The 48,696-nt window shown below is 34.7% G+C and carries 47 protein-coding genes, 2 tRNA genes and 1 riboswitch; of the genes, 31 read left to right on the forward strand and 18 right to left on the reverse strand.

All coding sequences use genetic code 11. The annotated features are described in order from the left end of the window. Positions 1–218: 218 nt before the first annotated feature. Together ACP5SP_RS02815 and rsmG are read left to right on the forward strand one after the other, a co-directional pair. Entirely contained in the window at positions 219–413 is a 195-nt protein-coding gene (locus tag ACP5SP_RS02815; RefSeq protein ID WP_428066805.1) for a hypothetical protein, read from the forward strand. A gap of 22 nt (positions 414–435) precedes the next feature. After that, on the forward strand, positions 436–999 hold the full coding sequence (rsmG, locus tag ACP5SP_RS02820) for a 16S rRNA (guanine(527)-N(7))-methyltransferase RsmG (protein ID WP_416084987.1): 564 nt from the start codon (positions 436–438) through the stop codon (positions 997–999). Here the strand turns inward: rsmG and ACP5SP_RS02825 are convergent. The 6 genes from ACP5SP_RS02825 to dcd are packed head-to-tail and all read right to left on the reverse strand — an operon-like array spanning position 994 to position 5,075. After that, a complete protein-coding gene (locus ACP5SP_RS02825; protein ID WP_424587018.1) occupies positions 994–1,740 on the reverse strand; it encodes an alpha/beta hydrolase in 747 nt (248 codons plus the stop codon). The genes rsmG and ACP5SP_RS02825 overlap by 6 nt on opposite strands. After that, entirely contained in the window at positions 1,737–2,240 is a 504-nt protein-coding gene (locus ACP5SP_RS02830; RefSeq protein ID WP_424587019.1) for a hypothetical protein, read from the reverse strand. The genes ACP5SP_RS02825 and ACP5SP_RS02830 overlap by 4 nt, the downstream gene beginning before the upstream one ends. A 9-nt stretch (positions 2,241–2,249) precedes the next feature. Next, entirely contained in the window at positions 2,250–3,101 is an 852-nt protein-coding gene (locus ACP5SP_RS02835; RefSeq protein WP_424587020.1) for a DegV family protein, read from the reverse strand. Positions 3,102–3,104: 3 nt separating this feature from the next. Further along, positions 3,105–3,950 carry a DegV family protein gene (locus ACP5SP_RS02840; protein WP_428076006.1) on the reverse strand — a complete coding sequence of 282 codons (846 nt, stop codon included), beginning with the start codon at positions 3,948–3,950 and terminating at the stop codon, positions 3,105–3,107. After that, positions 3,950–4,507 (reverse strand): hypothetical protein, encoded by a 558-nt coding sequence (locus ACP5SP_RS02845; protein ID WP_428076007.1) that lies wholly within the window; start codon positions 4,505–4,507, stop codon positions 3,950–3,952. The genes ACP5SP_RS02840 and ACP5SP_RS02845 overlap by 1 nt, the downstream gene beginning before the upstream one ends. Further along, positions 4,500–5,075: a dCTP deaminase gene (gene dcd / locus ACP5SP_RS02850; protein ID WP_424587023.1), complete on the reverse strand. Its 576-nt coding sequence runs from the start codon at positions 5,073–5,075 to the stop codon at positions 4,500–4,502. Before dcd ends, ACP5SP_RS02845 begins: the two co-directional genes overlap by 8 nt. A gap of 353 nt (positions 5,076–5,428) precedes the next feature. Here dcd and rimP point away from each other — a divergent pair, with 353 nt between their 5' ends. From rimP to rsmI, 4 genes are read left to right on the forward strand one after another with little or no spacing between them, the layout of a single operon-like run. After that, positions 5,429–5,887, forward strand: a complete 459-nt coding sequence (gene rimP / locus ACP5SP_RS02855; protein ID WP_416084994.1) for a ribosome maturation factor RimP — start codon at positions 5,429–5,431, stop codon at positions 5,885–5,887. Further along, complete coding sequence (gene nusA / locus ACP5SP_RS02860) at positions 5,884–6,942, forward strand: transcription termination factor NusA (protein WP_416084995.1); 1,059 nt, start codon at positions 5,884–5,886, stop codon at positions 6,940–6,942. Before rimP ends, nusA begins: the two co-directional genes overlap by 4 nt. Further along, positions 6,926–8,830 carry a translation initiation factor IF-2 gene (gene infB, locus ACP5SP_RS02865; RefSeq protein ID WP_416084996.1) on the forward strand — a complete coding sequence of 635 codons (1,905 nt, stop codon included), beginning with the start codon at positions 6,926–6,928 and terminating at the stop codon, positions 8,828–8,830. The genes nusA and infB overlap by 17 nt, the downstream gene beginning before the upstream one ends. Positions 8,831–8,833: 3 nt before the next feature. Continuing rightward, positions 8,834–9,514 carry a 16S rRNA (cytidine(1402)-2'-O)-methyltransferase gene (gene rsmI, locus ACP5SP_RS02870; RefSeq protein ID WP_416084997.1) on the forward strand — a complete coding sequence of 227 codons (681 nt, stop codon included), beginning with the start codon at positions 8,834–8,836 and terminating at the stop codon, positions 9,512–9,514. 42 nt (positions 9,515–9,556) lie between these two features. Here the strand turns inward: rsmI and ACP5SP_RS02875 are convergent, their stop codons facing one another. Further along, positions 9,557–10,897 (reverse strand): S8 family peptidase, encoded by a 1,341-nt coding sequence (locus ACP5SP_RS02875; RefSeq protein WP_428076008.1) that lies wholly within the window; start codon positions 10,895–10,897, stop codon positions 9,557–9,559. Between the two features lie 114 nt (positions 10,898–11,011). Here ACP5SP_RS02875 and ACP5SP_RS02880 point away from each other — a divergent pair, with 114 nt between their 5' ends. Further along, on the forward strand, positions 11,012–12,232 hold the full coding sequence (locus ACP5SP_RS02880) for an MFS transporter (RefSeq protein WP_428076009.1): 1,221 nt from the start codon (positions 11,012–11,014) through the stop codon (positions 12,230–12,232). Here the strand turns inward: ACP5SP_RS02880 and ACP5SP_RS02885 are convergent. From ACP5SP_RS02885 to ACP5SP_RS02930, 10 genes are all read right to left on the reverse strand, one after another. Continuing rightward, positions 12,229–13,353 (reverse strand): pyridoxal-phosphate-dependent aminotransferase family protein, encoded by a 1,125-nt coding sequence (locus tag ACP5SP_RS02885; protein ID WP_424596822.1) that lies wholly within the window; start codon positions 13,351–13,353, stop codon positions 12,229–12,231. The two genes, ACP5SP_RS02880 and ACP5SP_RS02885, sit on opposite strands and share 4 nt — an antisense overlap. Before the next feature lie 15 nt (positions 13,354–13,368). Beyond that, positions 13,369–13,872, reverse strand: a complete 504-nt coding sequence (locus ACP5SP_RS02890) for a ferredoxin domain-containing protein (RefSeq protein ID WP_428076010.1) — start codon at positions 13,870–13,872, stop codon at positions 13,369–13,371. 2 nt (positions 13,873–13,874) lie between these two features. Continuing rightward, on the reverse strand, positions 13,875–14,663 hold the full coding sequence (locus ACP5SP_RS02895) for an SDR family oxidoreductase (RefSeq protein WP_416085002.1): 789 nt from the start codon (positions 14,661–14,663) through the stop codon (positions 13,875–13,877). A 72-nt stretch (positions 14,664–14,735) separates the two neighbouring features. Then, positions 14,736–14,825, reverse strand: a tRNA-Leu gene (locus ACP5SP_RS02900). A 39-nt stretch (positions 14,826–14,864) separates the two neighbouring features. Then, positions 14,865–18,311, reverse strand: a complete 3,447-nt coding sequence (locus ACP5SP_RS02905; RefSeq protein ID WP_428076011.1) for a DNA polymerase III subunit alpha — start codon at positions 18,309–18,311, stop codon at positions 14,865–14,867. Positions 18,312–18,313: 2 nt separating this feature from the next. Further along, positions 18,314–19,339, reverse strand: coding sequence for a hypothetical protein (locus tag ACP5SP_RS02910; RefSeq protein WP_428076012.1), 1,026 nt, complete (start codon positions 19,337–19,339; stop codon positions 18,314–18,316). Between the two features lie 42 nt (positions 19,340–19,381). Continuing rightward, positions 19,382–20,038: an endonuclease III domain-containing protein gene (locus tag ACP5SP_RS02915; protein ID WP_428076013.1), complete on the reverse strand. Its 657-nt coding sequence runs from the start codon at positions 20,036–20,038 to the stop codon at positions 19,382–19,384. A 1-nt stretch (position 20,039) separates the two neighbouring features. Then, positions 20,040–21,008 (reverse strand): aromatic ring-hydroxylating oxygenase subunit alpha, encoded by a 969-nt coding sequence (locus ACP5SP_RS02920; RefSeq protein WP_416085006.1) that lies wholly within the window; start codon positions 21,006–21,008, stop codon positions 20,040–20,042. Next, positions 21,005–21,601 carry a glycerol-3-phosphate acyltransferase gene (locus ACP5SP_RS02925; protein WP_424606673.1) on the reverse strand — a complete coding sequence of 199 codons (597 nt, stop codon included), beginning with the start codon at positions 21,599–21,601 and terminating at the stop codon, positions 21,005–21,007. Before ACP5SP_RS02925 ends, ACP5SP_RS02920 begins: the two co-directional genes overlap by 4 nt. Continuing rightward, the gene (locus tag ACP5SP_RS02930) at positions 21,598–22,659 is read right to left on the reverse strand and encodes a glycosyltransferase (protein ID WP_428076014.1); all 1,062 of its coding nucleotides are present in this window, start codon (positions 22,657–22,659) and stop codon (positions 21,598–21,600) included. The genes ACP5SP_RS02925 and ACP5SP_RS02930 overlap by 4 nt, the downstream gene beginning before the upstream one ends. Positions 22,660–22,745: 86 nt before the next feature. Here ACP5SP_RS02930 and ACP5SP_RS02935 point away from each other — a divergent pair, with 86 nt between their 5' ends. From ACP5SP_RS02935 to rplT, 19 genes are all read left to right on the forward strand, one after another. Beyond that, positions 22,746–23,633 carry a hypothetical protein gene (locus ACP5SP_RS02935; RefSeq protein WP_428076015.1) on the forward strand — a complete coding sequence of 296 codons (888 nt, stop codon included), beginning with the start codon at positions 22,746–22,748 and terminating at the stop codon, positions 23,631–23,633. Between the two features lie 10 nt (positions 23,634–23,643). After that, on the forward strand, positions 23,644–25,293 hold the full coding sequence (locus ACP5SP_RS02940; RefSeq protein ID WP_428076016.1) for a formate--tetrahydrofolate ligase: 1,650 nt from the start codon (positions 23,644–23,646) through the stop codon (positions 25,291–25,293). Continuing rightward, positions 25,293–28,529: an AAA family ATPase gene (locus tag ACP5SP_RS02945; protein ID WP_428076017.1), complete on the forward strand. Its 3,237-nt coding sequence runs from the start codon at positions 25,293–25,295 to the stop codon at positions 28,527–28,529. The genes ACP5SP_RS02940 and ACP5SP_RS02945 overlap by 1 nt, the downstream gene beginning before the upstream one ends. A gap of 30 nt (positions 28,530–28,559) precedes the next feature. Continuing rightward, entirely contained in the window at positions 28,560–29,795 is a 1,236-nt protein-coding gene (locus tag ACP5SP_RS02950) for a tetratricopeptide repeat protein (RefSeq protein ID WP_428076018.1), read from the forward strand. Then, complete coding sequence (locus ACP5SP_RS02955; RefSeq protein ID WP_428076019.1) at positions 29,792–30,517, forward strand: SIR2 family NAD-dependent protein deacylase; 726 nt, start codon at positions 29,792–29,794, stop codon at positions 30,515–30,517. The genes ACP5SP_RS02950 and ACP5SP_RS02955 overlap by 4 nt, the downstream gene beginning before the upstream one ends. Then, entirely contained in the window at positions 30,514–31,200 is a 687-nt protein-coding gene (locus ACP5SP_RS02960; protein WP_416085014.1) for a metal-dependent hydrolase, read from the forward strand. The genes ACP5SP_RS02955 and ACP5SP_RS02960 overlap by 4 nt, the downstream gene beginning before the upstream one ends. 48 nt (positions 31,201–31,248) lie before the next feature. Continuing rightward, positions 31,249–32,241, forward strand: a complete 993-nt coding sequence (locus tag ACP5SP_RS02965; protein WP_424586865.1) for an S-layer homology domain-containing protein — start codon at positions 31,249–31,251, stop codon at positions 32,239–32,241. A gap of 16 nt (positions 32,242–32,257) precedes the next feature. Further along, complete coding sequence (locus ACP5SP_RS02970) at positions 32,258–33,418, forward strand: nicotinate phosphoribosyltransferase (protein WP_428076020.1); 1,161 nt, start codon at positions 32,258–32,260, stop codon at positions 33,416–33,418. Then, positions 33,419–34,612 (forward strand): replication-associated recombination protein A, encoded by a 1,194-nt coding sequence (locus tag ACP5SP_RS02975; protein WP_428066836.1) that lies wholly within the window; start codon positions 33,419–33,421, stop codon positions 34,610–34,612. It abuts the gene before it with no gap. 83 nt (positions 34,613–34,695) lie between these two features. Next, entirely contained in the window at positions 34,696–34,908 is a 213-nt protein-coding gene (cspE, locus tag ACP5SP_RS02980) for a transcription antiterminator/RNA stability regulator CspE (protein WP_416085018.1), read from the forward strand. A gap of 90 nt (positions 34,909–34,998) precedes the next feature. Further along, complete coding sequence (locus tag ACP5SP_RS02985) at positions 34,999–37,398, forward strand: DNA topoisomerase 3 (protein ID WP_424586862.1); 2,400 nt, start codon at positions 34,999–35,001, stop codon at positions 37,396–37,398. Continuing rightward, positions 37,361–37,891, forward strand: coding sequence for a hypothetical protein (locus tag ACP5SP_RS02990; protein WP_424586861.1), 531 nt, complete (start codon positions 37,361–37,363; stop codon positions 37,889–37,891). Before ACP5SP_RS02985 ends, ACP5SP_RS02990 begins: the two co-directional genes overlap by 38 nt. Positions 37,892–37,940: 49 nt before the next feature. Further along, complete coding sequence (locus ACP5SP_RS02995) at positions 37,941–38,933, forward strand: inorganic phosphate transporter (RefSeq protein ID WP_428076021.1); 993 nt, start codon at positions 37,941–37,943, stop codon at positions 38,931–38,933. A 16-nt stretch (positions 38,934–38,949) separates the two neighbouring features. Then, positions 38,950–39,591, forward strand: coding sequence for a DUF47 domain-containing protein (locus ACP5SP_RS03000; protein WP_416085022.1), 642 nt, complete (start codon positions 38,950–38,952; stop codon positions 39,589–39,591). Positions 39,592–39,637: 46 nt separating this feature from the next. Next, positions 39,638–39,712, forward strand: a tRNA-Val gene (locus tag ACP5SP_RS03005). 21 nt (positions 39,713–39,733) lie between these two features. Further along, a complete protein-coding gene (gene thrS / locus ACP5SP_RS03010; protein ID WP_428066840.1) occupies positions 39,734–41,641 on the forward strand; it encodes a threonine--tRNA ligase in 1,908 nt (635 codons plus the stop codon). Positions 41,642–41,849: 208 nt separating this feature from the next. Continuing rightward, positions 41,850–42,425: a translation initiation factor IF-3 gene (gene infC / locus ACP5SP_RS03015; protein ID WP_416085033.1), complete on the forward strand. Its 576-nt coding sequence runs from the start codon at positions 41,850–41,852 to the stop codon at positions 42,423–42,425. Further along, positions 42,412–42,582 (forward strand): 50S ribosomal protein L35, encoded by a 171-nt coding sequence (gene rpmI, locus ACP5SP_RS03020; protein WP_172633865.1) that lies wholly within the window; start codon positions 42,412–42,414, stop codon positions 42,580–42,582. Before infC ends, rpmI begins: the two co-directional genes overlap by 14 nt. 24 nt (positions 42,583–42,606) lie before the next feature. Next, complete coding sequence (gene rplT, locus ACP5SP_RS03025; RefSeq protein WP_416085034.1) at positions 42,607–42,981, forward strand: 50S ribosomal protein L20; 375 nt, start codon at positions 42,607–42,609, stop codon at positions 42,979–42,981. Between the two features lie 54 nt (positions 42,982–43,035). On the opposite strand, the gene ACP5SP_RS03030 is transcribed toward rplT, so the two are convergent. Continuing rightward, positions 43,036–43,587, reverse strand: a complete 552-nt coding sequence (locus ACP5SP_RS03030; protein WP_424587109.1) for an ECF transporter S component — start codon at positions 43,585–43,587, stop codon at positions 43,036–43,038. Between the two features lies 1 nt (position 43,588). Continuing rightward, a riboswitch (FMN riboswitch) is annotated at positions 43,589–43,743 on the reverse strand. Positions 43,744–43,793: 50 nt separating this feature from the next. Here ACP5SP_RS03030 and dprA point away from each other — a divergent pair. The 5 genes from dprA to ACP5SP_RS03055 form a co-directional block, all read left to right on the forward strand. Beyond that, complete coding sequence (gene dprA / locus ACP5SP_RS03035) at positions 43,794–44,819, forward strand: DNA-processing protein DprA (protein WP_424587110.1); 1,026 nt, start codon at positions 43,794–43,796, stop codon at positions 44,817–44,819. After that, on the forward strand, positions 44,816–46,093 hold the full coding sequence (gene trmFO, locus ACP5SP_RS03040; RefSeq protein ID WP_424587111.1) for a methylenetetrahydrofolate--tRNA-(uracil(54)-C(5))-methyltransferase (FADH(2)-oxidizing) TrmFO: 1,278 nt from the start codon (positions 44,816–44,818) through the stop codon (positions 46,091–46,093). The genes dprA and trmFO overlap by 4 nt, the downstream gene beginning before the upstream one ends. Beyond that, a complete protein-coding gene (locus ACP5SP_RS03045) occupies positions 46,090–46,965 on the forward strand; it encodes a radical SAM protein (protein ID WP_424587112.1) in 876 nt (291 codons plus the stop codon). The genes trmFO and ACP5SP_RS03045 overlap by 4 nt, the downstream gene beginning before the upstream one ends. 67 nt (positions 46,966–47,032) lie before the next feature. Then, positions 47,033–48,331 carry a hypothetical protein gene (locus ACP5SP_RS03050; RefSeq protein WP_428066847.1) on the forward strand — a complete coding sequence of 433 codons (1,299 nt, stop codon included), beginning with the start codon at positions 47,033–47,035 and terminating at the stop codon, positions 48,329–48,331. Positions 48,332–48,388: 57 nt separating this feature from the next. Beyond that, positions 48,389–48,696, forward strand: a 308-nt coding sequence (locus ACP5SP_RS03055; protein ID WP_428076022.1) for a copper amine oxidase N-terminal domain-containing protein, incomplete at its 3' end; no start/stop codon positions are given.

A 48,696-nucleotide genomic window follows, 5' to 3' on the forward strand; every position in this document is an offset into this window, starting at 1 on the left:
TGAAAATTCCCTTCGGAATGACACAACCAGTCATTTCGAACGAAGTGAGAAATCTCCTCCTTTGGGGAAGTTCGAAGGGGGACTTTTACCCCTTCGAATAATGGAGAAATCTCCGCTTTTTAATCTGGAAAGGGATACCCTCCTCAGCACTCTACCCAATAGTCCTTTGACTTTGGGATTTAAATTCGAAATGGGGTAACCCCCCTTTCTGATGGTTGATGGGAAACTTTTTTCCTTTTAGTAAATGGACATGTCTTCCTAAGTTTGACATGACAACCTGTGAGTTAGAAGCAACTTTAAAGGAATCGAGAGTTATTTATCTTTTTATAAAAAATTTAGAAGTCTATTTCATCTTTTTCAATGAGCTTATTGCAGGCATTGTTTTCATTAATAAATCCTTAAGCCATTCTTAAAGAATTTTGATAAAATAATTCTATGGAAATAATTCCTTCATATAGATTCTATTTGTACTTAAAATTACTTGTAAATGCTCCTAAGAGAGTAGTCCTTATGAGTCCAAAAGAGGACTTAAATATCTTATACAAAAAACACATTGAGGAAGCAAAACTTTATTTACCTTATGTTGATAATAATTTAAAGGTACTTGATTTAGGAAGTGGTGCAGGATTTCCTGGGATTCCTCTTGCAATAATGAAACCTCAAGCTCAATTCTATCTTATCGACAAAAGAAAAACTCATACGGATTTTTTAGAATTTGTTGCAAAGACTCTCAATCTTCAAAATGTAAGTGTAATTAACCTTGATGCCACGCTTCTTAAAAGAAATAAGATCATTTTTGATGTCGTTGTTGCGAGGGCAGTTAATAGAATTGATACAATACTCTCCTGGATTAAGGAAAATCTGAGATCAGAAGGAGTCGTTGTGCTTGGAAAGAAAAAAGATGTAGAAGAAGAACTTAAATACATATCATATCCTTTTTATTTAAAAGAACTCAAAGAGACTTCCTTTGGTTATCTTGTGGTAATTAAGAAGTTATAGGTGTGTTTCTATAAATTCCTTTGTGTAATTATTTATTAGGTCTTTATCGTAGTCCATTGTGGCAACATGATATGAATTCTCAAGATAGATAACTTTTACATCTTTTGAACTGACATTTTTCAAAGTATAGTCAACATTTTCAAGTGGTACAACATGGTCTTCTTTCGATTTTAAAATGAGAAGTGGTTGTTGTACTTTTGAAAGATTCTTTTGGATAACATTTAAGAGTTTAATCATCTCATATGCGCCTCGTGTTGGTGTCCTATCGTATGCAGGTTCTTTTACGTTTGGATCTTTTATATCTGAACCAATTGCAGGCATCGATTTTATAAAGAGACTTAAAATCGGAAGAAGCTTAACCTTTGGATCATTCACTATGACAACATGATTTATGAGAATTCCGCCTTTCACCTCAGTATGATTTTCAAGCATATAGAGAGTTAGTGCGCCACCCATGGAAAGGCCTGCAACAAAAATGTTTTTTGTCCTATCTTGAAGTTTTTTATAGGCACTTTCAACATCGTTAATCCAATCGGTGTATTTAACCTTATTGAGGTCTTCCCATTTAGTTGCATGTCCACTTAATCTTGGTGCTTCAACATGATATCCAATATTTGCAAGATATTTTGCAAGATAAATTATGCTTCCAACTGTTCCTGTAAAGCCCTGTAAAACAAGGACACCTACATCTTTATTACCCACACTACTAAAAGGTTTACCTTCTTCCCAAATTTCTGTCATTCTTTCCTCCTTGTGGGTAAGATTATGAATATTCCCCCTACTATAAGAAGAATTGGTATAATGTATCTTTTTACACTAAACCAGAAAATATCTTCAATTGCAAGAGCTTTAGGAAGAAATATTAGAAGTGCTATTGCTGTAAAAATAATCCCAGTCCAAATTGCCTTTATAGAAAATTTGACAACACTTCCATAGATTAGGTAAGAAAGCCCAACAGAAAGTGCTAAAAGGAAAATTACATTTAGAGTATCAAAGGGCAGAATATTAAATTCTAGGGTAAGCAAAGAAAGTCCAAATAAAAATACAACTAAATACGAAATAATCTCGTTTTTGTGAGAGTATCCCCTCATTGTAAGAAATGCAAAACCGATGAGTGTGAAGAAAATTGCAACAAATAAACCAAATGCATCATGAATTGTTGCAACTTCTTTGATAAGCAATGTAAGACCCAAAGAGATTACAAGTATTCCTGAAAATACTTTACTTTCTGTTAAATTCATATCAACCTCCTATATCCTTTCTGTATAGAAGTGAATTGAAAGAACCTGTGGACCCGTGTGAGTTCCTATAACAGGTCCGAGTTGTGTCAATGATACTGACTTATTAAATTCCCTTTCAACAAAATCTCTATATTTTTCTGCTTCTTCGAGATTTTCACCATATGCTACAGTAATGTATTTTAAACCTAATTTTTCCACTTTTTCTTTTGTAAGCTCAATCATTCTTTCCTTGCCTTTTTCAAGTGTACGCGGCTGTTCAAGGACATTTACTACACCTTCGTCAAAGAAAAGTATCGGTTTAATTTTTACAACAGTTCCAAGAATTGCCTTTGCTTTACCAATTCTTCCAAGGCGAGCAAGCCAGAATAGATCTGGAACAAGGAAGTAAATATTCATATGCTTGTATAGTGTAGAAGTTATTTTTAAAACATCTTGCAAAGGCATATTTTCCTCATAGAGCATCTTTGCAATTTCTAATATTTGATATCCCAAGCCCATAGAGGTGAACTTTGAATCAAAGATGTAAATATCGTTACTTCCTAATGCTTCTTTTGCAGCATTCGCTGAATTAAGAGTACCAGATAAGCCTGCTGAAATATGAATTGATATAATTTTATATCCTTCTTTAAGAAGTTCTCTATAGACTTTTTCAAAGTCTTCAGGTGCAGGTTGTGTTGTTTCTGGAAGAATGCTTGTTGTATGAAGCTTTTTGTAGAATTCGTCATGGGTCATATCTATGCCTTCACGATAGACTTCATCACCGAATCTTACATACAAAGGCACGACTTTAATATCGTACTTTTCAAGGTATACTTTTGGCATATAGCATGTTGAATCAGTTACGATTTTTACTTTTTCCATCATTTACCTCCTTATTTTACAAACGACGCCTATTCCTAAAAATTCAGGACCGAGATGTGCTCCAAGCACAGGCCCTATTCTATACTTTGTTACCTTTTGTCCAAAGGCATCTTCAACTCTTTTTCTAAATTCTTCACCCTCTTCAACATTTGCTCCATATATTGTATCAACATATTCAAATCCATCAAATTTATTTTTAAGACCTTTTACTATATTTATGAGTTCTTCTGTTGAGCCTTTTCTTGTTCTTCCTAACTTGTAGAAATCAATTCTGCCTTCATTAAGGTGAACTATGAAATATAACTTCAAAGCAGTCGATATCTTGCTTTGAAAATGGCTTATGCGTCCACCTCTTTCAAGGTATTGGATATCCATTGGGAGAAAAAATCCGAAAATCCTTGAATAAGACTTTTCAATTTCTTCTGCAATTTGCTCTCTTGTATAACCCTTGTTTGCAAGGTCATATGCGAGAAGCACTTTTCTTAAAAGGTTTGCAGACGAAGATTTTGAATCTATTACAGTTATCTTATCAGTTTGGAGCAGCGTTTTTGCTGCATTTGCAGAATTAACTGTGCCTGAAAGTCCGGTTGAGATATGTATTGAAATAATCTCGTGTCCTTCGTCAAGTAAAGGCTTGTATGCATCTATAAAATCTTGTGGCGAGGGTTGAGACGTTTCAAATCGTTCACCACTTTTAAGTCTTTCATAAAATTCATCGTCAGAGATTTCAATTCTCTCTTTCCATTGGCCTCTCTCGTTTTTAACATACAGGGGAACAATCTTTATGTCATATTTCTTTAACTCGTCATCGTTAAAGTATGCTGTTGTATCTGTTACTATTTTTATCATTAAATCCCTCCTATAAAGTAATATATGACAACTGTCGAAAGCATACCAATCAATATTCCTGTGATAAATTGCCCAATTGTATGATCTTTAAGTGTAATTTTGAGGTAGAAAGCAGGTATAAGCAAAAGATAAAGAAGGCTTCCTTTTAATCCAAAAATCGCTGTAAGTATTGTTGCTGGTCCTGCAATAGATGTTGCGTGTCCTGAGGCCTTGTAGCCTAACAAATTGGAAACTCCAAGTATGATACCCGCTAAATTGTAGGAAAGAGATATAAAAATACTTACCTTATTGCATTTTAGAATCAAAATTACCACAAGACCAGTTAAGAAACTTATCATATTCACTATAAATGATAGGCGTCTTTCTTTTTTAAAATCCCATGGATATCTTATGAAAGATAGAAACGACAAACTTGGGAGTAATGAAAAGAATGTAATTAAAAGTAAAAATTCAAGATTATTGATGAGGTTTGAAAGCCTTACAATTGTGATAACAAAAAGGGCAACAGGTTGTTCTGAAATTAAAAAGGTTAGCATCCTTTTGAATCTGTTATCCATTCTTATCTACCTTTGGAAGAATTATTCCTTCTTGATTCTGGTATTTTCCGTGTCTATCCTCATATGAAACTTCGCACGGTTCATCTCCTTCAAAGAAAAGAACCTGAGCAATACCTTCGTTTGCGTAGACTTTTACAGGAAGGGGTGTAGCGTTTGAGATCTCTATTGTTACAAACCCATTCCAACCGCTTTCTAACGGTGTGATATTAACAATGATGCCACTTCTTGCATATGTGCTTTTTCCAAGGACTATGCAATGGACATTCTTTGGGATTCTAAAATATTCTACACTTTTTCCAAGTACATATGAATTTGGAGGAATAATCACAAAGTCACCTACATAATCTTGGAGAAGGTCTTTATCAAACTTTTTTGGGTCAACTATTGCAGTTTCCTTTCCTATTGCACCTGTAAAGACTTTAAATTCGTTTGCAATACGCATATCATAGCCGTAGGAAGAGAGTCCATATGAAATTACACCGTGGGATTCAAGATGATCAACAAACGGTTCAATCATCTTTTCTTTGATAGCCTTCTCTTTTATCCACTTATCACTTTTTAGCCCCATGTTATCTCCTTTATGTTTTTAATATTATAGTTAAAGTAATTTTTTTGCAAAATTTCCAAAATAACATTTGAAAAATTATTAAAGCTACGCGGTTTTTAAAATTAATTTTTAGTTATTTTGCAGTGTTGATTGACTTGTATGATTTAAAGAAGGCTATGGAAACAGAAAAGAAGAAAAATGATGCTTGCAACCCTATTAAATTTAATAAAATTTAAATCGAAAAACTTCAGAAATAGTTCAAGGCATAAGCAATTTTAGTATAATTTGGAAAATTCAAAGAATTGTTTTACAATATAAAGGTGAATTTTTTGCATAAGTGGGTAATTTGTGCCCACTTTTTGTTTTAGAAAAATATGGAAAAGATAGAGAGTATTGTAAGAAAAAACGCTGAGAGATTTAATATGATGGTGATAGAGTTGTCTATCACTGGTGATACAATTGAAGCAATTGTTTATAGAAGAACCAAAAGCGTTACTGTTGGTGATCTTGAAGAACTTACAAGAGAGATACAGCGTGATTTGAAGGCAATTGGAATTGAAGGTGTTTATGATATTAACCTTTCAACTCCAGGACTTGATAGAGTTTTGAAAGATAGAACTGAGCTTGATATTTTTGAAGGGCGAGAAGTAAGGTTTACTTATGAAGATGAAAATGGACAGACCGTGAGCAAAGAAGGTATCTTGAGAGGAAATACAGGAGACAATGTGAATTTTGAAATTGATGGTGTTAAATTTTCCGTTCCCTTTTCAAAGATTATAAGGGTTGCATTGTTTGAAAGAATGTTTGAAAAAAGAAAAGGGGGTAAAAAGTGATAGACATAGAAACCTTAAGAAACATTGAAAAAGAAGAAGGTATTCCTAAGGAAGAAATTATTGAAATAATAATTGAATCTATTAAGGAAGCCTATAAAAAGCATTTTGGTGAGGAAAATTCTGTTGTGAAGGTGAACCTTGCAAAGGGCGAGATAAGACTATACGCAGAGAAAACCATTGTTGAACATGTTATGAATCCCTTAGCCGAAATTTCACCTAAGGAAGCACTCAACTTTACTGATAACCCAAAGGTGGGAGAAAAGGTGCTTATTGAAATCCCCATAAAGATGCTTTCCTCATCTGCGGTTATGGCCGCAAGACAGGTGTTTATGCAAAGAATTGCCGAAAGAAGAAAAGAACATTTAGTAAACCTTTTCGCAAACAAGCAAGGTACAATTGTAAAAGGACGAGTTACAAGGATTAAAGGAAGAGGTTCCATAGGTATAAGCCTTGAAGAGGGTATGCAAACAGTTGAAGGAATTCTTCCAATTGAAGAACAAATACCTAATGAACATCTCATAAGAGGAAAGGAATACGATGTCTATGTTAAAGAAGTTAGAATTGGTGACAGGAATCCTCTAATAGTTCTTTCAAGGGCAGATCCTAATTTTCTTGCAAAACTCCTTGAAAGAGAGGTACCAGAGATTTCACAAAAGATAGTTGAAATAAAAGGGATAGTGCGTGTACCGGGTGAAAGAGCTAAGGTTGCGGTATTGAGTAAAGATCTTCATGTGGACCCAGTTGGAGCGTGTATTGGACCAAAAGGCACAAGGATAAATAGCGTGTCGAAATCATTAAACTTTGAAAAGATAGATATTATAAGATATAGCCCTAATCCGGAGGTTTTCATTGCAAATTCTTTAAGCCCCGCTGAGGTTAAGAAAGTAGAAATTATTCCTAATACAAAAGAAGCAAATGTGTATGTTGAAAAAAAGGAAGCCCCTGTTGCAATGGGGAAAGACGGGGTAAATGTTGCACTTGCATCCAAATTAACAGGGTACAACATTCATCTTGTGGAACTGGAAGAAGGTGAAGTAAATGAAGAAAGAAAGTAAGCAAGGGAAAAGGGTTTATGAGCTTGCAAAGGAATTAGGATTGAAGTCTCAAAATCTCATGGAAATAATGCAGGAGTTGGGAATTCCTGCTAAGAGTACCCTTTCTACAATAGATTCTGAGTCTGTATCATTAATTACTGATTATGTTAACGAGTTGAAGCATAAGGCTCAAGAACAAAAACAAGAACTCGAAAGCATTCCAGATAATATAACACTTGATGAATTTTGTGTATACTTCAACATCCCAATCGAAGAAGTAAGAGAAAAAATAATGAAGTTTGGACTCCCTTATAAACCCTCTTACAGGTATTCAAGGCAGGAAGTGCACTATCTTGCGCAGGAATTAGGACTTAAGACTCCTCCATTTCTTGACGAAGAATTTAAAAAGCGTTTTGTAAAACGTGCCCCAGTTGTAACAGTGATGGGTCATGTTGATCATGGAAAAACAACACTTCTTGATGCTATAAGAAAAACAAATGTTGCAGCAAGAGAAAAAGGTCAGATAACTCAGGCAATCGGTGCCTCTACTGTAAGGATAAATGGAGAAGATATTATTTTTATTGATACACCGGGGCATGAAGCTTTTACCGAAATGCGACTTAGAGGTTCGCTTGTCACTGATATTGTTATCCTTGTAGTTGCAGCAGATGAAGGTGTTAAAGAGCAGACAATAGAATCCTTAAACCATGCTAAAGCAGCAAAAGTGCCAATAATTGTTGCAATAAACAAAATAGACAAGCCAGGCGCGGATCCAGAAATGGTAAAGCATCAACTTGCAGATAGAGGACTTTTACCAGAAGAATGGGGTGGACAGACTGTTTATGTGCTTGTCTCAGCAAAAACTGGACAGGGTGTTCAAGATCTTCTTGAAATAATAAGACTTGAAGCAGATCTGCTCGATTTGAAAACTAATCCAAACACAATTGCGTCAGGAACAGTTATTGAGTCTAAGATTGATAAAAATGTTGGTCCACTTGCAACAGTTATTGTGCAAACAGGAACATTGAAAGTTGGTACATATTTGAGGGCAGGTAATACCGTTGGTAAAATTAGATTCTTGAAAGATACATTTGGTAAAAGTGTCAATTTAAGTCCTGCTGTTTCAGCTGTTGAGATTGCAGGTTTAGAGGAGATTCCAGAGGCAGGAGAGATCTTCTATGAACTTTCAGGTATAGAGGAAATGCGTGAAGAAAAAGAAAAAATAGAAGAGGCAAAGAAGAAGGCAAAAGAAGAAGGGCGTGTTCCAAAAACTCTTGAGGAGCTTTTGAAAGAGATGGAGGAACGCGAGGAAAAACACCTTTATGTTATTCTCAAAGCAGACACTCAAGGGTCTCTTGAGGCAGTAAAAAGGGCAATAAGTGAGATAAAATCGCCAATTCCAATTGAAATTGTACACGAGGGTGTTGGTGGGATTGTCAAAAGTGATGTGCTCCTTGCATCAGCCTCTAAAGGTTTTATTCTTGGATTTAACGTAAGGCCTGTTCAAGAAGCGATAAATGAGGCAAAATCAAGAGGAATTGAAATAAGAACCTATGATATTATATTTGAACTTGTTGACGAGATTGAGCGGCTTTTGAAAGGTGCTGAGATAAAAGAGACAAAGGAAGTCGTTGTTGGAAGAGTTACAGTGAAACAAACATTTAAGGTTCCCAATGTTGGAACAGTTGCAGGATGCCTTGTTAATGAAGGGAAAATCTACAGAGGGGCAAGGGTTAAGGTTATAAGAAATAATACTGTTATTTATACAACTGAGGTTTCATCACTTAAGAGATTCAAGGAGGATGTAAGAGAGGTTGTTAAAGGATATGAGTGTGGCGTTGGTTTGAAGAACTTCAATGATATAAAGGTTGGAGATGAGTTTGAAGTAGTTGAGGTGCAAGAAGTTTAATAGATGCCACTTTATATTTGCCCAACACCTATAGGTAATCTTAAAGATATAACCTTAAGAGTTCTTGAAGTACTCAAAAGCGTTGACTATATAATTGCAGAAGATACAAGAATTACAAGAAATCTTCTCAATAAATATGAAATAAAAACACCTCTGAAGAGTTTTCATTCATATTCAAATAAAAGAGTTTTAGAGAATATTGTTGAAGATCTAAAGTTTGGTCGATCAATTGCTCTTGTTTCTGACGCAGGCACTCCATGTATTTCTGATCCAGGCTATGATCTTGTAAAAAGATGTATAGAAGAGGATATTCACTTTGAAGTTTTACCTGGGCCAAACGCAGTGCTCCCTGCAATTATTTTATCTGGCTTTCCACCAGATAAATTCTTCTTCTATGGATTTCTTAAAAGAGCTGAAGGCAAAATTAAAAAGACATTTGAATACTTTAAAGAGTTTGAATACCCTGTCGTTTTTTATGAATCTCCATATAGACTTGTAAAGGTTCTTTCAATAATGAATGACATTTTTGATTCTAACCGTTATGTTTCAGTTGTAAGGGAGATTTCAAAGATTCATGAAAGTGTTGTGAGAGGCTCTGTTAAAGAGGTTTTGGAATACTTTAAGGCAAATCCGCCTAAAGGTGAAATTGTAATTGTTTTAGGTGGAAGGGACATGAAAATATAAGAAAGGGGGCAAAAGCCCCCCAATCTTTTATAGTTTAATAAACTATGGTTTCCAGTTTACTGCAGCATAAGCATTAACAAGTCCATAACCGTAGTATTTATCCCAACCTTTTGCTCCAAGGTCTTTTGCAGTTGATTGAAGTGCAGTTCTCACTTGTTCATTTGTAAATTCTGGATGAACCGATAGCACTAATGCTGCAACTCCTGCAACATGTGGAGTTGCCATTGAAGTTCCTTGGAAGAAGTAATATCCAAAACTTGTGGGACTTCCTGAGAATGTTTGTTGTAATATTCCATCGCCATAGCCATCTTTGTTTTGGTCAACTGATGTATCTCCGCCCGGTGCAACAAGATCAAGTGCACTTCCATAGTTTGAATATCTTGCTCTTGTTCCATCAAATCGAGTTGCTCCAACTGCAATGCATTCTGTATAGGCTGCAGGATAGCTTACCAAAGGCTTTCCGTCATTTCCTGCGGCACAAACAATTACAACACCTTTGTTGTATGCATATTTAATAGCATTGTAAAGCGTGGTTGAGCCTTGGCTTCCTCCTAAACTCATATTAATAACTCTTGCACCATGATCTGCTGCCCATGTAATGCCGTTTGCAATTGCATCATAGGTTCCTGAGCCAGAGCTATCAAGCACCTTTATTGGGAGGATTGTAGCTTCATATGCAATACCAGCGCAACCTGTACCATTATTTGTTGATTGAGCAATTGTCCCACAAACATGTGTCGCATGTCCATTATCGTCGTTTGCGTGAGTGTCATTATTTACAAAATCATAGGCATTTGCAGTGTCAAACTTTGTATTTGCAAGATCGGGAGCAAGAGCATACTGAGTGCCTGTTACAGGATCAGTGTAATTTTCGTAAGCAACCCCTGTGTCGATTATTGCAACTTTTACACCTCCACCTCTTGTGATGTTCCAAGCTGAAACAGCCTGAATGCCGTAATTAGATGCATATCCATTGGATAGCATTCCATAATCATATAAATCCCACTGGTATGGTGAGAACATCGGGTCATTTGGCTCTGCAAGTGCATGTGCAATAAAGTTTGGTTCAATGTAGGCAATATCTGGATCGTTCTGCAATAATTCTTTTATTGAATCAACTGTTTTTCCTTGAGGCAATGAAAATACTGCAAAGTTCTTAAGACCGATTCTTTTTACTTTTAAGGATTTTGAATTCTCGAGTGCTTTAGCCTTTAATCCAACATTAATCCCATCTTTAAATCCAACGATAAACTCACCGGTTGCAACCTCATTCTTAATTGAGAGTGGTTCTCCACCAACAAATAAGGGTTCAGCACTTTTTACTTGGACAAACACTGTAAGCAACAGTGCAACCAAGATCAAGCTTACTAAAACTTTCTTCATGCTCTCCTCCTTGCAAAATTTTTGTTATTATATGAAGTTTTATTTTTAAGTCAATACTTTTTAAATTAGTTTGCCAAAAACCATCTTTAATATAAAATATCCTTGAAGGTTAAAATGGGATTTAAAAAATGGTTTATTTCGTTTGCACTGCAAGGTGCATCGATCTCTCTTTTTAATATAGTTATAAGTTTGTATGTGGTAGTTGCTCTAAGGGGCAATGTACAAAGTGCATCTATTGCAGTTGCACTATTTTCGTTTGGAAACCTTTTAGGCTCAATTTCTGCAAGTATCATATTGGATAGAATTAAAAGAATTTCTGTCTTGATATATACAAGTTTTTTCCTTGCATCTTTTATAATAGTTCTTATGGCTTTTGTTAAATCTATCTTTATTTATTATCTTTTTTCAATCATACTTGGAAATGTAATTTCTTTCACTGGTCCTGCAATGACTCTACACCTTTCGAAGATCGGAGATGAAGGCTTTGTAAGAAGGCAAATTAATAATTTAAATCTCTTTAATAGTGTTGGTTCGACTTTCGGTATGCTTTTTGGAAGTTTTGTGCTTACCATAGTGAAGAGCCTAAATGATATACTTAAGCTCAAAATGATCTTTTTTATTGCTTCAATTCTTCTTCTTTTAAGTTCTTTTTTAACCATTGAACGAGGTGCTTTAAAGGTTAAAGTTATACCGAATCTCCGTACAACCAAGATTTTATTCCTTAAAGTTGCAAATTTTGCAAGTGAATTCTTTAAAGTTGTGGATTTAAGAAATCTACCAAGGAATATGAGACTTATTACTATGGCTGTTTTTATGGCATTTTTTGGTGCAAACCTTGTATTCTCAATATTTACTGTATTTTTAAAGGAAGTATTCAAAGTATCATCTCAGCTGATATTCCTACTTTATTCGGCAAACAGTTTTGCAGGTAATATCGCCTTTTTCTTAACAGGAAAATTGCGTACGACCAAATATGATCGACTCTTTATAAGGTATGTCTTATTTTTAAGAGGTATGCTTTTCATTCTAATTGGAATTTTTGTTGTATTTAAAATCGATTTCATGAAAGTATTTATCTATTTAAGTTTTGTTTTCTTCGGTTTTACTTGGCCTTTTCTTTACATTCCTTTAACGCTTGAAATCACAAATCTTACACCTCACAAAGAACGTGGTAAAGCTTTAGGAATTTTTAACATGTCAATCAATTTTGCTGTAATTCTTGCCTCATTTGTTGCGGGATTTATTGCACTTCACCTTGGCTACTTTGCTACATTTATAATAGGAGGCACACTCCTTGTCTTAGGAGAGCGCCTCTTTTCAAGAGTATTTTCTTAACTTAGGAATGCATTAATTACGTTTCCTTTACTAACTTTGACTCCTAATTCTTCGAATGTTTCTGCAATTTTTGAAACTGCAACTAGTAGTTCGTCTTTCGTAATGCTTCCCATGTGTCCGATTCTAAAACCCTTTCCGTAGAGTTCTGCAAGCGTATTTGCAATAACAACTCCATGATCTTTTAATCTTCCTCTAAATGTTTTATCATCAATTCCCTCAGGATATAGGAATACTGATAGCGTTGGTGCAGGTCTTTTTGCAACAAGCTTTAAACCTAACTCATTCATTGCGTTTCTTACTCTTCTTGCAAGGTCTTCATGTTTTTTAAAATAATTTTCAAGCCCCATATCAAAGATATCTTTTAAAGATTGATGAAGTGCAAAAAATAGATTAACGGATGGTGTTGCAAAATATTTTGTGCCATCTTCCATAACAGGTATCCATTTTAAAATATCACCATAATAAGTACGTGGCTTAATTGAATTCCTTTTTTCGATTGCTCTTTTTGAGAAGGTAAGAAGCGTTAGTCCTGGTGGTGTTGCAAGTGCCTTTTGCGAGCCAGTTAAGATTACATCTATTTTCCAATTATCGAACTCCTCTTTTACTCCCCCAGTTGCACATACGCCATCAACTATAAATAGAGTTTCAGGACTTACTTCTTGAAGTATTTTTGAAACAGTTTCAACATCTGCAAGCACTCCTGTTGATGTATCAACATGAGTTAAAGTTACTGCAGTATAGTGTTTTTCTTTGAGTGTTTTTCTTAGCAATTCAAGATCTACGTGTTCGCCTGGGTTTGCCTTTATCTTGTCGACTTCTATTCCAAGATGTTTTGCGAGTTCTTCAAATCTATCGCCAAAATATCCATGTGATAACACGAGAAGATTGTCCTTTTCCCCAAGAATGTTTGTTATTGCCATTTCCATACCCAAAGTTCCCGATCCTGTTATAACAAATGGAAAACCATTTTTAGTTCCAAAAAGATTCTTTACATAGGACAATGTCTCTTTAAGCAAATTTGCAAATTCAACACTTGTATGTGAAATAACGGGTTTTGACATTGCGTCAAGTACATCATCACTTACAGGAGTTGGCCCTGGAATTAGTAATAATTCTTGCATAAGTTTACCTCCTTTTTATTTTCTATCAAAAAACGGATTTTTACCCGAAATACTCAAAGGTATGCCATACGCAATTATTACATCTTCGCCAAGAATTTTCAGATTAATTGCAGCTCTTCCAATCGAATACATTACTCTGTTATCTATGCATAAATCTTTTCCAAGCGATACAGCACTTCCAATTGCGATACCAAGGTCTATTGCACTACTTTCTTTTAAAACCGTTTCCTCAGATTCGCCATCTTCAAAGCCGTGTGCCTTTTCTTTTGGTTTAGAACCGATAATGACAACAACTTTTCCCTCAATGTTTTTTGCATCTCTTATAAAGTATTGAAGATTTCTCTCTGTGCCAAATCTTACCATTTCCTCCCTAATTTTATCAAGTTCTTCCCCATATACTATTGCCGTAACAATTGAATCAAGTCCATTTGCTTTTGGAGCAGTGCGAGCTGCAACACACATCTTAGTTGCAATATCTAATACAACCTCAAAATCTTGTTCTGGATATATCTTAATCATTCTTACACCCCCTTTATAAAGCCACCATCGATTGGCAAAACGATACCAGTTATATAAGAAGCCTTATCAGAAGCAAGAAATACAACAGTAGAAGCAAATTCCTCGACAGTTCCAATACGCTTCATCGGGATACTTGCAACCATTGTCTTTTCTGCCTCTTCAAACGTTATTCCTTCTTTTTCTACTCTTGCTTTAAGAAGGTTTTCAACTCTCTCAGTCATTGTGTAGCCTGGAGCAACTACATTAGCCGTTATTCCATAAGGTGCAAGTGAATTTGAAACAGACTTTATAAATGCAACAACCCCAGCTCTTGAAACATTTGAAAGAATAAGATTATCAAGTGGTTGCTTAACTGATATTGAAGTTGAAGCAATAATTCTTCCCCATTTTTGTTTTATCATAAGATCTTTAACACCATAAACTGCATAGATTGTGCTCATTAGATTCAAATGAACTGCATCAAGGTAGTCTTCGGGTTTTACGTCAAAGAATCCACCTGATGGTGGTCCACCTGCATTTGTAAAAAGAATGTGTATTGTGCCATAAGTTTTAACTGTTTCATCTATTGCTCTTAGTACATCATCCTTTTTGGTGGCGTCTCCCGAAACGATGAGCGGTTCAAAGCCAGTTTTAGTTTTTATTTCTTCTTGTGCCTTTTTGAGATTTTCCATAGAACGAGCCATTATTGAAACAAGCGCGCCTTCTTCTGCAAGTTTAAGGGCAACACCTTTACCGAGCCCTTTACTGCCAGCCATGACGAATGCAACTTTCCCTTTGATGCCTAAATCCATCTAAATCGACCTCCTTCAAGATGATTTCATAAATATTATACAAAAGATTTACTTTATATTTGAAAATAAAAATGGTGCCGGGGGTGGGAGTCGAACCCACACGGAGCTCTGAACCCCTGCGGATTTTGAGTCCGCCGCGTCTGCCAGTTCCGCCACTCCGGCACTCAATGAATTATACATTATTGGAGGATTTTTTCAACTCTATTCAAGGAAGCTTTTAATTTCGTAAGAGTCTTTTCCAAATATTTCTTCTAACTTTGAAATAAATCCCTTTAATGGATCAACTGAGAATTTCGGTGATGAGTGAATTCTTACGATTACACCGTCAGTTTTTATGTGCAGTATAATTGGGACTTCGCCTTTAAAACTCTGTGCGATTTCCTTTAATTTTGAAAGTTTTGTAAATACTGTTTGAGAGCTTTCTTCATCCAATGAGATATTTATATGGAGTGCGTTATTTTTATCGTTTTTCTTAATATCTTTCTCTGTTAAGAACTTAAAAACATCCACTGCAAAGAGGGTGAACGAATCTTCTTCCTGCCTTATTTCTCCTTCGATTATTGCAATTCCATCTTTATCGAGATATTCAGAAAATTTTTCAAGGTATTGTGGCATAACAAGGCATCCAATTTTATTTGCGCCATCTTCAAGGTCAAACCTGAGTATAAAGTTACCGTTTTTTGTTTTTGATTTTTTAGCGTTGTTTATTACGCCTGCAACCTTGACTTTGTTAATTGTGATTTCTTCAATTTCTAATGAATCAAGAGAGTTTTCGCTTTCAATATCCTCTTCTCTTTTAAATTTTGAAATTACTTGCGATACTGTTTCAATTCCAAGATCTTCAAGGATTCCAAGATATGCATTTATTGGGTTATCAGAAAGATAAAATCCAAATGCTTCTTTCTCGTATTTTAGGATGTCTGCTCTTGTTGCATGGACCCTTGGTGTTGTAGCCTGTGGCAGCCCACCAAACAGGGAAACGGTTGCATGAGTTTCTGAACCACCTTCAAGGAGTGCTTTTCTGTCCTCATCAAGTGAGTCAAAGCAACCCGCCTTAATTAGGCTTTCAATAACTTTTTTGTTTACCTTGAAGGAAGCTGTTCTTTTTTCAAAATCCTTAAACGATGAAAATGGCCCGTTTGCAATGCGTTCTTTTATTATTTCATTAATTGAGGCTTCTCCTACATTCTTTATACCGAGAAAACCAAATCTAATTCCGCTTCCTTCTACCTTAAATAGGGCATCTGATTTGTTTATATCAGGAGGATATATGGGTATGCCTTTGCTTATTGCTTCAAGGAGAGTTTCACGAGTTTTATCTTCATTTCCTATGTATGAGTTTAATATGGCAGTAAAGTATTCCTTGGGATAATGTGCTTTTAAATAAGCAGTTCGGTAGGCAAGCGTTGCATAACTGACTGCATGAGACTTATTAAATCCATAACCTGCAAAAAATTCAATGAGATCAAAAATTTTCTCGGCAACAATTTTATCAACACCATTCTCAACTGCTCTCTTTACAAATATTTCCCTTTGAGCTTTCATTATTTCGGGAATCTTTTTACCTATGGCCTTCCTTAAGGTATCAGCTTCTGCCATAGTGTAGCCTGCAAGGGCATTTGCAATCTGCATTACCTGTTCCTGATAAACAATAATTCCATATGTATTTTTAAGAATTGGTTCAAGTTTTGGATGAGGGTAAGTTACTTTTGTTTTACCAGATTTTCTGTTGATGTATTCTTCAATACCTCCTGCCTTTATGGTGCCAGGTCTGTAGAGGGCAACAACTGCTGTAAGGTCTTCGATACTGTCAGGTTGAACTCCTTTTAGAACTCTTCTCATACCTGCGCTTTCTAATTGGAACACGCCCACTGAATCACCACGTTTGAGCATATCGAAAGTTTCTTTATCATCCTCAGGAATTTTGTCTATATCAATATTGATTCCTTTCGATTTAAGCATGTCTATTGTATCCTGTATTATTGTGAGGTTCTTAATACCGAGAAAGTCCATCTTTAAAAGCCCAATGTGTTCTACAACATCTTTATCAAATTGAGTGATAATAGAATTATCTTTGTCAGTCTGAAGAGGTAGATATTCAGTTAATGGTGCATCACCTATTACAACTCCTGCTGCATGGGTACCAAAGTTTCTTGAAAGGCCTTCAAGTTTTAGCGCAACATCAAAAAGTTCTTTATAGCGTGAATCTTCGTAGAGTTTTCTTAAATCAGGAAGTGTTTCAATTGCCTCTTTAAGTTTAAGTCCTGGCGGAATGAGTTTAGAAATTCTATCTGTTTCCTGATATGTGAACTTTAAGGCACGACCAACATCACGGATAACCTGGCGTGCTTCCATTTTACCAAATGTTGCAATCTGTGCAACATGAGACTCCCCGTACTTTTTTCTTACATAATCTATAACAGCATCTCTACCTCTATCACCAAAATCAACATCAATATCAGGCATACTTATTCTTTCTGGATTTAGGAATCGTTCAAAGAATAGATTGTATTTAATCGGATCAATTTCTGTTATACCTAAAGCATATGAAACAACAGACCCTGCGGCAGAACCACGTCCTGGTCCAACGGGAATATCATTATTTCTTGCATAATTTATGAAGTCCTGAACTATAAGGAAGTAGTCGGTAAAACCCATCTTTTCAATGACATCTAGTTCAAAGCGAGCTCGTTCCATTACTTCTTCTGCCTTGTCTCCGTATTTTTCTTTTATCCCTTTAAAAGTTAACTCTTCGAGGTACTCTTTGTTTTTTGATGGATCCCAGTTTTCATCTTTTCTATAAACAGGTAAGTGGTATGATGAAAAATCAAATTCGACATTGCACAATTCTTTTACAAGTTCTGTATTATAAACTGCATCTTCAAGACCTTTGAATACTTCAAGCATTTCAGCTTCGCTTTTTATATAGAACTCTTGATTTGGAAAACGCATTCTCTCTGGATCATCAAATGGCCTTAAAGTTTGAACGCATAGTAGTATATCGTGTGCGTGCGCATCTTCTTTTCGTAAGTAATGTGCATCATTTGTAGCAACAAGTTTGACGCCTTCTGTGTCTTTGAGAGTTTTTGCAACTTCTATAACTGCCTTTTCTTCATCAAGTCCGTGATTTTGCACTTCAACAAAGAAGTTTTCCTTGCCAAATATATCAAGGTATTTATAAAGTGCTTTCCTGACTTCCTTTATATCTCCTTTAAGTGCTTTTGCAGAAATTTCGCCTTGAAGACAGGCAGACATTGCGATAATGTCTTCATTGTATTTTTTGAGAATTTCAAAGTCAATCCTTGGTTTATAGTAAAATCCTTTTATATAACTTTCTGTTACAATTTTTGTAAGGTTTTTGTATCCTTTAAGGCTTTTTGCAAGAAGAATAAGATGGTATCGCTCTTCGTCTTTTTCTTTTTTTTCCACACCATTTGGAGCAATATAAACCTCAACACCAATAATGGGTTTGATGCCTGCTTTCTTCATTTCATCATAAAACTCAATAACTCCATACATATTTCCATGGTCAGTTATAGAAACAGCATCCATTCCTAATTCTTTAACCCGGGAAGAAAGTTCTGAAATTTTATTCATTCCGTCAAGAAGGCTATATTCAGTGTGAAGATGCAAGTGTGTAAATCCCATAACTACTTAACCTCCACTTCTATTGACAAGTTAGTGTTTATTTGTTCTTGTACAATGTTCAAAATTATATTAGTAATTTTTGCGTTATTTAGAGTAAATGATATTGACTCGTTTATTTTTCTTCCTTCAAAGTCACCTGTCTTTGATAAAATAAATTCGTTATCTTTAACTTCTTTTAGATTCAAAGATTTTAAAGTACTTCTTAAATTTAAAAACTCCTCGATAACAGATTTTGAATAAGATAAAATTGCCTTTTCTTCTTCATTTGGTCTACGACCATTGATGTCAAAATCACCATTTTTATAAGAGTATGTTAAATTTCCATCTTTAAAGGTAAGAAAATCGCCGGTTTTTTCAACTTCAATTTCCTTTTTCACGGGGTTTTTGTTTGCAATACCATTTATTTTTACTGCAATCTTCTTATTTGAAGAGCCTTCAAGAGGAAACTCGACCGTATCAAGGAACTTTGAGAATGTAACATTATCTACCGAAAGAGCAACATTTAAATGGTTTTCGCCTTCTTTGAATTCGATTTCTTTTGAGAGTGGAATAAAGAATTTGCTTTCGATCACAATTTTATGCTTTCCTAATGCAACTGGGGAAATAACGAATACTTCTCGTCCATTTACAATTAGACTTACTGGTTCATAATATGTGTTATCAATCTTTATAGAGTTAATCCTTGTATTTGCTTCGACTGAAAGGTAAGAAATAGGCTTTAAGAAAAAAGTTCTTTTATCCTTATTTACAGATACTGTTTTTTCCTCATAATTATTTGCAGACACCTTATAAGTATTTGGAGAGAGCCTCAATTCCCCTTCAAATGTTTTTCCATCTATAATAACGGTATTAATAGGTTTTCCTGTGACTTCATCAAAGAAATTTATCTTATAAGAGTTTTGAAGATAAATTTCTGAAAAAATTTTAATTAGAACATCTTCATCAAAGAAATTTATCTTATAAGAGTTACCGCAACCTACAAAATACAAAAGAGAAAATATTAATAAAACTAAAATTATCTTTTTCATAGCGAATTATTTTACAACAAAAGGGGTATGTTTCAAAATTTCTTACCGAGACTTTGTTACTCCTATTTTTGGGCATAACTCTTTAATGGGGCATTTAGAACAGAGAGGGCTTACAGGCTTGCAAATATTTTGGCCAAATGTGACAAGAATTGGGTTTATGGTCTTCCAGTACTTCTTTGGGAGTATTTTTCGCAATTCCATTTCGGTTTGTTCAGGGGTTTTTGTTTTTACCCAGCCAAGCCTATTTGAAATGCGGTGAACATGAGTATCAACACAAATGCCGTAGTCATCAAAGGCTTCAGTTATGACAAGGTTTGCAGTTTTTCTTCCAACGCCTTTCATCTTTAAGAGTTCATCAAGATCATTTGGGACACGGCCTCCATATTTTTGTATAAGTGTCCATGCGATTTCTTTTATTTGCTTTGCCTTTCTTTTGTAAAAACCTACAGGATATATGAGTTTTTCTATTTCTTCTTCACTTAGTTTAACAAGGTCGTGAGGCGTTTTTATAACCTCAAACAATCTTTTTGCGGCTTGCTCTGTTGTTTCATCTTTCGTTCGCAAACTAAGAATTGTGCCTATGAGAATTTTGAAAGGATCAGCCTCCTTTTCTTTAATGCGAGTTACAACGGGCACTCCAAGGTCTTTTACAAATTTCTCAAGCTTTGGAATAATTAAGTTAAATTTATAATTTTTCATGTCAGTTATTTTGCCTTATGAGTTCTTCCCTTCTTTTTCTGTATTCAATTATTGGAAGGTCCCCCTGCACAAGATTTTCATCCATATGTAATGAACTCTTTTTGGGAATTTGTGTTTCCACAACCCTTCTGTCCTGATGAAGCACAATTCTATCAAATGGAATGGAAAGCGTTGCGATGAGTTTATCTATAAATTTAATTCCCGTAAGTTTTACATACTGTCTAACATAGACTAAAGAGTGTTCTTCATCAACAGGAACGAATGCAGCAACGATAAAGAATTTGTCACTTATGTGATTTTGCCAAATATTTGGGAAAATGAATTCAAGATAAACCTTACTTTTCTGTCCTTTTAGTTCTTCTGGTTTCTTTGGAGGAGTACCATCGTCTTTTCTATTAAACACATAGAAGCGCATCTTATCAGTATCAAACCACTCCACAACTGGTCCATCTGCAACAGTTCTATTGCCTGTTCCTATTGTATTATAGTGGACAAATGGAAGATGAATTGGGTCAAGTTGATTCTCAATGCATCTTGAATAGTGCGTATTCCAAGGATCTTTTAATTCATCATATGCAAAACTATCGTCAATCCAGTCAAAAAATGGTATCTTATCGGGAGCTTTTTCTTCATCACCATAGAACAAAAATATAAATCCATTTTTTTCTTTTACTTTATAACTTTTTACTTTAAAGTTTTCAGGAACTTTTGAGTTCCTTCCATTTGCTGGTATTAAAACTACCCTACCGTTTGAATCATATTGAAAGCCGTGAAATGGGCACTGAATGTGTCCTTCGACAATTTTTCCTCTTGAGAGGCTTGCACCTCTATGGGCACATATATCTCTGATACATGCAATTCCGTTTTTTGTCCTCCACATTACAAGTTTTTCCCCGAATCTTGTAAGTCCAATAGGTTTATCTTTCAATTCTTTTGATGATAAGACGACATACCACTGATTTTTAATCATATTTGCCTCCTTTCTACTATGTTTATTATCTCTCTTTTGTGAGAAAAAATCAATAGAACTGTGTTTAAAATTGCTACATTAATAAACTCTCTATGCGCTACATAAATGAATATCAAGGTTAAAAACATACCGCTTAATGCACGAATGGCATCGAATTCTGGAGTTGTATTTTCTCTTTTGATGAATATAAAAATTGTATAAACAGTACCTAAAATTAGCGGAACTTCATACTTTGTAAGTGCTGACCATATACCAAATGTTGTTGCAATTCCCTTGCCTCCTTTGAAATTCAACATCGGAGGGAAAATATGTCCAAGTAATGGTGCAATTGAAATTAAAGTTAGCTCAAAAGGAGTTAAGCTGTTTTTTGAGATAATAAAGTAAAGAGGTATAAACCCTTTTAAATAATCAAGGAAAATTGCGATTAATCCAAGCTTAATGCCTTTAAGTCTCCATAAATTTGAACCACCAGGGTTGCCGTCTCTGAATTTTCTAAGGTCAATATTGTATATTTTAGCAATTATATATGAAAACATTATTGAACCGATTAAGTACTCAATTAAAAATAGAAATATAAATTTAGTTGAGCTCATCTTATTTTAATTTTTCTGCCTTTCCACTCTACTTCTCTTTTTATAAAAGTTTGCAAGATTGAATTTGCAAAAATTATAAAGAATATAAACAAATGTATGGGATATAGCATAAGTAAAACTGGATTAAAGTTTCCAATAATTCTTCCAACAAGAAGAAACTCAACTGAGAAAAATATTGCAAATATAAAATACTCTTTAAGATGAAAAAGAACCGAGAAAGTTGCCGTTATGAAAATGAAAACGATGATAAAATTCAAAGGATGTGTTGAAACAGCACCTTTTGAAAAATTTTTAGACCAGCCTGAGAGTAATTCTTTGAAGCCACCTTTATACATCCTAAACTTAATATCCTTTCTTCCAAGAAAATTTTTTATTTTAATGCCCTTTTTTGCGATTACTTTCCCAAGAGCCAAATCTTCAACTACTTCTTTCAGGACGTTTTTGTGTCCTTGAGTTTTTTCGTAGGTATCTCTATCTATGAGAATGCATGTGCCAAAAAGGCCTTGTATAGGCAAGAATCGATTTATTAAGGAAAAATTGTTAAGGGAAATTGCCCCTATAAAATTAAAAAAGAAAGAAAAATTTTCTTCCAATGTTTTGATTTCATGATATGGCCATACACTTATTACGGCATTTTCAAGCTCATATGTGTATAAAAGTTTTTCAATTGCATCATTTCCAAGCCTTAGGTCAGCATCTAAGAAGAGTAGTAAATCTTGAGTTGATTCCTCAAATCCTTTTAAACATGCATATGGTTTACCTAAAACCTCTTTTGGTTTTTCCTTAATTGATACTACTTTTGCGCCATTTTGTTTTGCAATACTTTCAGTTTTATCTTCCGACTCATCGTTTACGACAATTATTTCGTAAGGCTTGTATGTCTGATTTTTTAAGTCTTCTAAAATGTTTATGAGATTACTTTCCTCATTTCTTGCAGGAATAATTACAGAAACTTTCTTATTGAGCTTTACTGCTCCTTTTTTGAGTACGCCAAACGGGAAAAATGATAATAAACTTCCTAAAAAACCTGTTAAGTAAAGAATTATATTATAAACCATAAATTATAACCCATTAACAAATTATAATAAATATAACAAGAATTTCAAATGCTAAAATTACAGAAATTACTTATAATTTTATTGAAATGGACTACGATTCAATTATTGAAAAACTGAAAAATACTGAAAATCTACCGACATATGATCTTCTTATTGCTCTTGAGAAGATAATCTTAAAAAATGATATTGAAATTCTCATTCATGAACTTGCGGTGTTTTTGGGACTTTCATTGAGATTCGTATATAGTTACGAAAATCCTTCAATTTACGAAGATTTTTCTTATTTTGCTTTCAATTTAAAGAAATACCTCAATTTTCAGTTGAACTTTTTAAATGTAGATGCAATTAAAGATGTTGAACTTCCTTTTGTTCTGAGTCCAGGAAATTGTCTTGTAATTGAGCGCACAGAAGATACTTTGATATGTGAGCATGGGTTTGATAGATTTAAACTTTCTGTTGGTGGATTTGATGAGAATGTTAGAATCTTAAAGCTTAATGTATCTAAAATTGAAAGAAAGGATCTTTATCAACAATCAATTTTTAGGGATATAGCATATGAAATACATCACAATTACTACGAGAGGAATAAAGACTCATTAAACTACTTCGTTGGAAAAAATGCCTTCAAAATGTTTATAAAAGATCTTGGCGATAACTCAAAGACTTTTCACGACATGAGTTCATTAATCTTAACTGAGACAATACAAAATCAAATGACTGCTCTTTACGGGTTGAAGGTATATTTGCTTGGTATTTATCACTTCCTTTCTAAAGATGAGCAGAAGATTTTATTTGAGGGGATTGAAGCCTTAGGAGATTCGATAATGTTCTTTAGAGAATTTGAAAGAATCTCAAAAGACGCTTTAATGAGAAATATGTTTAACAGTGAAATAAGAAGGAGATGCGTAAATAGTTTAAAAAGAATGGTTGCAAGTTTTGAACATTTTGTGTATATTTTAGAAAAATTTATTTAAGGAGAAGAATATGAGAGACTACGAAATTTCAAAAAATGCAAAATTGATGAAGATTGACAAAATTGCAAGTAACTTTGATGTTCCTTTGGATTCCTTAATGCTTTATGGAGATTATGTCGCTAAAATTGATCATAGGTTGTTGAAATCGATTGATAGAATACAAGGTAAGCTTGTCCTTGTAACTGGCATGACTCCCACCCCTCATGGAGAAGGCAAGACTACTACTACGATTGGTTTAACGGATGCAGTAAATCTTTTAGGATATAAAGCAATAGGTGTTTTAAGGCAACCATCTTTAGGCCCTATTTTTGGTGTTAAGGGTGGTGCAACAGGTGGAGGATATGCGCAAGTTGTCCCAATGGAAGAAATTAACTTTCTCTTCACTGGCGATTTTCCTGCAGTAGAATACGCAAATAATCTCCTAAGTGCAATGATTGATAATAGTATTTATCAAGGGAATCCTCTTGGTATTGATCCGAGGAGAATCAAATTCAAAAGAGTTATGGATATGAATGATAGAGCTCTAAGGCACATAGTAGTTGGACTTGGTGGAATTGAGGGTGGAATTCCTCGGGAAGATGGTTTTAACATTACCGTTGCTTCAGAAGTTATGGCAATTTTAGGAATCTCAAGTGATCTTAATGATCTTAAAGAAAGGCTTTCAAGAATTTATGTAGGAATGACTTACGATAGATCCCCTGTTTTCGCAAAGGACTTGAAAGCAGAAGGAGCAATGGCTGTAATCTTGCGGAATGCTATAAACCCCAATTTAGTCCAAACCCTTGAAAATAACCCCGTTTTTATCCATACGGGTCCTTTTGCAAATATTGCACATGGGAGTGCCTCAGTTATTTCAATAAAACTTGCATTACAATTTGCAGATTATGTGTTTGTGGAAGGCGGTTTTGCAACTGATCTTGGCGGAGAGAAGTTCTTAGATATAGTTTCAAGAGTTGGTGGATTTAAAGTTTCTGCAGCTGTAATTGTTGCATCGATTAGAGCTTTGAAATATCACGGTGGACAAAAAGATGAGAATGTCGAAGATGTAGAGGCGGTTAAGAGAGGTTTTGCAAATCTAGAGAAGCATATCGAAAATATGAAAACTTTTGGTGTTCCGGTTGTGGTTGCACTGAACAAATTCCCAACTGATACAGAAAAGGAGATTGAAGTAATTTCAAATCTACTTTCAAAGGAAGGTGTTCCTTTTGCACTATCGGATGTTTATGAGAGAGGCGGTGTTGGTGGTGAAGCACTTGCTAAGGCAGTTGTTGAGAATGCAAAAGAGGTAATTCCGTCTTTCTTGTATGAACTTAATGAACCTGTGAAGGCAAAGATATATAAAATTGCAACAAAAATGTATGGAGCAAAGGATGTTGTTTATAGCGATGAAGCTGAGACAAATCTTAAAGAAATAGAAAAGCTTTCTATGGATAATGCCTTTGTATGTATGGCAAAAACACAGAGTTCTTTATCCGATAATCCCAAACTTCTTGGTAGACCAGAAAATTTTGTTGTAACTGTTAAAGAGGTGCGTGCTTTGAGGGGTGCAAACTTCATAGTGCCAATCCTTGGCAAAATTAACACAATGCCAGGGCTTCCAAAAGAACCACTTGCAACAAAACTTAATATTGATGAAAACGGATATATACAAGGGTTTTAATGCATATTGAGAGTATCGAGATTTTTGGATTTAAAACATTTGTTAATAATACCAAATTTATCCTTGGAAGGGGACTCACTTGTATTGTTGGTCCTAATGGCTCTGGAAAGAGCAACATTGTTGATGCAATAAGGTTTCTTTTTGGTGAGAATAGACTCTCACTTTTGCGCGCAAGTGAGTCCTCTGATCTAATATTTGCTGGCTCCGTAAGTAAAGAGCCCATGAATGTAGCCTCAGTTAAAATTATAATCAATAACGAAGATAAATTACTTCCTCTTAAAACGCCAAGGATCATCATAGAAAGGCGAATTATTAGAGGCAAAGAAACTAAATACATTGTTAATGGTAATGATTCTAGCCTCCAAAGTGTTCAGGAGATATTTAAGTCTTCAAATATATTTGGACTTACACATGCAATTGTTGGACAGGGTCGAATTGAAGAAATTCTTCTTGCAAAACCAGAGGAAAAGAAAAGTATGATTGACCGAGTCGCGGGGATTACAGACCTAAGGAAGCGTAAAGAGGAAGCAAAAAAGAAACTTGAAGAGACAGAAGATAACTTGGCAAAGGCTTCAGTTGTGCTCTCCTCTGTAAAAAATGAGTATGACAGAGTTCTAAGAGAAGCAAAAAAAGTCCATATTTATTATTCTCTTATGTCTGATTTGAAATCTCTTGAAGAAAAATTGTATGGGCTTAAACTCTTTAAATTAAGAAGAGAGCTTTCATCTTTAAAAATTGGGTTAAATGAAAAGAAAAAAGAGGAGACTGGTATTCAAGAAAAATTGCTTGAGGTAAAGGGTCAGTATGAAAAGCTAAGTAGCGAGCTTGAAGCTAAACTTGATGTCTTTGAAACCTATAATAAAAAAAGAGAAGACCTTACCATAAAGAAAAATAAGATCTTAAACGATATTGATTCAATTAAGAATCTAATTGAAATTAAAGAAAACGAACTTACAGAACAAAACTTAAGGAAAGAACGTCTCTTGAAGACAAAGTCCTATATATATTCTGACATCGAAAACAATAAGAAAAATCTTGAAAAGTTGAAGGAAGAGCTTCTACAAGTTGAAAACGAAGAAAATATTCTAAAGTCACAGTTTACAATAAAGAAAAACCAAAGGGATGCCCTTGAAGAAGAATACAACAGGTTTAACGAGGAAATTGAACAAAGAGAATCAGAGCGCATTCAAATAGAAAGAAAAATAAGCGCCTATGAAAAAGAATTAGAAATTATTAAGAGGAGATCTTTTGAACTTGAGCAAAAAATTGCTCCATTAAAAAACTTAATACCTGCAGATATAAGCAAGATTAATTTGGAACTTGAAGAGGTAAATAAGGTAATAGAAGAAAAGAAAAAGGTGATAGTTGATAAAGAAAAAGAGATTGCAGTGCTTGAGTTTAGAATTAAAACTCTCAAAAATATTCTCGATAGTGCAACAATTCCCTCGTTCAAAAATGGTACACTTGGACAAATTCTTGGCATTAATAAAAACCTTTTTGGTTTGAAGGATTATTTTGAAGGTGTTGTAGTTGAATCGGTTGAAGATATTAGAAAAGAAAATGCGAAAAGATTTTTTATAGATGTTCCTCTCGGAGATCTAAGTGATGCTCAGTGGGGACTTAAGCCAATAGGCGAAGTTATAGGAATTGATAGCAAATTTCTTTTGGGAATTTATTACACAGAAACACTTGAGGAAGCGATTGAAAAATTTAAGGCGTTATACAAAAAAATTTTTATACGAAAAATTGTTACAGGCGATGGGTATGTTGTCCTTTCGCCATTTGAGGTAGAAAAAAGCTCAGGAATAAATATCGAGGAAGAGCATCAGTATAATGCACTCTTAACAGAGCTACAGTCACTTAAAGTTATTGTTCAAAATGAAAAGAACGATTTGAATATCCTTGATAACAGGAGAAGAAATTTACTAAACGAGTTAAATTTGGCAAAAGATACAGAAAGAAAAATTCTTGAAAGAGAAAAGCTTGAAGACGAATTAAAAAATAACAAAATAGAAATTGAGAAATTCGAAAAGTTATTGACGGACCTTAAGAATGAACGTGCAGAAAAGTTAAAATTCAAAGCCTCATTCGACTTCTCAAAGCTATCAAGTCTAAGAAGCGAAACTGACAAATTAAAAGATGAAATATCGAAGTTGTCAATTAAGAAGCGCGAGATAGAGCTTAAAATTCAAAATCTTGAAAATGAAAATAATGATTTAAGTAAAAGAATTGAAAGTATAGACAGGGATCTTATAGAAATTGATAAAAGATACGAAAAAATTCTAAAAGAGATCGAAGAAAAGAAAAATGCTTTAAATAATGAAATTGCACTCTTAAACGAATCTGAATTAGAACTTCTTTCAGTTTCAAAGGAAATCGAAAAAATAAAAGATGAGTTGAATTTGAAAAAAGTTGAGGAAGGAAATTTAAGAGTAATGCTTGAAAAATTGAATGATGAGAAAGAATCAATCCATGGGGTCATAGAAAAGATTGAACTAAACATTGCAAGAATTGAAGTAGGTATTGGAAGCATCATAAATGAATTAGAAGAAAAAGGTCTTAAGGAAGTGCCCGTAAGTAACGAGTTATCAGAAGAGAGCCTGAAGAAAGAAATTGAGAGACTTAAAAGTGAAATTGAAAACCTTAAACCTCTTGATTTTACTTCCGTTGACAAAGAAGGAGAATTGAAGGCGAATTATGAGGAGAAGAAAGTTGTTTTTGATGATATAGCAAATGCAAAGAAAGAACTTGAAAAGTACATAAATGAGCTTGAGCACACCATAAAGGAAAAATTTGAAGAGACATTTAATGCTCTGAATAAGCATTTTGAAAGAATATTTCTTGAAATCTTTGGAGAAGGAGAAGCAAAGATAGAAAAAATCTTAGATGAATTTTCTGAGGTTAAGGGAGTTGAGATAAGCGTAAGACTTCCATTTAAGAAAAAACAACCACTAAGCGTTTTGTCGGGTGGTGAGAAATCTTTGGTTGCACTTGCCTTTCTTTTTGCTATATTTGAAGTAAACCCCTCACCTTTTTATGTTTTGGACGAAGTGGATGCTGCTCTTGATGATGAAAATGTCTACAAATTTGGAAAACTCCTTGAAAGTATGTCAAAAAAATCTCAACTTATCGTAATTACACACAACAAGCAGACAATGGAAAAAGCCGATATACTTTACGGTATTACAATGGAAGAAGCAGGTGTTTCAAAAGTAGTTTCCCTTAAATTTGCATAAGTAGTATAATTTCTGTGAGGAGATGAAAAAATGGAAAATTACGACGAACTTTTGAATTCAATTTTGTCATTAAAAGAAGAGTTAAAGAATACAAAGTCTTCTTACGAGAGACTGCGTATTTTTATGAATTTGGGATTGACATATTTATTACTTTCTGACCTTGGTGATGAGCGTGAGAATATAGTAAGCGCCCTACTTAACTTTGATGAGGCTGAGAAAATTGCAAAAACCGTTGAAAATAAAGAGGACCTTGCGGAAATTGAATCTAACAAGGGATTTGTCTTTTATAAACTTGCTCACATTGAGGATCCTCTTTATAATCTTGAAACAGCAGCAAAGCACTATCTTAATGCAGTTGAGCTTCTAAAGGATACAGACCATAAATCTAAACTTGTAAGGGTTTATTATAATCTTGCAAATACATATCTTTTAGGAAAGGAAATTGAATCCATAAAAGAGGCTCTTAAGTATTTTGAGGAAGCGCTAAAACTAAAGGATGAGGCAGAGGATAATAAGATTATAGGGCTCATTTACCATGGCATTGGTGTGTCAAACTTTATTTTGGGAAAATTTGAAAGGGATCTTGAGAAAAAGGAAGAGTTTCTTAAGAAAGCGATAGAAGCCTTTAGAGAAAGTCTTAACTACTTCGAAAGTGACGATCTCCTTGATATTGCATCAACCCGTTCGCACATTGCATCGTCTCTTTTGGAACTTGCCCTTTTAAAGGAAGATAAAGATTTTTATGAAGAAGCACTTGAACACTACAAATATGTCCTTGATATCTACAAAGATAAAGATCCCCAAGATTATGCGACAACACTTTTTAATATTGGCACTCTTTACCTTAACGAGTCAAGACTTAAAGATATTGACGAAAAAACAAAGATAGAACTACTTGAGAATGCACTGGGTTATTTTGAAGAGGCGCTGAATTACTTCCCTAAGGATACTCACAAGGAGAGTTTCATAAGAATACATTACGAAATTTCAGTGTGTTTAAGGGAACTTTTCTTTCTTAAAAATGACCCACAACTTATTTCTGAAGTGAGAGATCATATTGAAGAAATTATTAGCGATATTGACAAAACGAAAAATCCTTATACTTATCTTACATCCCAATTCTTCCTTGGGGAGGCATACTTTTATCTCGGAGACAAGGACAAAGCGCTTTTGCACTACGAAGAGTCACTTCGGGTTTCCGAGAACTTTGATAATGAGTTAGCACAAAGTATAGCAAGTGTCGTCGAAAAAATAAAGAGCCTATGATTGATGAGGTCCTTGCGGTTTTAAAAAATGCTAAAAGTATTTCAGTTTTGACAGGTGCAGGTATATCGGTTAATGCAGGAATCCCCGATTTTAGAGGAGAAACAGGCATTTATACGAAGGGACTTTATAGTGAAAATGTATTTGACATATATTACTTTCTCCATGATCCAAAGCCTTTTTACGATTTTGCAAGAGAAATGTATCCAGTTTTTGAAAAAGCAGAGCCAACATTTACTCACAAATTTCTTGCTAACCTTGAGAGCCAATGTCCTGTTTGCATTGTTACTCAAAATATTGATTTTTTACACGAGAAAGCCGGATCTAAAAATGTGATCCATTTGCACGGAAGTGTAGAGAAATCTCACTGTTTAAATTGTCGAAAAGAGTATTCTTTTGATCGAATGAAAGAATTAATAAAGAAGAATGTTGTGCCTCATTGTGAATCATGTGGTGGAATAATTAAACCTGATGTTGTATTTTTTGGCGAGCCAGTAATTGATTTTGATAAGGCTTCAAGTTGTGTTTCTGATTCTTACGTTTTCTTGGCGCTTGGTACATCTTTAGAAGTTTATCCTGCAAATACCCTTGTTCAATTTGCAAGAGGTTCTAAAATTCTTGTAAATAAAACAAAAACTTCAATGGATTATATATTTGATTTTGTAATTCATGAAGAACTTGATACATTCTTCAAAGAATTGCAAAATAAAGGAGGGTTAATATGAGCAAGATTCTTTATTTAGGACATGCAACAGTTATGATAATTAACGATTTTGGGAACATCGTTATTGATCCATTTTTTACAGGTAATCCCTTAAATCCAATGAAAGTTGAAGAGTGCAACACAAAATATATTCTTGTAACACATGGACATTCGGATCACCTTGGGGATACTATTCAAATTGCAAAGAATAATGACGCAACTGTTATAGCAATTTATGAAGTTGCACATTATCTTGGGAAGGAAGGTGTTAAAAATCTTGTCTTGATGAATATAGGTGGGACTGTTTATTTTGATAAATTTTCGGTAAAAATGGTTCAGGCAATTCATACCTCTTCCATTAATGCAAATGGAAATTTGATATACGGAGGGGTCTCTGTAGGGTATGTTATAAAACTGGATGACTTGACGATTTATCATGCAGGCGATACGGCACTCTTTTCTGATATGAGCATTATAGGATCCCAATTTTCTATTGATATTGCATTTTTACCTGTTGGTGGTTATTTTACAATGGATGCAAACGATGCCCTTATGGCAGTAAAGATGATTCATCCCAAGTATGTTGTCCCTATGCATTATAATACCTGGGATATAATTTCTGTTGATATCGAAAGATTTAAGGAAATGGTTGATAAAGAAACTCGTTCAACATGCCTTATTTTGAAACCGGGGGAAGCATTTTAATGGAACAAAAGAGGAGAATAGGATATCTAATTAATGGAGGTGATAAGAATGAAGAAAATTTTAATTGCTTTATTGGTGATGTTTATGACTTTTACAAGTGTAGCTAATGGAAAATCTGCAAATCTGCCTCTTGTAGGTAAGGTTGTGACTGATAGAAATGAGTATGCCTTGAATGAGACAGTGAGATTTCTTTTTACCGTAACGAATACTTCTGATTCGCCTATTACTCTGAAATTCAATACTTCGCAGATTTACGACTTTGTTATCATGAAGGGCAACGCGATTATCTTTAAATGGGGAATTGCAAGAATGTTTGCTCAAGTTATAACTGAGGTTAACATTCCTGCGAATGGTACAAAGGCGTTTTCAGTATCCTGGGATATGGTTGATTCAAAAGGCAAAAAGGTTGATACAGGGACATATACTGTAAAATTTTATCTTGTCAATAACTATGGAGTTGAGGCAACAACCAATTTCACGATTGGAACTCCAAGTTTTACGCCTGTTTTCTCAGACGTAAACGATTACTATGTTTCAAAATATCTAAAGGTGCTTGTTGATAAAGGAATTGTAAAAGGGTATCCCGATAACACATTCAGGAGCGATAATAACCTTACAAGAGCCGAGGCAACAGTCCTTATTTTAAGAGCACTTGGAATTACACCTAAAGACTATTCAACTTCATCTTTCTCTGATGTAAGCGTTACGTATTGGGCTCATAATTATATTGAAGAAGGTGTTAAGAGGGGGATAATTAAAGGAATTTCCTCTAACCAATTTGCTCCAACTCGTGTAATCTCAAGAGGGGAATTTGTTACACTTCTTATGAGAGCACTCTCACTAGCAAAGCCTGATGCGGTGTCTCCTTTCTCTGATGTTCCTTATACGTATTTTGGCTATAAAGAGATTGGAACTGCCTTTGATTTGAATATAATACAGGGGTCTGTTTCCGATATGCAACTTATGTTTTATCCAAACGACCCTATAAAAAGAAAGGATGCAGTCCTTATTCTTGCAAGAGCGATGGATGTGAAAAAATAGTTGAAGGAGGTTGAATGTGTTTATTGCAAGTGAAAAAGAGATAAAAGAAGGTTTAACAACTGATGTTTATTTTACAAGAACCGAAGAAATTTTAAAAAAGAAAGGTATTAATAACAATGTTGTTGCTGATTTTACTGTGCAGGGACTTAAATATCCTTGGGGTGTATTTGTAGGACTTCCTGAGGTAATAGAAGTTCTTGAAGGGAAAAATGTTAGCCTATATGCACTTCCTGAGGGAAGCATTTTTACGGCAAGGGATGTAAGAGGATATCCTGTGCCTGTAATGGTTATAGAGGGGCCGTATCTTGAATTTGCTCGATTTGAAACTCCAATCCTTGGTTTTATTTGTGAAGCATCTGGAATTGCAACAAAGGCTGCAAGGCTTCGAAAAATAGCAAAAGACAAATCTCTTCTTTCGTTTGGAATTAGGAGAATGCATCCTGCGATTGCACCAATGATTGATAGATCAGCATACATTGGCGGTTGTGATGCGGTTTCAAGTTTGATTGGTGCAAGTACAATAGGAAAACCTCCAACGGGTACGATTCCGCATGCGCTAATTATAAATATGGGAGGAATTGTTGAAGCAGTAAAGGCATTTGATGAAATTATAGATCCGTCAGTCCCAAGGCTTGCACTTGTTGATACGTTCCAAGACGAAAAATTTGAGTCTATTCTTGCAGCGCAAACAATAGGAAAGCATCTTTACGGTGTAAGACTGGACACGCCAGGATCACGCCGCGGAAATATCGTTGATATTGCAAGAGAAGTCCGTTGGGAACTTGACCTACGTGGTTTTGATCATGTAAAAATCCTTGTCTCTGGTGGACTTGATGAAGAAACTGTACAACAACTTGTAGAATCCGGTGTTGTGGATGGTTTTGGAGTGGGGACTTCTATTTCTAACGCTGATACAATAGATTTTGCAATGGATATTGTTGAAGTAAACGGCACATCAATTGCAAAAAGAGGAAAATATTCTGGAAGAAAAAAGGTTTATAAAAGATTTGAAAATGGCAAAGTTATTTACGAGGTAAAGAAAAACGACGAAACGGGGATTGGCACTGAGGCGCTTGTTCCCATAATTCTCAACGGAAAAGTGGTTTATGAGAATAAGACGCCTGAAGAGATTAGGAATTTTGTCTTAGAACAACTTGCACAAATAGAAGAGATTTAGATGGAATTAGAACCGCTTCCCGTAAGGGTAAGACCTAAAACACTTGAGGAATTTGTAGGGCAGGAGCACCTTGTTAAACCGGGTGCTCCCCTTTTTAATATGTTCAAGAGTGGTAAACTTTCCTCCTTTATAATATGGGGACCACCTGGCTCTGGAAAGACAACCATTGCACAGATTTTAACACAGGGAAGAAAGACCATAACAATCTCAGCAACAACTGAGCACATTAAAGATGTTAAAAAACTTCTAAAGGACCTTACCAAAGAAAACCTTTTTGTGAAAGAAACACCTGTTGTTATTGTTGATGAAATTCAGCATTTTAATCGAAAAGAACAGGATGCCTTTCTAACGTTCATAGAACAGGGAAAGATTATACTCATTGCACTTACTACTGAAAATCCGTCATTTTATGTCAATAATGCTTTACTTTCGAGGCTTTCTGTATTTGTTTTTAATAAGCTCACGGATGCTGAAATAAAGAAGATTATTGAAAATGCAATTAATAAAGACGAAGTTCTAAAAGGTTTGAAATTTGAAGAAGGAGTATCTGATTTTATTGCAAAAGTTTCAGATGGAGATGCAAGGAAGGCTCTTAACATCCTTGAAAATGTTTCAAAGAATGCGAAAGACGGAGTTGTGACTCTCAAAATAGCACAAGAGTATTCAGTAGTAACTCTTTCTTATGGAAAAGAAGCTCATTACGATCTCATCTCGGCATTCATAAAAAGTATGCGAGGAAGTGATCCGGATGCAGCGCTATATTACATGTATAGAATGATTGAAGCAGGAGAAGATCCTCTTTATATCGCAAGAAGAATGATTCGATTTGCATCTGAAGATATTGGTTTAAAAGACCCCATGGCACTAATGATTGCAGTGTCTGCCTTTCAGGGATTTGATGTAATTGGTCCGCCTGAAGGCTATTTATTGCTTGCTGAAGCCTGTGCGTATCTATCAAAAGCGCCAAAAGATAATAGTCTTTACCTTGCGGAGATTGAGATTATGGAAACGATAAAGAAAACTGGTTCATTAGAAGTTCCATTGAAGTTAAGGAATCCTGTTACTAAATTAATGGAAGAACTTGGCTATGGAAAAGATTATAAATATCCACACGACTATCCTCGCCATAAAGTTGAAGGCGAGGACTACTTACCTCAGGAACTTAAGGGAAAGAAATTTTTGAAAGATAGTTAGATTTTTTATTGCAAATTTTTTGATTCGTATTATAATTTTTTAACCGCAAAAATTGCGGAATTTTTTACGGAGGTATTTTAGAAGTGGAAAAATTGACAGGAAGAGTTAAGTGGTTTAACTCTCAGAAGGGTTTTGGGTTTATTGTCCCAGACAATGGTGGTAAGGATCTTTTTGTGCATTTCTCAGCAATTCAGTCAAGTGGTTACAAGACGTTAAAGGAAGGTCAAAAGGTAGAGTTTGAGATTGAGAAAACAGAGAAAGGCGATAAGGCAGTAAATGTTAAAGTAGTTGGCTAAGAGAGTAATCTAAACACTTTTAATGCCCCGCTCAAGCGGGGCTAATATTTTTTATTTTGTAAAATCTGTTTAATCAATATAATTTAAATCGTGAAAACGCTTATTATTGCAGAAAAGCCAACAGTTGCAAGAGATATTGCAAAAGCGCTTGGAAAATTTAAGGATGAAAAAGAATATCTTGAAAACGAAAGATATGTAATTTCATGGTCCTTGGGACACATTTGTGAACTATACGAGCCAGAAGACTACAACAAAAAACTTAGTTATTGGACTTTACAAGATCTTCCAATTATTCCTGAGGAATTCAAATTCAAGCCCAAGAAAGATACCAAAGATAGATTTAATGTTCTTAAAAAACTCATTCAAAGAAAAGATATTGATACCATCGTAAATGCATGTGATGCAGGAAGAGAAGGAGAACTCATTTTTAGAGAAATTTTACTCTTGGTGAATCCTAAAGGTAAAAATCTTAAAAGATTGTGGCTTTCTTCAATGACAAAAGAAGAGATTACAAAAGAGTTCAAAAATCTGAGAGATGCAAGCGAATTTGATAATCTTGGGAAAGCTTCATTTGCAAGAGAAGAAGCAGATTGGCTTGTTGGAATAAATGCAACAAGGGCATTTACAAGAAGATGGGGAGATCTGTTGTCTTTAGGAAGAGTTCAAACTCCCACATTGAATATCATTGTCGCAAGAGAAAAAGAAATAAAAAGTTTTGTAAGTGAAAAATACTTCGAATTAGAAGCTGAATTCGATAAAGATAATTTTATTTATAGCGGGACTTATATAAAAGACAACGAGACAAAGTTTAAGAAAAGAGAGATTTTAGAGAATATCCTAAAAAATGTGAAAGGAAAAAATGGAATAATTGAGAGCGTTGAGGAAAATGTTATAAAAACACCTCCACCACTGCTCTATGACTTAACTGAACTTCAAAGAGATGCAAACAAAACTTTTGGATTTTCTGCACAGAGAACCCTTGATATTGCCCAAAATCTTTACGAAAAGCGAAAACTTATCACTTATCCGAGGACTGATTCACGATATTTGCCGAGTACTTTAAAGACATACATTCCGCAAATAATAAAGGCAATTAAATTTGAGCCATACGACTTGTTTGCGAAAGAGATCCTTCAAATAGGGATAAATTTTACGGCTAGAATTATTAACGATAAAGGAGTAACAGACCACTACGCAATTATTCCGACAGGAGATTTCTCAAATTTAAAAGATTTAACTAAGGATGAAGAAAAGATTTTTGATTTAATTATAAGAAGATTCCTTTCAGTTTTTTATCCTTATTCAGAAACCAAAAAGATAAATCTTACAACTAAAGTTATGGATAATCATTTTGTATCATCGCTTAATTTCCTTATAGAACCCGGCTTCCAAAAGGTTTATGGGAAAGAAAAAGAAGAATATCCAACTTTCATAAAAGATGATATTGTCCTTGTGAGAGATTTGAAAATACTTGAGAAAGAAACACAACCACCTTCACGATTTACTGATGCAACACTTTTGTCTGCGATGGAAAATGCGGGTCGTTTTGTTGAAGAAGACGAATTGAAAGAGGCACTTAAAGAAAAAGGTATTGGTACACCTGCAACAAGAGCACAAATTATAGAAAGACTTATTGAGGTTGGGTATGTTGAAAGAGTTGGAAAATTGCTTATGCCAACAGAGAAAGGAATGAGGCTCATTGAACTTGTTTCACATGTGAAAGTTGAAGAACTCCTTTCTCCTGCTCTCACTGGGGAGTGGGAATACAAACTATTAAGAATAGAAAAGGGCAAATACGATGTTGATAAGTTTATGGAGGGGATAAAAGGACTAACCACTAAAATCGTTCTAAAAGTAAAAACATATAGTGGTGATTATCATATAAAGACAGGCTCGAAAGAACCTGTTGGTGTTTGTCCTAAATGCGGTGGTCAAGTTTATGAAACTCCAAAAGGTTTTACCTGTGAGAACGTAGAAAAAGGAACTTGTGATTTTGTAATATGGAAAAAATTAAAAAATAAAACAATTACAAGAGATATGGCAAGGGAGCTACTTAATGGTAATCGGGTTAAACTAAAAAGGATACTTTCAAATGGGAAAAAATATTTTGATGCAGAAATTCAACTTGTTGATAATAAAGTTTCATTTATATTCGAAAAGCCAAAGGAAGAAACCATTACAAATAGTGAACCTCTTGGTACCTGTCCTAAATGTGGTAGTCAAGTTTATGAGAAAGAGACAGTCTATGCCTGTGAAAACTACCCAGGAAAGTGTACCTTTAGAATAAAGAAGGTGATGGGAGGAAGGGAAATCAAACGAGACGAGGTTAAGAAACTTCTAAAAGATCATAAAACAGAACTCATTTCAGATTTTATTTCGGTAAAAGGAAAAAACTTTAAAGCATATCTTGTTTTAGAAGACGGAAGCGTAAAATTTGAATTTGAGAATAAAAATGCAAAAAATCGTTCTTATAGGCGGAAGCAAAAGTAATGTCGGGAAGACTACACTTGCGCGAATAATTCTAAAATTATTTCCGAAAACTTTTGTTGCTATTAAAATTACAAATAATCTAATCCATGGACTAGGGATTACTAAGGAGACATTTAAGACCGCACCTTTTGGAAAAGACACATATTTTCTCCTTGAAAATGCAAAGCATGTATTTTGGGCAAAGGGTGACTTTGAGTATATAAATATTCATATTAAAGAGCTTATTGAAACTTTAGATGACCCTGTAATTGTTGAAGGAAATATTTTTTATAGGATAATGAAGCCAAGTCTATTTCTTTTTGTTGGAAAAGATGGAGTATCCATAAAGGAAGAGGCAAAAAAACTTGTAGAAGTGGCTGATTTTGTAATTGTAAACGGGGATTTCGCATTTAATATCGTAGGCAATAAAGTTTTTGTAAATTTACAAAAGAATTTATATTCGCTTGAAACCGATTTTAAAGAATTCTTAACAAGTTCAATTTCAAAACTCTAAGATCACAAGACTCTTGACAAAAACCCAATTTGTGTTATTATTTTAAACCATGAACAATATAAGTTTTTTAGTTTTTTTAATTATAGCTGGTGTTTTCCAGATATTAATGGGAGCAAACGATGGCGGAGTTTTGCTTGGATCTATTATTTCTTCAAATTTCATACATCCTCTTTTTGGAGTAATATTACTATTTTTGTCTTTGACTATTGCTCCACTTATCTTTGGAACCGAAGTTGTAAAAACTCTTGGTACTAAGATAATTCCAATGCAATTCATAACTCTTCCTATGTTGTATGGTGCTATTATTGCGACAATGATTTGGGTTGTAGTTGCCCAAAAAATTAAATATCCTGTTAGTATTTCTTACACATTTGTTGGTGCACTTGTGGGAAGTGCTATTGCAAGTAAAGTGCACACACAAATTAATACATTTGAAATTATAAAAGTTTTCGGAGGACTTGTTGCCTCTATATTTATAGGTTTAATTGTTTCTTTTGTATTAACGAAGATTTTTAATTTTATTTTGCGTACGTTAAGCCCAAAGGTTTCACCTTTTTTTAAAATCCTCCAAGTTATATCGTCCATTTTTCTTGTTATGGGTTATGGAGCAAACGATGCAGAAAAGACATTGAGTTTGGTTTATACGGCAAGTATAATTTCACATGTTAATTTTGCCGTTAATCCCAAGAATGTTTTTGTTATTGGACTTCTCTCTTTTTTGTTTATTTTGGGAACACTTTTCTTTGGTGCAAATTCGCTTTTAACAGCAGGATTTAGACTTATGAAAAGTAATCCTAAGGAAACTTTTCTTGCCCAGAGTATAACCTCGGCAACTGTTCTCACGTTTGCAAAATTTGGTCTTCCTGTAAGTTCAACGGAAACCTTAAATATGTCAGTTGTTGGAATTGGCGTTGCAGAGAAGCCACATGCAGTAAAATACAATGTTGTTAGAAATCTTGTCCTGACATGGCTTGTAACAGTACCAATGTCAATTCTTATTTCATATGGAATATCGAAGATTTTTATTACAATATTAAAATAATGTGAGGTGATAAAAAATGAAAGTTTGGGATTCAATGTTTAAGAGGCCTGATGTATTTCAAAATCTCCTAAAGGAGCAGGCAAAAAAAACTGTAGAAGGAGTTAATACTTTAAACGAGTTTATGGGAATAAACGAAGATGTTGTAAATAAGGATGTTTTGAGACACAATCTCAAAATTCAAATAAAAAGGATTGAATCAGAAGGAGATAATTTAAGAAGAGACCTGTTAAATGAACTCAACAAGAGCCTTATAACTCCAATTGATAGGCAGGATATTTATACTCTATCAAATACAATAGATAATATCCTTGACTATGCTTATAATACAATTGAAGAAATGATAATCTATCAGCTTTATCCCAACTTCTATTTGAAGAAGATGATAGAGAAGATTTCTCGCGGTGTTAATCATATAAGCTATGCAGTGGATAACATGTTTACTGACAAGAATCTTGCAAACAGTAATGTTGTTTCTGCAAAGGTTGTAGAAAATGAAATTGAGGAAACTTACCATGAGGCACTTGCAGACCTTTTTTCTCATGATGATTTTCACTACATATTCAAAATGAGAGAAGTTTATCGTCATATAAGTAATTCTGCTGATAGAATTTCAGAAGCAGCAGACCTTATTGCTAACATACTTATAAAAGAGGTCTAAACTCTTGACAAAAAGATGAATTTTGATATAAATAGTTATGCAGAGTGGGCGGTTAGTTCAGAGGTAGAACGCTTCGTTGACACCGAAGAGGTCAGTGGTTCGATTCCACTATCGCCCACCATTTTTTATTTAGGAGGCGGGCGTGAAAATAAAGATATCAGGTAAAATTTATGAGTTCCAAGAAGGGCTTACCATAGAAGAGATTTTTAAACAAATTAACTTTGATATTTCAAAAATTGTTGCTGCAAAGGTTAATGGCGTTGAGAAAGACTTAAAGACAAAGATAAATGAAGATGTTGAAATAGAACCAATATTTATTGATACAGAAGAGGGGGAAGAAATTTTAAGACACAGCACTTCTCATATCCTTGCACAAGCGGTAATGCATCTATTCCCAAATGCAAAATATACCATTGGACCTGCAATTGAGAAGGGATTCTATTATGATTTTGACCTCGAAAATCCACTTACGGAAGAGGATCTAACAAAAATCGAAGAAGAGATGAAAAGGATTATTGATGAAAAGATACCCTTTGAGCGCCTTGAACTTCCTAAAGAAAAGGCAATAGAACTTTTTGTAAAATTAAATCAACCATACAAAATAGAAATTATTGAAGAAGTTAAGGAAGATACTGTTTCAATATATAGACAAGGAGATTTCACGGATCTTTGTAGAGGCCCTCACATTCCTGATACCTCTTACGCAAAACACTTTAAATTACTAAATGTCGCAGGTGCCTATTGGAGGGGCGATGAAAAGAATAAAATGCTTCAGCGTGTTTACGGTACTGCATTTGCAACAGAAGAGCGCCTAAAGGAGTACTTGAATTTCCTGGAAGAAGCAAAGAAGCGTGATCACAGGAAAATTGGAAAAGAATTGGATTTGTTCAGTATTCAGGAAGAGATAGGACCAGGACTAATTCTTTGGCACCCCAAAGGGGCAACGGTACGAAAAATTATCGAGGATTTCTGGCGTGATGAACATATAAAACGTGGGTATTACTTCGTCTATACACCACATATCGCACGAGTTGAGCTTTGGAAGACATCAGGACACTGGGATTTCTACAGAGAAAATATGTTTTCTCCAATGGAAGTTGATAAAGGTTCCTATATGGTGAAGCCAATGAACTGTCCATTTCATATTGCAATTTACAAATCAAGAACGCGAAGTTATAGGGATTTACCTCTGAGATTTGCAGAGCTTGGAACTGTTTACCGATATGAGAGAGCAGGCGTTCTTCATGGTCTTTTGAGAGTAAGGGGTTTTACTCAGGATGATGCACATCTTTTTGTACAACCTGAAAAACTGGAAGAAGAAATAATAGGTGTTGTGGAATTTGCAAAATATATGATTGAGACTTTTGGATTTAAAAATTACAATGTTTACCTTTCAACTCGTCCAGAGAAATATGTCGGAAGCCTTGAAAACTGGGAATTAGCAACAAATGCGCTTAAGGTTGCACTTGATGAGTTAAAGATTCCTTATAAGATTGATCCAGGTGAAGGTGTGTTTTATGGACCTAAGATTGATATAAAGCTTGTTGATGCAATTGGACGTGAATGGCAAGGGCCAACAATCCAAGTTGACTTTAATTTACCTGAGAGGTTTGATGTAACATATATTGGGGAAGATGGAAAAGAACATAGGCCCATTATGATTCATAGAGTTGTCCTTGGCTCAATGGAAAGATTCTTCGGCACTCTCATCGAGCAGTATGCAGGGGCGTTTCCTACTTGGATTGCACCAATTCAGGTAAGAATTGTGCCTATTGCAGACAGACATCTTGAATATGCTCAATCTGTTAGGGGAAGACTGTTCCTAAATGGATTACGTGTTGAAGTTGATGAAAGATCAGAAAAAATGAATGCAAAAATTAGAGATGCTGAAACTGAAAAAATCCCTTATATTCTTATTGTGGGTGATAAAGAAGTTTCTTCAGGTAGTGTTTCCGTTAGAAAAAGACGTTCAGGTGACATTGGGATAATGAGTGTAGATGCATTCCTTGAACGCATTTTGAATGAAGTTAAGAATAGAGTTATAGATTAGTAAATTCTTTTATACTTGACTAATTTTGAAGAATTTGTATAATAGCACTTGGACAATTGAAGAAAAAGGGCAAAGCCCTACCTTAAGCGGCCGAGAGCTTGCGAAAAGGTTTTGGTTTTTAATAATTAGTAATTTGTATGTTATTCTGGTAGCCTCTCGGCTACCTATATTTATTTTATGGAGGTGAGGTATTAACAGTAAGGACGTAATCGCAAACGAAAACATCCGCCTGAAGGAAGTGCGCCTCATTGACGAAAATGGCGCTCAGGTTGGAATTATGAGCTCAAGGGATGCCTTGAACATTGCAAGAGAAAAAGGTTTAGACTTAGTGCTTATAGCACCAAATGCAAATCCACCGGTTTGCAAGATTGTAGATTTAGGCAAGTATCTCTACGAACAAACAAAGAAAGAAAAAGAAGCAAAGAAGAAACAGACAAAAATTGAAGTTAAACAGATGCGCTACAGATTGAAGATTGACACAAATGATCTTGCTATAAAAAATAAAAAAGTAAGAGAGTTCTTAGAAGATGGCAATAGAGTAAATATTGAAATATGGTTTAGGGGAAGGGAAATGGCATTTACAGATCAAGGTTATGAGCTTGCAAATAAAATAATTGATGCACTATCTGATGTTGCAGTCGTTGCAAGTCCCCCCAAAATGACTGGCAAGAATTTACTTTTTTCCCTTGAACCGAACAAAGAAGTTTTAAAGAAATTAAGGGAAAGGAGAGAAGCACATGAAAAACAAAATCAGGTCAAGCAGATCAGCAATGAAGAGGTTTAGAGTTACAGGAAGTGGTAAACTTGTTGCTTATGGTGCAAACCATAGCCACCATCTTGAAAAGAAATCTTCAAGAAGAAAAAAGAGACTCAACAGTTTGCATGTAATCTCTAAGACTGATGTAAAGAACATTTTAGGTGTTGCTCCTTATTTAAAGTAACAAAAATTTTTGAAAGGAAGTGATATTATGAGAGTTAAGGCAGGAGTTGTTACAAGAAGAAAACATAAAAAGATTCTAAAATTAGCAGAAGGTTATAGAGGGGCTGCTTCACGTAGATTTAAGGTCGCAAATGAGGCAGTAATGCATGCCCTTAAGTATGCCTACATTCATAGAAGAGAGAAGAAGAGAGAATTTAGAAAACTTTGGATTGCAAGAATTAACGCACTTGCAAGAGAATATGGTTTAACTTATAGCAGATTCATTAACGGATTGAAACTTGCAAGTATTGAAATTGATAGAAAGATGCTTGCAGATCTTGCTGTAAATGATGCAAAGGCTTTTGAAGAACTTGTGAATAAGGCAAAAGAGGCACTTGAGAAAAACGGGGTAAAAGCATAAAATTTAAACCTTCAATCAACTTTTAGAGGGGAGCAAACGCTCCCCTAATTTTATTTACTTTTCAGTAAAAATTCTTCGGCTTTTTAATGCCTTTGCTATGAAAAATGTTACTACTGTATCAAGCAGCCCCTTTATAAGGTTAAAAGGAACATTTATTGTGTAGATGTAAGAAAGTGTTTGTTCCTTTGTCCATGAAGGTAAAAACTTTGGTATTGCCCAAAGATTTGCAGGGATCATTATCAGTGCCATTGCAATCGTTCCCAAGATAAGCCCCAAAATAAGCGTTAAGTCATTTTTCTTTTTAAAGCTTACCAAACCTACAACTAACGCAAAAGTGCCTGTTGCGATAAAGTTCAAAAGGACACCAATGGGACCACCTTGTCCTGCTCCACTAACAAAAAATAGCAAATCTTTTACAAATGCAATAGCAATTCCAGCAATTGGACCAAAAAGGTATGCACCAACAAGTAAAGGAATGTCCCCTAAATCTGTTTTGAGGAAACTTGCTTGAGGAAGCAAAGGAAACTCTGTAAACCTCATTAGTACAAAACTAAGGGCTGCAAGAATTCCAGCAAAAATGATACTTCTTAAATTTTTCCAGGACATTTTAAACCTCCTTCCTTCCAGACTTTACTGTCGGCTTGGGATTTTCACCCAATCAACAACCCTTGTGGTTGCTCGTGGGCTTAAGGGGTTTACCCTATCACCACCGATCAGGAATTGTTACCCATTTGGGTAACTCACCTTGCCCTGGAGGCATCATATTTTAGTAAATTTTGTAAAAAATTCAAAATTCGTTATATTGTTTTGGTATGGATTTACTCAAAACAGTTGCTTTAAACTATCTAAGGTTTAATAAACCAAAAGAAGCAAAAATTTATTTAAAGGAATTTTTAGATAACGATTCGTTTGATTTTAATGTTGACAAATATTATATTGAGTTTGCAGAAAAAGAAATTGAAAAGGCCAAAGAATATAACGTACAACTTATCCCTTTTTATGATGAAAAGTACCCTAATGCCTTATCTCTTTTAAAAGATAAACCAATCTTACTGTATGTAAAAGGTGATTTCATTGAGTTTCCAAAAGATGCAGTTGCAATTGTTGGTTCAAGAAAATGTACAAATTATGGGAAAAGTGTTGCTTATAAAATTGCATATGACCTTGCAAGCGTAGGGGTTTCTATTGTAAGCGGGCTTGCATATGGTATTGATAGTGCTGCCCACAACGGCGCACTTGATGCAAATGGAAAAACAATTGCAATTTTGGGTAGCGGCATTGATGTAATTTATCCACGGGATCATCTTAGTTTGTCAAGGAAAATTGAGGAAAATGGTTTTATTGTTTCTGAGTTTCCTTTTGGAACAGAGCCTATGAAATACAACTTTCCTTTTAGAAATAGAATTATAAGTGCTTTGAGCCTTGGTGTTATTGTAGTTGAGGCTGAATTAAAAAGTGGTTCACTTATAACTGCGATGCATGCAATAGAGCAAGGAAAGGAGGTTTTTGCAGTACCTGGCAACATCACAAGCCCAACAAGTTTAGGAACCAATGCGCTTATAAGAGATGGTGCAATCCCTTTACTTGATGTAAATGATATTTTTGAAAATATAAAAGAATTGAACCATTTGAAATTAAGTAAACGTATCGAAGAATTTTCAGAAATAGAGCAAGCAATTCTTAATATGCTTGAAGACGGAGACACCTTTGACACCTTGAAGGAGAAAATTTCCTCAGGAGATTTTTTGATTAGTGATTCTGAAATTTTGGCTACACTTACGACACTTGAAGTGAGGGGTTATTTAAAGAAAACCTTAGGGAGGTATTTTAAGATATGAGAGTTATTGTGATTGGAGGTGGCCTTGCAGGAAGTGAGGCAGCACTTCAAATTGCAGAAAGAGGAATAGAAGTAATTCTATATGAAATGCGACCTATAAGATTAACTGAGGCACATCGCACAGGGAACTTTGCAGAACTTGTTTGTAGTAATTCTTTAGGATCGGTTGAACTTAACGATGCAAGGGGGCTTTTAAAAGAGGAAGGTTTGAGATTAGGATCAATTCTACTTCAAGTAGCGTTAAAAAATAAGGTCCCTGCGGGAAAGGCGCTTGCAGTTGACAGAGTAAAATTTTCCGAGGAAATTACAAACATTATTTTATCACACCCCAAAATTCACGTCGAAAGAGCAGAAATTACAAAAATAGACTTTGATAATGACATTGTAGTTATTGCAACGGGACCTTTAACGAGTGATGCACTATTAAGTGAGTTGCAAAAACTTTTTGGAGAAAATCTCTTCTTCTATGATGCAGTTTCCCCTGTCGTTACAAAAGAGTCGCTTGACTTATCAAAAATGTTTTTTGGTGGAAGATACGATCAATCACCTGATTACTTGAATATACCTCTTAATTATGATGACTATGAAAGATTTTATAAGGAACTTATTGAAGCAAAAACTCATACACCTCACGATTTTGACAGAATATTTTTCGAGTCGTGTCTTCCCATAGAAGAGATTGCTCGGCGTGGTTTTGATGCTTTAAGATTTGGGCCTTTAACACCAAAAGGCTTTGGGAAGGCCTTCTTTGCAGTTGTGCAATTAAGAAGGGAAGATACAGATGGAAATCTTTTTGAACTTGTAGGTTTTCAAACATCTTTAACGTATCAGGAACAAAAAAGGGTTTTTGGACTTCTTCCAGGACTTGAAAATGCTGAATTTGTAAGATACGGAAGCATTCATAAGAACTCCTATTTCAGAGCAAATAGAATTCTAAATAAAACACTTCAGACTAAAAAATTTCCAAATGTTTTTCTTGCAGGGCAAATTACAGGATCTGAAGGTTATAGTGAGGCAATTCTTACAGGACTTGTATCTGGTATAAATGTAGCAAGATTGTATAGGGGAGAAAAACCTATTGAAATACCTGATGAAACAATGATAGGAAGCCTCATTAGATTTCTTGTTGAAAATGATCTTGAAGATCCGCAACCAATGCGTGCAAACTTTGGCCTTATTCCTAAAAAATATTTTGAAATTCCCAAAAACAAAAGAAAAGAAAAATTTATAGAGGATTCAATTAAATCAATAGAACTTGTAAGAGGTATGATATGAATGAATTGACATCACTTAAGGAACTTTATAAACTTATATCACCTTGTAATCTATGTCCCCTTCGATGTAATGTTGAAAGGTTAAAGGGTGAAATTGGACTCTGCAACTCTGATATTTTTGTAAAAATATCTTCAGCAGTTTTATACAAAGGGGAAGAGCCGCCTCTATCGGGTCGTTTTGGTTCAGGAACGATTTTCTTTAGTAATTGTAATCTCAAATGTGTTTATTGTCAGAATTATAATTTTAGCCAGTTGGGTTCGGGAAAGACTGTTTCGGTAAAAGAACTTTCAAATTTAATGCTTTCGCTTGAAAAGAAAGGTGCTGCAAATATAAATTTCGTAACGGCAACGCACTATGCACCACAGGCAATGGCTGCTCTTACACTTGCGCGAGAAAAAGGTTTAAAAATTCCTACAGTTTGGAATACCATAGGCTATGAGACTGTTCAAGTTATAAAACTTCTCAACAATTTTATTGATATATATCTTCCTGATCTTCGATATGTAAATGATGAAGATGCCTTTAAATATTCAAAGGCACCAAGATATTTTGAAATTACATTAGAAGCAATAAAAGAAATGGTAAAAGCAAAGAATATCAGATTCGGAACTGATGGACTTCTCAAAGAGGGTGTTGTAGTAAGATATTTGGTATTTCCTGGTAAGCTTGATGAGCTGCGTATAGCTTTAAGACTCCTCAAGAAAGAATTCGGAGATTCTATATTTATTTCCGTTATGACTCAATATGTTCCAGTGTACAGAGCGCACGAGTTTAAGGAACTTGCAAGAAAACTTTTGAAAGAAGAGATAAATGAAGTAAAGAAAATTGTAAAAGAAGAAGGCTTAAAAAACGGTTGGATACAGTACGATTAATACTTGACAAACGCAAAATTAGGTGTATAATATGTGCTCTAAATAACTAAGAAAAGGGAGTGATTATATGAGAATAGGGTTTTTTGGTGGTGTAAGAGAAATTGGTGGAAATATAATCCTTATGGAGTCAAATGGAGTTGGTATAGTGTTTGATTTTGGGAGAAGGTTTCCCACATCTCAGGTTTTCTTTAACGATACTATTAAGGGGAGACCTGAAAAAGGATTTGAAGACTATGTTGAATTAGGAGAACTTCCACCCTTTAGGGGCTTTTATAAAAACGAATTAAGTGAAGAAAAATCTCTTCCAATTGAGATTGGTGGCCTGTTTTTTTCACATGCCCATCTTGATCATATAGGCCAAATTTGTTATTTGAGTGATTCTTTAAAAAAGTATATGACTAAGGGAAGTTTTGCAACACTAAGTTATTTTGTTGAGAAGGGTATTGTAGAGTGTATGCCTTCAAATATTGAAATAGTTGATGGAAAAACAGTTCAAATTGGTGATTTTAAAATAACTCCTTACTTTATAGATCATGATGTTCCGGGAGCTGTTGCCTATTTTGTTGAAACGCCAAAAGGATTAGTCATTTACACAGGCGATATTTACTTTAAAGGTGTTAAAAGTGAACTTTCCAATAAGTTCGTTGAATATGCAAAATCTCTTAGGCCTTATATACTTATCACAGAAGGAACTCGTATCGGTTGGAACGGTATTGTGAGCAATACCGAACCCGAACTTAAGGAACAGATTAAGGAAGTTGCGTCGGTTTTCAAGGGATTAATTATCGGTAATGTTTATGAAATTCATCTTACAAGAATTCAAACATTCTTTAATGCAGCAAGTGAACTTGGAAAGAAATTTATTATTCATGAGGATTATGCAAGCACACTTCTAAAATATGGCGAATTTGAAACGATTGCAAGTGAAATTTTAAATGCTCCTAATACTTTTGTTTATGCACCGTTTGAAAGTAAACTTAACATACCAAAGGAAAAGTTCGTTACAAAAGATGAATTAGTGTCAAATCAGGTTAATGAAATTTTACTTTTAAATTTTTCTCATATTCCAGAACTTATTGATATTAAACCCATCGAAGGCTCAGCATACATAATGTCAGGAGGAGAGCCACTTTCTTCAGTTGATCCTTTAAACACGAAGATTTTGGAAAATTGGCTTTCAAAATTTAATCTTCCTTTATTTAGGATTCACTCTCCAGGGCATGCTTCGGAAACTGAAATACTTTGGATGGCAAAGGAAATAAATCCTGAGATACTTCTTCCAATTCATACTCAAATTCCAGAGCGCTTTAAAGTAGTACATGCAAATGTGCAATTTCTTGAAAAGGGTATATTGACTGAGTTTTAATTAGTAGTATAATTTAAATACCATGGGCAAAACCCAAATTTTGAAAGGAGGTAGAGTATGAAGAAACTGATTGCAATCCTTGCAATCGTAGTAATGATTGTAACATTTGTAAGAGTAGTCCCATCAGTACAAGGAGAGACTGTAAAAACAATCGTAGTTTATGTAGGCAAGACCACAGGCACTATCGATGGAAAATCAACAACTCTTGATCAAGCACCTGTTATTGTAAACGGAAGAACTCTTGTCCCAATAAGATTTATATCAGAGGCATTTGGTTCAACAGTAGAATGGAATGGATCCACCCGTGAAGTTACAATTAAACTCCTCAACAACACAATTGTCCTTAAGATTGATTCACCAACAGC

This window comes from Caldisericum sp. (assembly GCF_049967455.1).
GTDB lineage: Bacteria > Caldisericota > Caldisericia > Caldisericales > Caldisericaceae > Caldisericum > Caldisericum exile_A.

Coding starts and splice junctions, on each gene's coding strand:
- ACP5SP_RS02815 (WP_428066805.1), top strand. CDS start 219: ATGGGAAACTTTTTTCCTTTTAGTAAATGGACATGTCTTCCTAAGTTT.
- rsmG (WP_416084987.1), top strand. CDS start 436: ATGGAAATAATTCCTTCATATAGATTCTATTTGTACTTAAAATTACTT.
- ACP5SP_RS02825 (WP_424587018.1), bottom strand. CDS start 1,740: ATGACAGAAATTTGGGAAGAAGGTAAACCTTTTAGTAGTGTGGGTAAT.
- ACP5SP_RS02830 (WP_424587019.1), bottom strand. CDS start 2,240: ATGAATTTAACAGAAAGTAAAGTATTTTCAGGAATACTTGTAATCTCT.
- ACP5SP_RS02835 (WP_424587020.1), bottom strand. CDS start 3,101: ATGGAAAAAGTAAAAATCGTAACTGATTCAACATGCTATATGCCAAAA.
- ACP5SP_RS02840 (WP_428076006.1), bottom strand. CDS start 3,950: ATGATAAAAATAGTAACAGATACAACAGCATACTTTAACGATGACGAG.
- ACP5SP_RS02845 (WP_428076007.1), bottom strand. CDS start 4,507: ATGGATAACAGATTCAAAAGGATGCTAACCTTTTTAATTTCAGAACAA.
- dcd (WP_424587023.1), bottom strand. CDS start 5,075: ATGGGGCTAAAAAGTGATAAGTGGATAAAAGAGAAGGCTATCAAAGAA.
- rimP (WP_416084994.1), top strand. CDS start 5,429: ATGGAAAAGATAGAGAGTATTGTAAGAAAAAACGCTGAGAGATTTAAT.
- infB (WP_416084996.1), top strand. CDS start 6,926: ATGAAGAAAGAAAGTAAGCAAGGGAAAAGGGTTTATGAGCTTGCAAAG.
- rsmI (WP_416084997.1), top strand. CDS start 8,834: ATGCCACTTTATATTTGCCCAACACCTATAGGTAATCTTAAAGATATA.
- ACP5SP_RS02875 (WP_428076008.1), bottom strand. CDS start 10,897: ATGAAGAAAGTTTTAGTAAGCTTGATCTTGGTTGCACTGTTGCTTACA.
- ACP5SP_RS02880 (WP_428076009.1), top strand. CDS start 11,012: ATGGGATTTAAAAAATGGTTTATTTCGTTTGCACTGCAAGGTGCATCG.
- ACP5SP_RS02885 (WP_424596822.1), bottom strand. CDS start 13,353: ATGCAAGAATTATTACTAATTCCAGGGCCAACTCCTGTAAGTGATGAT.
- ACP5SP_RS02890 (WP_428076010.1), bottom strand. CDS start 13,872: ATGATTAAGATATATCCAGAACAAGATTTTGAGGTTGTATTAGATATT.
- ACP5SP_RS02895 (WP_416085002.1), bottom strand. CDS start 14,663: ATGGATTTAGGCATCAAAGGGAAAGTTGCATTCGTCATGGCTGGCAGT.
- ACP5SP_RS02905 (WP_428076011.1), bottom strand. CDS start 18,311: ATGGGATTTACACACTTGCATCTTCACACTGAATATAGCCTTCTTGAC.
- ACP5SP_RS02910 (WP_428076012.1), bottom strand. CDS start 19,339: ATGAAAAAGATAATTTTAGTTTTATTAATATTTTCTCTTTTGTATTTT.
- ACP5SP_RS02915 (WP_428076013.1), bottom strand. CDS start 20,038: ATGAAAAATTATAAATTTAACTTAATTATTCCAAAGCTTGAGAAATTT.
- ACP5SP_RS02920 (WP_416085006.1), bottom strand. CDS start 21,008: ATGATTAAAAATCAGTGGTATGTCGTCTTATCATCAAAAGAATTGAAA.
- ACP5SP_RS02925 (WP_424606673.1), bottom strand. CDS start 21,601: ATGAGCTCAACTAAATTTATATTTCTATTTTTAATTGAGTACTTAATC.
- ACP5SP_RS02930 (WP_428076014.1), bottom strand. CDS start 22,659: ATGGTTTATAATATAATTCTTTACTTAACAGGTTTTTTAGGAAGTTTA.
- ACP5SP_RS02935 (WP_428076015.1), top strand. CDS start 22,746: ATGGACTACGATTCAATTATTGAAAAACTGAAAAATACTGAAAATCTA.
- ACP5SP_RS02940 (WP_428076016.1), top strand. CDS start 23,644: ATGAGAGACTACGAAATTTCAAAAAATGCAAAATTGATGAAGATTGAC.
- ACP5SP_RS02945 (WP_428076017.1), top strand. CDS start 25,293: ATGCATATTGAGAGTATCGAGATTTTTGGATTTAAAACATTTGTTAAT.
- ACP5SP_RS02950 (WP_428076018.1), top strand. CDS start 28,560: ATGGAAAATTACGACGAACTTTTGAATTCAATTTTGTCATTAAAAGAA.
- ACP5SP_RS02955 (WP_428076019.1), top strand. CDS start 29,792: ATGATTGATGAGGTCCTTGCGGTTTTAAAAAATGCTAAAAGTATTTCA.
- ACP5SP_RS02960 (WP_416085014.1), top strand. CDS start 30,514: ATGAGCAAGATTCTTTATTTAGGACATGCAACAGTTATGATAATTAAC.
- ACP5SP_RS02965 (WP_424586865.1), top strand. CDS start 31,249: ATGAAGAAAATTTTAATTGCTTTATTGGTGATGTTTATGACTTTTACA.
- ACP5SP_RS02975 (WP_428066836.1), top strand. CDS start 33,419: ATGGAATTAGAACCGCTTCCCGTAAGGGTAAGACCTAAAACACTTGAG.
- ACP5SP_RS02990 (WP_424586861.1), top strand. CDS start 37,361: ATGCAAAAAATCGTTCTTATAGGCGGAAGCAAAAGTAATGTCGGGAAG.
- ACP5SP_RS02995 (WP_428076021.1), top strand. CDS start 37,941: ATGAACAATATAAGTTTTTTAGTTTTTTTAATTATAGCTGGTGTTTTC.
- ACP5SP_RS03000 (WP_416085022.1), top strand. CDS start 38,950: ATGAAAGTTTGGGATTCAATGTTTAAGAGGCCTGATGTATTTCAAAAT.
- rpmI (WP_172633865.1), top strand. CDS start 42,412: ATGAAGAGGTTTAGAGTTACAGGAAGTGGTAAACTTGTTGCTTATGGT.
- ACP5SP_RS03030 (WP_424587109.1), bottom strand. CDS start 43,587: ATGTCCTGGAAAAATTTAAGAAGTATCATTTTTGCTGGAATTCTTGCA.
- dprA (WP_424587110.1), top strand. CDS start 43,794: ATGGATTTACTCAAAACAGTTGCTTTAAACTATCTAAGGTTTAATAAA.
- trmFO (WP_424587111.1), top strand. CDS start 44,816: ATGAGAGTTATTGTGATTGGAGGTGGCCTTGCAGGAAGTGAGGCAGCA.
- ACP5SP_RS03045 (WP_424587112.1), top strand. CDS start 46,090: ATGAATGAATTGACATCACTTAAGGAACTTTATAAACTTATATCACCT.
- ACP5SP_RS03050 (WP_428066847.1), top strand. CDS start 47,033: ATGAGAATAGGGTTTTTTGGTGGTGTAAGAGAAATTGGTGGAAATATA.